Origin of the sequence: Burkholderia sp. BCC0397 (assembly GCF_902832865.1) — a bacterium.
Classification (GTDB): Bacteria; Pseudomonadota; Gammaproteobacteria; order Burkholderiales; family Burkholderiaceae; genus Burkholderia.
Genome location: NZ_CADFDL010000002.1, coordinates 595,682 through 653,352, shown reverse-complemented (window position 1 = coordinate 653,352; position 57,671 = coordinate 595,682). Strand labels below are relative to the sequence as shown.

Annotated in this window: 48 protein-coding genes, 2 tRNA genes and 2 rRNA genes (1 of these 52 cut by a window edge); 23 read left to right on the top strand and 29 right to left on the bottom strand. The window is 62.6% G+C overall.

Annotated elements, in window-relative coordinates:
* A protein-coding gene (locus tag HWX03_RS07820) for a fatty acid desaturase (RefSeq protein ID WP_175870897.1) crosses the window boundary here: on the top strand, positions 1-918 show its 3' portion. Its footprint begins 192 nt before the window's first position; 918 of the gene's 1,110 nt are visible here — the last part of the coding sequence; the start codon falls outside the window, past its left edge; it ends in the stop codon at positions 916-918.
* Between the two features lie 29 nt (positions 919-947).
* On the opposite strand, the gene HWX03_RS07815 is transcribed toward HWX03_RS07820, so the two are convergent.
* The 13 genes from HWX03_RS07815 to HWX03_RS07755 form a co-directional block, all read right to left on the bottom strand.
* Entirely contained in the window at positions 948-1,568 is a 621-nt protein-coding gene (locus HWX03_RS07815) for an HAD family hydrolase (protein WP_174387828.1), read from the bottom strand.
* Positions 1,569-1,695: 127 nt separating this feature from the next.
* A complete protein-coding gene (locus HWX03_RS07810; RefSeq protein ID WP_175870896.1) occupies positions 1,696-2,568 on the bottom strand; it encodes a hypothetical protein in 873 nt (290 codons plus the stop codon).
* A gap of 51 nt (positions 2,569-2,619) precedes the next feature.
* Positions 2,620-3,276: a TerD family protein gene (locus tag HWX03_RS07805; RefSeq protein ID WP_175870895.1), complete on the bottom strand. Its 657-nt coding sequence runs from the start codon at positions 3,274-3,276 to the stop codon at positions 2,620-2,622.
* 99 nt (positions 3,277-3,375) lie between these two features.
* Positions 3,376-4,392, bottom strand: coding sequence for a DUF475 domain-containing protein (locus HWX03_RS07800; protein ID WP_175819480.1), 1,017 nt, complete (start codon positions 4,390-4,392; stop codon positions 3,376-3,378).
* Between the two features lie 43 nt (positions 4,393-4,435).
* Complete coding sequence (locus tag HWX03_RS07795) at positions 4,436-5,176, bottom strand: VWA domain-containing protein (protein ID WP_175870894.1); 741 nt, start codon at positions 5,174-5,176, stop codon at positions 4,436-4,438.
* A gap of 20 nt (positions 5,177-5,196) precedes the next feature.
* A complete protein-coding gene (locus tag HWX03_RS07790; protein ID WP_175870893.1) occupies positions 5,197-6,303 on the bottom strand; it encodes a toxic anion resistance protein in 1,107 nt (368 codons plus the stop codon).
* A 349-nt stretch (positions 6,304-6,652) separates the two neighbouring features.
* Complete coding sequence (locus HWX03_RS07785) at positions 6,653-7,990, bottom strand: virulence factor (protein WP_175871140.1); 1,338 nt, start codon at positions 7,988-7,990, stop codon at positions 6,653-6,655.
* A gap of 46 nt (positions 7,991-8,036) precedes the next feature.
* Positions 8,037-8,300 (bottom strand): PAAR domain-containing protein, encoded by a 264-nt coding sequence (locus tag HWX03_RS07780; RefSeq protein WP_027784933.1) that lies wholly within the window; start codon positions 8,298-8,300, stop codon positions 8,037-8,039.
* 9 nt (positions 8,301-8,309) lie between these two features.
* On the bottom strand, positions 8,310-9,791 hold the full coding sequence (locus HWX03_RS07775; protein ID WP_175870892.1) for a virulence factor: 1,482 nt from the start codon (positions 9,789-9,791) through the stop codon (positions 8,310-8,312).
* Positions 9,788-12,049, bottom strand: a complete 2,262-nt coding sequence (locus HWX03_RS07770; protein ID WP_175870891.1) for a DUF3274 domain-containing protein — start codon at positions 12,047-12,049, stop codon at positions 9,788-9,790. Before HWX03_RS07770 ends, HWX03_RS07775 begins: the two co-directional genes overlap by 4 nt.
* A 23-nt stretch (positions 12,050-12,072) precedes the next feature.
* Complete coding sequence (locus tag HWX03_RS07765) at positions 12,073-14,850, bottom strand: type VI secretion system tip protein VgrG (RefSeq protein ID WP_175870890.1); 2,778 nt, start codon at positions 14,848-14,850, stop codon at positions 12,073-12,075.
* A 171-nt stretch (positions 14,851-15,021) separates the two neighbouring features.
* Entirely contained in the window at positions 15,022-15,210 is a 189-nt protein-coding gene (locus HWX03_RS07760; RefSeq protein ID WP_175870889.1) for a hypothetical protein, read from the bottom strand.
* Between the two features lie 45 nt (positions 15,211-15,255).
* A complete protein-coding gene (locus tag HWX03_RS07755) occupies positions 15,256-15,885 on the bottom strand; it encodes a LysE family translocator (RefSeq protein WP_175870888.1) in 630 nt (209 codons plus the stop codon).
* A gap of 344 nt (positions 15,886-16,229) precedes the next feature.
* On the opposite strand from HWX03_RS07755, the gene HWX03_RS07750 reads away from it, so the two are divergent.
* The 7 genes from HWX03_RS07750 to HWX03_RS07720 all read left to right on the top strand — a co-directional run bounded on the left by HWX03_RS07750 (position 16,230) and on the right by HWX03_RS07720 (position 26,854).
* Positions 16,230-18,410 (top strand): TonB-dependent siderophore receptor, encoded by a 2,181-nt coding sequence (locus HWX03_RS07750; RefSeq protein WP_175870887.1) that lies wholly within the window; start codon positions 16,230-16,232, stop codon positions 18,408-18,410.
* A gap of 56 nt (positions 18,411-18,466) precedes the next feature.
* A tRNA-Ser gene (locus HWX03_RS07745) sits at positions 18,467-18,557 on the top strand.
* A 1,298-nt stretch (positions 18,558-19,855) separates the two neighbouring features.
* Positions 19,856-22,363, top strand: a complete 2,508-nt coding sequence (locus tag HWX03_RS07740; protein WP_175870886.1) for a type VI secretion system Vgr family protein — start codon at positions 19,856-19,858, stop codon at positions 22,361-22,363.
* Between the two features lie 60 nt (positions 22,364-22,423).
* Positions 22,424-25,315: a hypothetical protein gene (locus HWX03_RS07735; protein WP_175870885.1), complete on the top strand. Its 2,892-nt coding sequence runs from the start codon at positions 22,424-22,426 to the stop codon at positions 25,313-25,315.
* A 14-nt stretch (positions 25,316-25,329) separates the two neighbouring features.
* Positions 25,330-25,686, top strand: coding sequence for a lysozyme inhibitor LprI family protein (locus HWX03_RS07730; RefSeq protein WP_175870884.1), 357 nt, complete (start codon positions 25,330-25,332; stop codon positions 25,684-25,686).
* A 9-nt stretch (positions 25,687-25,695) separates the two neighbouring features.
* Positions 25,696-25,947, top strand: a complete 252-nt coding sequence (locus HWX03_RS07725; protein ID WP_175870883.1) for a PAAR domain-containing protein — start codon at positions 25,696-25,698, stop codon at positions 25,945-25,947.
* A gap of 160 nt (positions 25,948-26,107) precedes the next feature.
* Positions 26,108-26,854 carry a hypothetical protein gene (locus HWX03_RS07720; RefSeq protein WP_175870882.1) on the top strand — a complete coding sequence of 249 codons (747 nt, stop codon included), beginning with the start codon at positions 26,108-26,110 and terminating at the stop codon, positions 26,852-26,854.
* 144 nt (positions 26,855-26,998) lie between these two features.
* Here the strand turns inward: HWX03_RS07720 and HWX03_RS07715 are convergent, their stop codons facing one another.
* The 3 genes from HWX03_RS07715 to acs form a co-directional block, all read right to left on the bottom strand.
* Positions 26,999-29,014, bottom strand: a complete 2,016-nt coding sequence (locus HWX03_RS07715) for a sodium:solute symporter family protein (protein ID WP_175870881.1) — start codon at positions 29,012-29,014, stop codon at positions 26,999-27,001.
* Positions 29,015-29,017: 3 nt separating this feature from the next.
* Positions 29,018-29,362 (bottom strand): DUF4212 domain-containing protein, encoded by a 345-nt coding sequence (locus tag HWX03_RS07710; RefSeq protein WP_175870880.1) that lies wholly within the window; start codon positions 29,360-29,362, stop codon positions 29,018-29,020.
* 85 nt (positions 29,363-29,447) lie between these two features.
* Positions 29,448-31,430 carry an acetate--CoA ligase gene (gene acs / locus HWX03_RS07705; protein ID WP_175870879.1) on the bottom strand — a complete coding sequence of 661 codons (1,983 nt, stop codon included), beginning with the start codon at positions 31,428-31,430 and terminating at the stop codon, positions 29,448-29,450.
* Positions 31,431-31,748: 318 nt separating this feature from the next.
* Between acs and HWX03_RS07700 the strand changes: the two genes are divergently transcribed.
* The 9 genes from HWX03_RS07700 (at position 31,749) to HWX03_RS07660 (ending at position 39,028) form a co-directional block, all read left to right on the top strand.
* Complete coding sequence (locus tag HWX03_RS07700) at positions 31,749-32,657, top strand: DMT family transporter (protein ID WP_175870878.1); 909 nt, start codon at positions 31,749-31,751, stop codon at positions 32,655-32,657.
* Between the two features lie 112 nt (positions 32,658-32,769).
* Positions 32,770-33,354, top strand: a complete 585-nt coding sequence (locus tag HWX03_RS07695; protein ID WP_124484546.1) for a TIGR00645 family protein — start codon at positions 32,770-32,772, stop codon at positions 33,352-33,354.
* Between the two features lie 44 nt (positions 33,355-33,398).
* Positions 33,399-34,922: a fumarate hydratase gene (locus HWX03_RS07690; protein WP_006762441.1), complete on the top strand. Its 1,524-nt coding sequence runs from the start codon at positions 33,399-33,401 to the stop codon at positions 34,920-34,922.
* A gap of 193 nt (positions 34,923-35,115) precedes the next feature.
* Entirely contained in the window at positions 35,116-35,592 is a 477-nt protein-coding gene (bfr, locus tag HWX03_RS07685; protein WP_006762677.1) for a bacterioferritin, read from the top strand.
* 34 nt (positions 35,593-35,626) lie between these two features.
* Complete coding sequence (gene murI, locus HWX03_RS07680) at positions 35,627-36,484, top strand: glutamate racemase (protein WP_175870877.1); 858 nt, start codon at positions 35,627-35,629, stop codon at positions 36,482-36,484.
* Between the two features lie 151 nt (positions 36,485-36,635).
* The gene (locus HWX03_RS07675; protein ID WP_006482749.1) at positions 36,636-36,872 is read left to right on the top strand and encodes a (2Fe-2S)-binding protein; all 237 of its coding nucleotides are present in this window, start codon (positions 36,636-36,638) and stop codon (positions 36,870-36,872) included.
* 218 nt (positions 36,873-37,090) lie between these two features.
* Positions 37,091-37,816, top strand: coding sequence for an energy transducer TonB (locus HWX03_RS07670; protein WP_175870876.1), 726 nt, complete (start codon positions 37,091-37,093; stop codon positions 37,814-37,816).
* Positions 37,817-37,851: 35 nt separating this feature from the next.
* Positions 37,852-38,586, top strand: a complete 735-nt coding sequence (locus HWX03_RS07665; RefSeq protein WP_006483875.1) for a MotA/TolQ/ExbB proton channel family protein — start codon at positions 37,852-37,854, stop codon at positions 38,584-38,586.
* A gap of 13 nt (positions 38,587-38,599) precedes the next feature.
* Positions 38,600-39,028, top strand: coding sequence for a biopolymer transporter ExbD (locus HWX03_RS07660; RefSeq protein ID WP_006478310.1), 429 nt, complete (start codon positions 38,600-38,602; stop codon positions 39,026-39,028).
* 364 nt (positions 39,029-39,392) lie between these two features.
* Here the strand turns inward: HWX03_RS07660 and HWX03_RS07655 are convergent, their stop codons facing one another.
* Complete coding sequence (locus HWX03_RS07655; protein ID WP_027784947.1) at positions 39,393-40,367, bottom strand: LysR substrate-binding domain-containing protein; 975 nt, start codon at positions 40,365-40,367, stop codon at positions 39,393-39,395.
* A gap of 121 nt (positions 40,368-40,488) precedes the next feature.
* Between HWX03_RS07655 and HWX03_RS07650 the strand changes: the two genes are divergently transcribed.
* The 3 genes from HWX03_RS07650 to HWX03_RS07640 all read left to right on the top strand — a co-directional run bounded on the left by HWX03_RS07650 (position 40,489) and on the right by HWX03_RS07640 (position 42,327).
* Entirely contained in the window at positions 40,489-41,361 is an 873-nt protein-coding gene (locus HWX03_RS07650) for a pirin family protein (protein WP_175870875.1), read from the top strand.
* Positions 41,362-41,458: 97 nt separating this feature from the next.
* On the top strand, positions 41,459-41,941 hold the full coding sequence (locus tag HWX03_RS07645) for an SRPBCC family protein (RefSeq protein ID WP_175819466.1): 483 nt from the start codon (positions 41,459-41,461) through the stop codon (positions 41,939-41,941).
* A 140-nt stretch (positions 41,942-42,081) separates the two neighbouring features.
* Positions 42,082-42,327 carry a hemin uptake protein HemP gene (locus HWX03_RS07640; protein WP_175870874.1) on the top strand — a complete coding sequence of 82 codons (246 nt, stop codon included), beginning with the start codon at positions 42,082-42,084 and terminating at the stop codon, positions 42,325-42,327.
* A 277-nt stretch (positions 42,328-42,604) separates the two neighbouring features.
* Here HWX03_RS07640 and HWX03_RS07635 read toward each other — a convergent pair whose 3' ends face one another.
* The 5 genes from HWX03_RS07635 to uvrB all read right to left on the bottom strand — a co-directional run bounded on the left by HWX03_RS07635 (position 42,605) and on the right by uvrB (position 48,157).
* Positions 42,605-44,002 carry a 4Fe-4S binding protein gene (locus HWX03_RS07635; protein ID WP_175870873.1) on the bottom strand — a complete coding sequence of 466 codons (1,398 nt, stop codon included), beginning with the start codon at positions 44,000-44,002 and terminating at the stop codon, positions 42,605-42,607.
* Complete coding sequence (locus HWX03_RS07630; protein ID WP_027784952.1) at positions 43,999-44,841, bottom strand: FTR1 family protein; 843 nt, start codon at positions 44,839-44,841, stop codon at positions 43,999-44,001. Before HWX03_RS07630 ends, HWX03_RS07635 begins: the two co-directional genes overlap by 4 nt.
* Before the next feature lie 58 nt (positions 44,842-44,899).
* Positions 44,900-45,232, bottom strand: a complete 333-nt coding sequence (locus tag HWX03_RS07625; protein WP_174387796.1) for a cupredoxin domain-containing protein — start codon at positions 45,230-45,232, stop codon at positions 44,900-44,902.
* 55 nt (positions 45,233-45,287) lie between these two features.
* Positions 45,288-45,839: an iron transporter gene (locus tag HWX03_RS07620; RefSeq protein WP_006483880.1), complete on the bottom strand. Its 552-nt coding sequence runs from the start codon at positions 45,837-45,839 to the stop codon at positions 45,288-45,290.
* A 227-nt stretch (positions 45,840-46,066) separates the two neighbouring features.
* Positions 46,067-48,157: an excinuclease ABC subunit UvrB gene (gene uvrB / locus HWX03_RS07615; RefSeq protein ID WP_175819465.1), complete on the bottom strand. Its 2,091-nt coding sequence runs from the start codon at positions 48,155-48,157 to the stop codon at positions 46,067-46,069.
* Between the two features lie 259 nt (positions 48,158-48,416).
* Here uvrB and HWX03_RS07610 point away from each other — a divergent pair, with 259 nt between their 5' ends.
* Positions 48,417-49,616: an amino acid aminotransferase gene (locus HWX03_RS07610; protein WP_175870872.1), complete on the top strand. Its 1,200-nt coding sequence runs from the start codon at positions 48,417-48,419 to the stop codon at positions 49,614-49,616.
* A 120-nt stretch (positions 49,617-49,736) separates the two neighbouring features.
* Here HWX03_RS07610 and HWX03_RS07605 read toward each other — a convergent pair whose 3' ends face one another.
* A complete protein-coding gene (locus HWX03_RS07605; RefSeq protein WP_175870871.1) occupies positions 49,737-50,525 on the bottom strand; it encodes a 3-hydroxybutyrate dehydrogenase in 789 nt (262 codons plus the stop codon).
* A gap of 164 nt (positions 50,526-50,689) precedes the next feature.
* Here HWX03_RS07605 and HWX03_RS07600 point away from each other — a divergent pair, with 164 nt between their 5' ends.
* Both HWX03_RS07600 and rlmJ read left to right on the top strand, forming a co-directional pair.
* Positions 50,690-51,661, top strand: coding sequence for an aldo/keto reductase (locus HWX03_RS07600; protein WP_175870870.1), 972 nt, complete (start codon positions 50,690-50,692; stop codon positions 51,659-51,661).
* 111 nt (positions 51,662-51,772) lie between these two features.
* The gene (gene rlmJ, locus HWX03_RS07595) at positions 51,773-52,618 is read left to right on the top strand and encodes a 23S rRNA (adenine(2030)-N(6))-methyltransferase RlmJ (protein ID WP_174434813.1); all 846 of its coding nucleotides are present in this window, start codon (positions 51,773-51,775) and stop codon (positions 52,616-52,618) included.
* A 15-nt stretch (positions 52,619-52,633) separates the two neighbouring features.
* Here rlmJ and HWX03_RS07590 read toward each other — a convergent pair whose 3' ends face one another.
* The 6 genes from HWX03_RS07590 to HWX03_RS07565 all read right to left on the bottom strand — a co-directional run bounded on the left by HWX03_RS07590 (position 52,634) and on the right by HWX03_RS07565 (position 57,646).
* Positions 52,634-52,969 carry a hypothetical protein gene (locus tag HWX03_RS07590; protein WP_244107419.1) on the bottom strand — a complete coding sequence of 112 codons (336 nt, stop codon included), beginning with the start codon at positions 52,967-52,969 and terminating at the stop codon, positions 52,634-52,636.
* Positions 52,970-53,117: 148 nt separating this feature from the next.
* Positions 53,118-53,264 carry a DUF3563 family protein gene (locus HWX03_RS07585; RefSeq protein WP_006478295.1) on the bottom strand — a complete coding sequence of 49 codons (147 nt, stop codon included), beginning with the start codon at positions 53,262-53,264 and terminating at the stop codon, positions 53,118-53,120.
* 215 nt (positions 53,265-53,479) lie between these two features.
* A complete protein-coding gene (cueR, locus tag HWX03_RS07580; protein WP_027784959.1) occupies positions 53,480-53,884 on the bottom strand; it encodes a Cu(I)-responsive transcriptional regulator in 405 nt (134 codons plus the stop codon).
* Between the two features lie 249 nt (positions 53,885-54,133).
* Positions 54,134-54,246 (bottom strand): 5S ribosomal RNA (gene rrf / locus HWX03_RS07575).
* A gap of 152 nt (positions 54,247-54,398) precedes the next feature.
* A 23S ribosomal RNA gene (locus HWX03_RS07570) occupies positions 54,399-57,280 on the bottom strand.
* A 290-nt stretch (positions 57,281-57,570) separates the two neighbouring features.
* Positions 57,571-57,646, bottom strand: a tRNA-Ala gene (locus tag HWX03_RS07565).
* Positions 57,647-57,671 lie beyond the last annotated feature (25 nt).

Sequence of the window (57,671 nt, the reverse complement as noted above, 5' to 3'; positions counted from 1 at the left end):
GGCGCGCTCGCGTGGTACGTCGCGCTGCCGCTCGCCGCGTTCGTCACGTCGCTGATCCACGAGCTCGAGCACGACCTGATCCACCTGATGTACTTCAAGAAGACGCCATGGGCGTATCACCTGATGATGGCGCTGTGCTGGCTCACGCGGCCCGGCACGATCAACCCGTGGACGCGCCGGCGCATGCACCTGCATCACCACAAGGTGTCGGGCGGCGAATCGGATCTCGAGGAATTCGGCATCACCAATGGCGAACGCTGGGGCGTGAAGCGCCTGCTAATGATCGCGGACGGCATGCTCGCCGTCGTGCTCCGGCCGGCCGCGATGCGCCGCAAGGTGAAGCAGTACGTGGCCGCGCAGCCGGTGCAGGATCCGTCCGAGCGCCTGCAGTTGCGTGTCGAGCAGGTGTCGTCGTACATGCCGATCGGTCACCTGTACTACACGCTGTGGCACGCGTTCATCGTCTATCACGTCGGTCTGTTCGCGCTGCATGCGTTCGGCTACGCGGTGACGGTGCCCGCCGTCGTCGAGCGCACGATGAACATCGTCGATTTCCTGGCGGTGGTGTGGCTCGGGCCGAACTTCGTGCGCAGCTTCTGCATCAACTTCGTCAGCTCGAACATGCACTATTTCGGCGACATCGATTCGCGCAACGTGATCCAGCAGACGCAGGTGCTGAACCCGTGGTGGATGCTGCCGTTCCAGCTGTTCTGCTTCAATTTCGGCAGCACGCACGCGATCCATCACTTCGTGGTGCGCGATCCGTTCTACATCCGGCAGCTGACCGCGCGCACCGCGCATGCGGCGCTGCGCGAAATCGGCGTGCGCTTCAACGACGTCGGCACGTTCGCGCGTGCGAATCGCTGGGGCGGCTATCGCCCGTCTCGCGGCACGCACCACGCGCAGGCCGACGCGTAACGCCGGCGTCGCACCGCCTCAGCGCTTCATCAATCGCCGATCGGCGGCATCGGCCCCTGCCCGCGAATCCACGACCAGTTCGCGAGCTCGGCCATTTCCTTGTCGCCGCGGCTGTCGCCGTATGCGAACAACTGCTTCGGCGGCCGGTTGCCCCACCACCCGCGCAGCCGCACGACCTTCTGCGGTCCCCAGCAGTTCTCGCCGTCGAGCCGCCCGGCGAAGACGCCGCGCTCGAACGCGAGCCGCGTCGCGAGCACCGCGTCGAAGCCGGCCGTCTTCGCCCACTTCTCCAGATACAGCGACGGCGACGCGCTGACCAGCACGACTTCATGCCCGCGCGCGCGATGCTCGCGAATGCGCTCGAGCATTTCCGGACGCACGAGGCTCGGCAGATAGGTGTCGACGAAGCTGCGCGCCTGCGCATCGAGCGCGTCTTCGCGGATCGGCCCGAACGCGAACGACGCGAACTTCGCCTTCGCGTCGCCGCGCGACAGCAGCCCGGCCTTCATCGCGACGATCCATGGCAGCGCGCGCAGCCCGGCCCACGCGAAACGCGGCGTGCCGACCGCCTGGCGGACGAAATGGCGGAAGCTGTCGGTGGTCGTGATGGTGCCGTCGAAATCGAAGGCGGCGACGATGCGGTCGGTCATGGAGAATCGGCGGGAAAGCGATGAGATGCCCGGGAAGATAGCAGACTCGCGGCCACGCGCGCGAAACCGTATCGCCCGACACGAGACCGCGCGCGCCGAAGCGCGTGCGGTCGGTCGTATCGTTCGCTCAGCGCGGCGGCCGCGCGGCCAGCGCCGCCGGCAGCACGACGTTCATCAGGTGATCGGCGCGCGACAGCAGGTCGGTCACGCGCTCGTCGAGCCCGCGCAGTTGCGCCGGCTGCATCCGGATCTGCTGGACGGCCTGCCCGACGATGTTGCGGCGATCGAACAGCGTGCGCTCGACGCCTGCATCGTCCGGCGCCCGCACGACGTCGGACACCGCACTCAGCGCCGCGAGCACGACCACGAGGTTTTCCTCCGCATGGCGGACCTTCGCGGCGAGCGCCTCGGTACGGCGCGGGAAAAAGCCGAGCGACTGCTTCAGCGCGCCGAGCGCCGCGCGATAGTCGACATGGCCCGACGCCGCACCGAACCAGCGTTCGAACATGCCGGCCTTGCGCGTCGCCTGCGCGAGCATCCCGGCCATCATGTCGGCCGCGCCGAGTTCGTTGAATTCGCGCGTCGTCGCCGCGACGGCCTCGACGAGGTTGCCGGCCGTCTCCAGCGCGCCGTCGCCGATCGTCGCGACCGTCGCGAGCTTCAGCGGCACCAGTTGCCGGATATGCCGCTCGATGCGCGGCGCGTAGTCGGGATAGAGATTCGGAAAGCTGGCCTGTGCGGCGCGGAAGCACGCTTCGAGCTGCGGATGGTTCGATTCGCCGAACAGCGCGCGGCCGACCGCATCGGCGGGCGCCGCACGCACGGCTTGATCGGACGCGGGCGCCGGCCCGAGATCGAGCGCCTGCGGAGCGGGCCGCGCCGGCGCACGCGCGTTCGACGCACCGGGCGCGGCCGGCGCGTCGAACGCAAGACGCCCGGGCGGGCGCTCGGGCGTCGTATCGAACTCGAGCCGCTTCGGCTCGTCGGACGGATTCGTCATCGCTGCTTCCTGCCCGGCGCGGCGGGGTTCCGCGCGCCGGGCTGCCGCCAGTCAGACCGCGCCGCCGTACGCGCGGACGAAATCGCCGAGGCCGCGGTTGTAGCCCGCGCCGACCGCCTTGAACATGAAGTGGCCGTCGCGACGATAGAAGCTGCCGACCTGCACCGACGTCTCCATCGAGAAGTCTTCCTCGAGCGCGTACTTCGCGATCACCGTGCCCGACACCTCGTCGGCGATCTGGATGTAGCTGTTGCGAACCTGCCCGAAATTCTGGCGGCGCGCTTCGGCCTGGTCGATCGTCACGACCACCGAGATTTCCTCGACGTCGGCCGCGAGCTTCGTCATGTCGATGAAGATCACTTCGTCGTCGCCGTCGCCGCTGCCCGTGCGGTTGTCGCCGCTATGCACAACGCCCAGGCACTTCGACGAAGGCATCCCGCGCTTCGGGAAATCGTCGCCCGGCTGGATGAAGGTTTCCTTGCGCTCCATCGTGCGCACTTCGCTGTTGTAGAACACGAAGTGCTGATCCGAGATCAGTTTCGGATTACTCTGCTCGTCGTACTTGCACAGGAACACCGACACGTCGAGATCGAAATCCGTGCCCGTGTCCGTCGCGTTCGCGTCCCAACCGAGACCGATGCGGAATTTCTGCGTGCCGGGCGCTTCCTTCGACAGGTTGACGCGACCGCCTTTCGACAAATTGATCATCTGAACCTCTTCTGCTGGAACCGCCGTTGCGCCGGCGGCGATGCCGGGCCGCACGCGGCGGCCCCTTCGTTGATGATGTTCGCGCCGCGTGACGCGCGCTTACTTGCCCGCCACCGCAGCGCGGTCTTCCTTGCGCTGCACGACGATCGACGACCACACGGCCGCGGCGATCATCGCCGCGCCGACCAGGCCCGTGACGACCTCGGGCACCTCGAACTTCACGCCCAGGAACATGATCGTCGCGAGCGCACCGATCGCCCAGAACGCGCCGTGCTCGAGAAAGCGGTACTGCGCGAGCGTGCCCTTCTTCAGCAGCACGAGCGTCATTTCCCGGATGTACGCCGCGCCGACGCCGAGGCCGAGCGCAATCAGGAAGATGTTGTTCGACAGTGCGAATGCGCCGATCACGCCGTCGAAGCTGAACGACGAATCGAGCACTTCCAGATACATGAAGCCCGCGACGCCTTCGCGCACCACGCGCGTGCCCGTGTCCTCGCCGCCGACCAGGTCGCCCACGCCGTGCGCGATCACGAAGCCGATCACGCCGAACGCGCCCGCGAGCAGGAAGCTCACCTGCTCGGCCGCCGGCACGTAGAACGACGCGATGATCACGATCGCGAGCGTCAGCGCCACTTCCAGCGCGGTGATGCGGCCGAGATGGCGCATCGGGCCTTCGAGGAAGCCGATCCAGTGCTCGTCCTTCTCGGTGTCGAGCATGAACTTGAAGAACACCATCAGCAGGAACGCGCCGCCGAACGCTGACACTTCGTGATGCGCGGACGTCAGCACCGCCGCGTACTTGTCCGGCGATTCGACCGCGAGCGTCAGCGCGTCCCACAGGCCGATGTGGCCGATCACCGCGACGATCAGCAGCGGGAACACGAGCCGCATGCCGAACACCGCGACCGGCAGGCCGAACACCATGAAGCGGTTGCGCCACTTCTCCGACCAGTTCTTGAGCACCGATGCGTTGACGACCGCGTTGTCGAGCGACAGCGAAATTTCGAGCACGCACAGGACCGCGACGATCAGCATGTCCTTCACGCCGCCGAGGAGATAGGCCGCGATCAGCGCGAGCACCGTGAGCGACAAGGGGATCTTGAAGTCTTTCAACATGATGGGGTAATCGAGTTCAGAAAAATGGGCAGGCGGTGCGCGCTTACTTCGCGCGCACCCAGTCGCAGAATTCCTGCGTGATCAGTTGTTCGTAGATCTGTTCGTCGCTGAGGTCGAGCGACTCGAGATGCAGGAAGCCGACGTTCGGCATTTCGCCCGCGACTTCCGCGAGAAAGTCGAATTCGGTCGGATCGCCGACGCCGACCAGCGACCAGTACAGCGGGAAGTGCTGCGATTCGGCCAGCAACTGGCGCACGCGCTTGCGGTCGTTCTTGGGGTTCTGGCCGTCGGTGACGAACAGCACCCACGCGGGCAGATGGCCGTTCACGGGCGCGGAGGCGGCCGGCGCGGACGTGTCGTCCGCCCCGCCGAACAGCCGACTCAGGAAGCCGCGCTTTTCCTCGCGCTTCGGCTCCGGCGCGCGGAAGAAGAAGTCGACGATGTCGTTCATCACCGGCGCGTACTGCGTGCCGCCCCACTTGTCGATCCGTGCGTTGAGCACGTGGTCGGAAATGTACGAGCCGTAGTTCTCCGGCGTCGCGGTCGGCAGGCGGTCGTAGCCTTCGGTGAAGGTCCACGTGTCGACTTCGCCGTTGTCGTCGAACTTCAGTGCAATGCCGAGGATCCGGTCGTGCGTCTCCTGGATCACGCCCGACTGGTACAGCGGCTTCGCGGAGCCCGAGATGTCGAGCGCCGCGCCGACACGCACAACGGGCGGCTTCAGGATCTGACGTTTTTCGAGGACGATCGCGACCTTCGCCGCGCGTTTCTCAAGCGTAATCATGCGGTGTTCTCTCGGTTCTCTTAGTTGTGCTTCGGAGCGAATCGGGTGATCAGGTCCTGTTCGAGCTGGCGCAGGCGCGGCGCGTCCTGCTCGCGCTGGCGCTTGCCGTCGGCAATGGTCTGCGTGATGTCGTCGAACGCGCCGAACAACTGCTGCTGCGCGTATTCGAACGTGTCGGTCGAGATCACCGGACGCTGGCCGAGCTTCGCGACTTCCTGCGCGTTCTGGCGATTCAGGTCGGCCTGCGCGCGGATCGCCTCGTCGGCCGCGTCGTACGTCGCGTTCGCGAGCGCCGCCGCGCGCTTGGTGCTGAGCTGCTCGAGATAGAGCGCGAACGCGTTGGTCCACGCGGGGATCAGCACGGTCTTGATCGTCATGAACTTCGACGTCAGCGTGCGTTTCTGGTCCTGCTCCATCCGGATCTGCGGCGCGAGCTGCTTCGACATCAGCATCGCGCGGTCGAGGTCGTCGAGCTTGCTTTCGAGCGCGTCGACCTTGCGCTTCACGTCGAGCAGGCGCTGCGCGGCGAACGCATCGTCCGCCGGCTGCTGGCCGGCCGCGAGATGCGCGCGCAGCGTCGCGAGCGCCGTTTCGCCGTGCGCCTTCGACTGCGCAAGCTCCTGATGCAACGCGTAGTTGTCGTTGTACATCCGCTCGAGCTCGTCGATGCCGGCCTTCTGGCGCTGCGCATGGTTTTCGAGTTCGACGACGAGCGTGTCCATCCGCTTGCTCACCGACTCGTATTGCGACAGCAGCTTCTCCTTGGTCGAGCGGAACAGCCGCGTGACCTGCGTGAGCAGCCCGCCCTTGTCGGCGCCGCGCGGGTCGAGCCCTTTCGCGGTCGCGATCAGCTCGTTGAGCTTGTCGCCAAACTGGTCGGCGTCCGATGCCCGGACGCTCGCGAGAATCTGCTGGGAGAAGGCGGCAATCCGCGTGCCCTGTGTCGCGCCAAGCTGGTCGATCTCGTCGACGGTGATCAGGCGCGCGTGTTCCGTCGGCTGCGCTGCCGGCACGACGACGTTGGCGGCGTTGGCGACGGCGGCTGGCACGGCGACGGGTGACAAAGACGAGGTGGCAGGACGATCGCTGACCGCATCGGATTGCTTGTCGTCGAATAGCGGCTTCATGTGGCTACCACGTTTCCTTTTCTGCTTTTTGCTACGTGTTGTCGTGCGCGCGAGGCGCGCTTCCGCGAGTACCGTCGTGCTCTCTCACGGGCGGCAGACGGACAATAAAGGGCGACGGTGCGGCGCGTCAAGCCGGGTGATTCTTTCAATTTTCATACGCTTTGTAATATATGCGATGGGAACCTCGATGCCGCCTCCGGCAACGTCAGGACAAATGCCTTGATGGAGCGCGAATCCGGACTCATCGTGACACGTCGGCAAAGAGAAATGGAAAGTATTTTGAAAGAATTTGCCTCTCGCTATTCCGCTGATTGTTACAGATTGCTTAACGCAGGCCTGACGTCGCGTCCTAGTACGAATAGCCTTGCGACGCCGGGCGCGCGTCGTGACGGCGGCCCCACCACGGCAAGTACGCGTTGTTCTCCCCGCGTGCGCGGAACCAGTCCTTGCCGGGATCGATCGGCGTCAGCTTCGACGGCGCGACCACCACCACGGCCGTCGGATGCTCGGCGTCGGTCGTTCCCGCCACGAGCACGTTTCCGCCGAGGTGATTTGCGCGGCCGATCGCGAGCGCCACATCGGTCAACGCCGCGCCGGCACCCATGTCACCGAGCAGTGCCGACGTGTTGAAGGTTTCGCCGCGGAGGTCGCTTTCCGGCACGGCTGCCGCGAGCCCTTGCGAAAGCGACGCAGCCCTTGCCGACGCGGCCACGCTGCCCTTGCCCGCATCGTGAATAACGTAGTTCAGCGACGAGACCGCGACGCCCGCATTGCCTGCGGCCGCATCGATCGTCGACTTCCATGCCGGCACCGCGCGGCTCCCGCCCTGCTTCGCGTCGAAATCCTGGACGCTGCCTTGCGCCGCCTTGCCGATCCATGCCAGCGGTTCGCGCTCGGTCTTCAGATCCGGGCCGGCGAGAAACAACACCACCATGTTCTCGTTGATCTGTTCGTCCTGCGGGGGAAAACTTGGCGCGTCCCAGTTCATCACCCACACGCTTTTGTCGGGATGCGCGGCCAGGTAGTCCAGCGCGGCATTCAGCGACGTGAAGCCGGCATTTCCCTGGCCCGACGTCACGTGCACATCGGGCGGCGTATCGCTGCTCCACAGATTTTTTGCGGAGGGGTTGCCGATTTCATACATATTTACCATTTCGTCGCGCAAGAACGCGCCGGCAGCGACCGGGTCGAGACGGCCGGCAGGAAGTGCGAGTTCGACACGCACCCCGGCCAGTTCACGCCACTCCCGCTTGTGCTTCGAGCTGACGGTGTAAAAATAATCGGGGTTCATCACGTAGCGCGTACGGAACAACACAAGAAGTTCGTCGACGTATTTTTCATAGAAGCCGGCAAACGACTCACGTCCCCGGCTGCCATCCGCGACGATGGATATCGCTTGCAAGGTCGAGTATTTCACGGGATTGGTCCGGACCATATCGTCGTTGGCATTCGGTTTCACCAACCCGAGCGTCCACAACAATTGCCACTCGGTCGGATAGTCACGGCGTTGCAGCGGACTGAGCCATTCAAGTCCGACAACCTGGGCGACAAACGGCGCAGCAGCCGCACCTTCGACAGATTTCGCCGATGCGGTGCTCGTCTCGGCCCGCAACGGCGAACTCGACAAGAGTGCCGCCATGACGATCGAGACGCACCCGATGCGTTTAGCAAGAGTGAAGCAGTGCATGAATATCCCGATCGAACCGGCCAACCCCGAACGCCGGTCCGGTAATTCACTCCCGTCCGGACGACGCCAGACTCGAAATCAGCGTCGCACCACACGACGTTTTGTGACCATCGAATGCGGCCGGTTTCCCGTCGACGATGACCTGCGGATCGCCTTCGGCGATAAAGCAGGCCTGATGGCCCGCGATCGGACAGACACACGTATCACCGAGCCGCGCGACCGGCCGCCCCATCACTTCGCTGACCGCGCTGCCGGTCACGACCTGACCGCCGTGGCTCGTTGCGTCGCCGACTCGAATGATTCCGCGCATGCGCGCTCCTTACTTTGAATAGCCTTGGGTCGTAGGGCTCGCATCGTGACGACGTCCCCACCAAGGCAGATAGGCGTTGTTTCCGCCGCGCGCGCGAAACCAGTTCTTACTTGCATCAATCGGCGTCAGTTTCGAAGGCGCGACCACCACCACCGCTGTCGGGTGCTCGGTGTCGGTCGTTCCGGCTACGAGCACATTTCCACCGAGGTGATTCGCTCGGCCGATTGCCAGTGCCACATCGGTCAGCGCCGCGCCGGCACCCATGTCACCGAGCAACGCCGATGTATTGAAGGTCTGCGTACGGAAATCGTACTCGGGCAGCACTTCGGTCAGCGTCTGCGACAGTGAGGCAATACGTGTCGATGCAGCATCGCTGCCCTTGCCCGCGTCGTGCACGACGTAATTCACCGACGACACTGGCACACCCGCATTATTCGCCGCCGTATCGATCGTCGACTTCCATGCCTGCACCGCGCGGCTCGCGCCTTGCTTTGCCTCGAAGTCCTTGACGTTGCTTCGTGCGGCTTTACCGATCCACGCCAGCGGCTCGCGCTCGGTCTTCAGATCCGGGCCGGCAAGGAATAGCACCACCATGTTCTCGTTGATCTGTTCGTCGTTCGGCGGAAAGCTCGGCGCGTCCCAGTTCATCACCCACGCACTCTTGTCCGGATGCGTAGCCAGATAGTCCAGCGCGGCGTCCAGCGATGCGAAGCCGGCATTGCCGTGGCCCGTCGTCACGTGCACGTCGGGCGGTGTGTCGCGGCTCCATAGATTTTTTGCGGATGGATTGCCGATTTCGAATATATTGACAATGCGATTGCGCAGATATGACGCAGCCGATGCAGGCTCAATTCGACCAGAAGGAATAGCCAGTTCGACGTGCACACCAGCCAACTCTCGCCACTTCCCTTTCCCATCCGCACTGACAGTATAAAAATAATCTTCGTTAGTAAAATACGGAACCCGGAACAGCAACAACAACTTATCAACATACTTCTCATAAAATCCAGAAAAAGATTCGCTACCTCGATTGCCATCGGCGACAATGGAAATTGCCTGCAACGTCGAATATTTCCTCGAGTTCGTTCGAACCATATCGTCGTTGACATTTGGCTTGACTAGACCAAGTGTCCACAATATTTGCCACTCGGTAGGATAGTCTCTGCGTTGAAGGGGATTCATCCATCCAAGCCCTACAACTTGAGCAACGAAAGGTTTGGATGAACTGGCTCCAGCTATGGGGACTGCCTTATCGGTCGACGAGGCAGCCACCGCGCGAGGGGCTGCAATCACTGTTGCGAACGCAAATACCATGATTGCCACGAGCCCAGGGACCAGCACCAATCGTCTCATCAGATTACCCATACTCAATAACTCTCCCGTCGACTTGCCAGACGAAATCAATATCAAAAATGATGCCCCTAAAGCAAAAAACAACGCAAGACTTGCAATCCCGACTCGGCGCGGCCAGGTAGAAATGACCGCCTTCACAAAACACCTCCCAGCTTCAGGAAAAATCCGCCATCTCGCTCGTCATATATTTTCCCTGGCATCTTGGCATTTTCGTCTTTTTTTGCCCAATCAGGCAAAAACAAATCGCCATGCTTGCCAGTATTTATATAATTCATCAAATTGAAATTAGGATCACTCTTCCTGGAATCACTGGCAAACCTCCAATCAGCTTGAGTTCTGAGATATGCCAAATCATCTTCAGTCAGATAGCAAAGCCCAATTGCGACATCATAAGCCAACGCCTTTTCAGCATGGTCCTTGTTGGTCATGATGGTCGAATGGTTGGTGGGGTTATTCTTGTCCCCGCCGTTCAGAATCTGAAAAATCTCGTTGTTCCGCCATTCGGTATAGTCAGCACTCGCTGCCTCCGGATTGTCTTCCCCGACCACATTTCCTTCCTTGTCGATCCAGCGACGATTTCCGGATCTCCGCGCTTCCATGCGAAGAATCGAATGATCCTCATACCGCTGAGCAGCCTCGGACGCCGCATCCCCCTGCGCTTTCAGCGCATCACCCTCAGTCTTGAATTTTTCCGACTTCGCGTCGAAGTTGTCATACGGATCGTCATCGCGCTTGTTCTCCTTCTTGGCGTCACGCCCAGCCGACGGCGGATCGTAACTCTCGTTGAAGCGCCCTTCCTCAATCGGTTTCCCTTGCGCATCGCAAGCGCCCGATGGTTTGTCGTAGCGCAACGCCTGCGGAAGGAAGCGAGTTTCCTTGTCGAGCATCGGTGCCGTAATCGGGATTTCCCAGTCTTTGGGCGGATCGGCATTGACCGCCATGTTCGTCAAATTGAACAGGGAGAGGACGGGGCTCGTGGCAATCGTGAAAAACTGCGGGAGCCACCATCCATTGGAATGAACACCTCGTCCAAGACCATACCGCGCAGGCGGTGATGGCGGATACCAGAAACCTTCCTTCTGGTTCTTGTCCTTGCGCCAGTCATCCTGCCAATACCGATAGAGCTTGTTCTCTCCACCGACCTCGAAATTCGATGCAAACACGCGTTGCGAAAAAACCCCCCACGCGTTCGTCGCACTGATTTCGTCGACACTCATCCCGCGCCAGCCGATTCCCTGAACGGTCAGGGCGGAAATGACCTGATCGTGCGGGCAACAGTACAGCGTCACTCTCCCATAGGTGTTTTTCTGGTACAGCCCATGCGCCTCCCGGTCCTTGGCTGCGCTATATGGTTTGCCCCCATCCTTCGACGGTCTTGCGTTTTCCATCGCGCGATCGAGATCCTCCGCAGGCATCTCCAGATCGGCCCGGGCACGCAGGATATCGAAGTACTCCCTCAGCGTTTCCTTGCGCGCGACATAGGTCTCGCGCCCCACGTGCCCGTTCTTGTCGCGCACCCCACGCTGGGCCCACGTGTCGGTCATGTTGGCGTCGACGAGACTGTACGGGGGATTGGCGAGAACATAGGTGTCTGCAACGCAGCGCCCTTTCTTGCCCCATTGATCCGTCACCTCGGGCAAACGGTCTCCAAGGAATGCAGCGGCGAGACCGATCATGTTTCCCTGGCTATGGCACACGATCGTGATCGGCGCGTCGGCCTGTCGCTTGCGGATCGATTCGACCAGGCGTGCCAGCCGCAGTGCGCCAAGCACACCATAAGTGCGCGGTGGCGTGGAGTAGATTTTTCGATTGCCGATGCCATTCATGTGCTGAACGGTCAGCCACAGAAAAAGCCGATCGTTCAACCCGTCGTTCCACAGATCCGGCAGACTCGAACACCCGCCCGCGAACGGGCCACCGCCCCAGTAATTCTTTTCGTTGAGCATGATCTTGTCGCCATACTCCTTCAGCTCCACCGCATTCGCAGCATAGCCCCACCGAAAGTGGATGACGGGCGAAAAGGACGGATCGGGCTTGATGTACGTCTTCGACGACATGTCCGGATTCAGGAAGCCGTCCGGCGTCAGGCTTTCGATATAGCTGACCGGCGTCATCTGCCCGGCCACCGGCCCCCAATGGAACAGCTGATCGTCATAACGCCCCATGCGCCGGTTCAATCCGGCACACAGCCCCTTCTCGGCCTCCTTGAACCATTCCCCTTCCGAATTCACCCCGTGCACGAAAATGACGACGCCCGGCAGCGGCATCTGCATCACGCACTCGAGGTCGTTGCGGTTGAACAGCGTCGTCCCCAGTCCACCGCCCACCGAAGTCTGCGACGGGTCGTCCGTCGACGGTTGCCCGCCCGGGTTCTGCGCAAAGTTGTAGTTGAACATGTTGTTTTTCTTGAAGACTCAGCTCAGGTTCTCGACTTGAAGAAGCGAACCGCCAATTGTTCGAACTGATCGCTGCTGACCGGCGCCAGCTTGCCTTGCGCGTCGGTCGTCCCCTTGATCAATTCGCCCGACGCCTTTCGCACCTCGGCTTCCATGCCCTCGACCGGCTGCCCGTCAGTGGCCCGGACCAGCTTCGGCACCCGCCCCAGCGAACCTTGGTCGAACTTCGGAAAATCGGCGCTCATGCTCGCCGGCCCCGCCCACGTATGCGACGCGGACTTGACGGTAAAACTCCCCGGACACCCGAGCTCGATATCGCCGCCATGCAGCTTCAAATACGCGCCGCCCGAAGTCACGAACACGACCTGCTCGCTGGCCATGCCCGCGAGCTTGCCGCCACCCGCCGTCATCTGGATGTTCTTCGCCGAATCGATCTGCGTGTCGTCGTTCTGGCTCTGCAGCGCCACCTTCCCCTGGTTGGCGATCGCCGACACGCCTTCGCTGTGCGCGAACATCGCCACGCCATGCCCGGCCTGCAGGTTGATCCGCTGCCCGCTCGTGTACTGCAGGTGGTTCTGCGCGACGACATCGACGTTGCCGCCTGCATGGGTCGTCACGGTCTTGGGCGTCGCCATGCTGATGCCGGCCGGCGCGGTGATGCCGATCGCGGCCATCGACGCGCCTGGCGATTCACCGCCGCCGGACGCCTCGCCATTCGGCCAGCCTTTCACAGTGGTCATGAGCGCATCGTGCGGCTGCGTGTCCGGCGCGACGCCCTGATGCTGGCCCGCATAGTCGCCGAGGCTCTTGAACAGCTCGACGCATTCCTGCATCAGCTGCAGATACTCGTCCCGCGCGAGGTGACCATCGCTCGCGCGCAGCCGCTCCCAGGCTGAAATCAGCATCGCCTTGCCGCTGCGAATCGCCACGTGCGCATCGCTGCGCAATTCGGCGCCTTCGCCGCGCGCCGCCCCCTGCCCGTTGTCGCGCGGCTGCGTCAGATAGCCGAGGTTCAGCTGACTGTACGCATGCTCGCTCGCCAGTTGGCTGCTGATCTGCCCGGGCGTATCGTCGAAGCGAATCTGGTTGTAGCGCTGCCCCTTGATTTCCTTCGTCTTAGTGCCGGAAAGATAGCGGTTGCCCGGCAGCGCGCCGGTATGGCTGAAGGTCGCCGGCATGTTGGGCCCGTTGGCCAGCACGCCCATCACGACGAGCCGGTCCGGATCGCCGCCGATATGGCCGATCAGCACCTCCATGCCGACGCGCGGCAACGTATTCGCGCCGAAACTCGGCCCAGCGAGCGCGCAGGCGACGCGCACCGGCGCACTGTCGGACGGCGTGCCGCTCGTGCCGGCGCCCTGCGCGTGCGCATGATCGTCCGCGCTCAGCCCCTGAATCCGCACACGGATGCGGCCCATTTCATCGCAGAACACCTCCTCGCCCTCCGGTCCGACGACGACGGCCGTCATCGGATGCACGGGCGGCAGGTCGACGTGGGGATCGTAGGCAGGCGTCAGCGGCACGCCGCGCTGCACGCACGAGAACGTGTTCTCGTAGCGCCTGTCACTTTCGTCGCCCGGCTTGCCGCTCACGTCAGCCGGCACCGCGTTGAACAGCACGCGGCTTGCCGCGAACAGCGATTGCGCGCGCTCGTTCAGTTCCTTCGGCAGGTTGTTCCGCACGCAATGATGAAGCGACGTGACGACAAACTGCCGCTGTTCGGCCGGCAACGTGTCGAGTTGCGGATGCTCTGCGAGCGCAAACCAGTGACCGACGGCCAGATCACGCACATTGCTCACGCCATCGACGGATTCGGCACGCAGTTCATGCGCCAGCATCCGGTCCTTGCCGATCCGGTCGAGATCGGACGACGAATCCCCGGCATGCGGGATATCGATGACGACGTCGGCCAGCAAATGCCCGAGGTCGTTGCCGCCGTCGCCCTGATCGACGATCGTCGCCTGCTCGGTTTGCGACATCCGGCCGCTCTTGTAGTCCCACGTCGGCCGGACGATCTTGCCTGGGATCAACCGGCGGCTCGTCGCCCACAGCGTGATCGAGTCACGCTCTTCGGTGGCGGCGTCGCGGTGGTAGCGAATGGTGCCGGCGGCCGTCTCCGGCAACTTCATCGAGTCGTCGGCAAAGACCAGCGTATGCACCGGCGTGTCGTGCGCATTGCCGCTCGCCCGCTCGCCGGCCTTGCCCGCCTTGACGAATACGGTCGCCCCTTCCCGTCGCAACAACCGCCGGATGAAATGCGCGTCCGACTCGTTGACCTGCCGCGTGAGTTCACGCGCGGGGTAACGCTCGCCTTGCAGGCCGGACAGGTCGAACTCGAATGCGCCTGCCAGCGCCGAGCTGCGCTGGCGCCATTCCTGAAGCAGCACACCCAGGATGTCGGGCAAGCTCTTAGAACGAAACAACCGCGAATTGGTCCGCCGCTCCATCACGGACAGCACATCGCGAATCGTCAGCTGGTAGCAGGTCAGCGAACCGTCCGACTGTCCGGTGCGAACGTCGGTGACAATGCCGTTGATGGTATGGAGATGCCCACGATCGGTCGTCATCTCGACGGAGACCGGCAGCCCGATGAAGCTGCGGATCGGAAGATCGGCCCGTGCTGACACGCAGGTCAGATGCCCCTCGATACCCGTCATCAACCCTTCGCGGATATCGGCATACTGGAGCGCAAGCACTTGCTCGAGCGTTTTCTGGGCAGGCCCCCAGTTCATGCGAACCGGCCGATTGTTTTGATCGACCACCCCCAACGCAAACGTGCGTAGCAATTCGGCTGTATTCACAGCGTGACTCTCAGGATTTTGTTTGACTTCGTTGTTCGGCGAGCAATCACGCCCGCTGGTCCGTCCTGGGAGTGCCGCCCGTCTGGTTTTCGGCGAGCATAGCAAATTTGTCAGCTTGGTGACGGCTTTTTGACAGGATTTAGAATCCTTTTTGCAAAGCGCCCAACGGGCTCAGCAGTTCACATTCTTTCGAAACGGGCCGATCCCATCCCATGCCCCTCGATCGTCGTCCCGGTGTCGTACGTAGCCGGCAACGGCAAGACCGGAACGCACGCCATCCACGAGCACATGCGTGCGCGCCGGCCACGTTTCGTACGGCCCGTCGTGCGTCGCGAGCGCGAAGCGATCGACCGGTTTCATCGTCGCGCCGGTATCGGCGCGGAGCTTCTCCGCTCCATCACCGTGTCAATGCGTGGCCTTCCGATACAGCGCAACGTACCCCGCGAGCATCAGCAGCAGCGATCCGCTGACCCGGTTCAGCCACTTTTCCCCGGCCGCCTTCCACACACGAACCGAATGCACGCCGAGCAGCGCGTAACCAGTCATCCCGATCACGTCGATCGAGACGATCGTCGCCGCGAGAATCGCGTACTGCGGCGCGATCGCCTGCGACCGGTCGACGAACTGCGGCAGCAGCGCGGACATGAACAGGTAGTACTTCGGGTTGCTCATCGCGACGAAGAAGCTCTTCAGAAAGGCGCTCCGCCGATCGGGCGTCGCGGGCACGCAAGGCTGCGCAGCCGCGGCCCGGCCGCTCGACATCAGCATCCGGATGCCGACATACGCGAGCCACGCCGCGCCGAGCAGCTTCAGCGTCACGAACGCCGTTTCCGACGCATCGAGCAGCACGCCGAGGCCGAACCCGACCAGCGCGACGAGCACGACGTCGGCGGTGACGGCGCCGAGCATGCCGACCATCGCGTGACGCAACCCGTAGCGCGAACCGTTGCTCATCGCGAGCAACACCGTCGGGCCGGGTGTCGCGACCCCGACGGACAGGATCAGCGCAAAGGCGAGCAAGGCGGAGAGCGACATGGCGTGGCGTTCCTTTTGAAGATGGCGGTGCGGACGGGCGGCATCGACATGATCGGCCCGACAGGCCACGACCGGTGCGCACGGTTTGTTACGACGAATGCGGACCTCGCATGATCGCATGTTCGTCCCGACGCCCACTGGGCGGTTGTTCGCCATCGAGCATGAACGGCACCCGGTTATCTCAAATAGTGGGCCGATCTTTCCGTAAACGACAATGATTCTCGTTTACGTTAGACTCCGCCGCTCGATAAAAACACGTCCGCGACAGTACGGACGCGTCACGCCGCCCGGATTCCGACTTGCCGCCCTGGGATGGATCACCGACCACACCCGATTTGCGTCCCATGTCGACACTTTCGCTACCCGTCCGGCGTCTCACGCCGATCGCCTTCGGCATTGCGCTCGCCTGCACCTTCCCGGCCGCCGCAAGAGCCCAGCAGGCGACTTCCGCCGCCAACGCCGCGCCCGACTCCACCGTGCTGCCGTCGATCAACGTGACCGGCGCGGCCGAGCCGCTGCCCGGGGATCTCGCGCCGACCTACGCCGGCGGCCAGGTCGCGCGCGGCGCGGATTTCGGCGTGCTCGGCCGGCAAAAGGCGAGCGACGTGCCGTTCAGCATGACCACCTACACGTCGAAACTGATCGAGGACCAGCAGGCGCACACGCTCGCCGACGTGCTCAACAACGATCCGGCCGTGCGCAGCGCATCCGGCTACGGCAACTTCTCGCAGGTGTTCGTCATCCGCGGTTTCGCGCTCGCCGGCGACGACGTGTCGCTGAACGGCCTGTACGGCGTCACGCCGCGGCAGCTCGTCCAGACCGATGCGGTCGAGCGCGTCGACGTGTTCAAGGGCGCAAATGCATTCCTGAACGGTGCGTCGCCGAACGGCTCAGCGGTCGGCGGCGGCGTGAACCTGCAACTGAAGCGTGCGGACGACAAGCCGCTCACGCGCGTCACCGTCGACGGCGCCACGTCCGGTTCGCTCGGCACGCATGTCGACATCGGCCGCCGCTTCGGCAGCGAAGGCCAGTTCGGCGTGCGCGTGAACCAGTCGATCAGCGGCGGCGACACGGCCGTCGACGACGAGCGCCGCCGCAGCAACGTGACGGCGGTGTCGCTCGACTGGCGCGGCGACAGGCTGCGCCTGTCCGGCGACCTCCTGTATCAGCGGCAACGAATCGACAACGGCCGCCCGGTCGTGCTCGTCAGCGGCAATCAGTTGCCCGCCGTGCCGTCCGCGACGCACAACTATGCGCAGCCGTGGAGCTTCAGCGAACTCGAGGACACGGTCGGGATCGTGCGCGCCGAGTACGACTTCCTGCCCGCGTGGACGGCCTATGTATCGGCCGGCGCGCGCCATACGAACGAGCACGGCGACTACTACACGCCGACCTACGCGCCGTCCGGCACGACCGGCACGCGCCTGAGCGTGCCGCACAAGGAAGATGCGCAGTCGGCCGAAGCCGGCGTGCGCGGCCGCTTCACGACCGGCCCCGTGTCGCACTTCGTGACGGCCGGCACGTCGTTCATCCGCGTCGACAGCCAGTCCGCGTACACGATGTCGAACGCGTTCCCGACGACGCTCTACGATCCGGCGCCGGTCGCATCCCCGGCGACGGCCTACGCAGGCGGCGACATGAACGATCCGGGCACCGTCACGAAGACATGGCTGCGCAGCCTCGCGGTGTCCGATACGCTCGGCTTCCTCGACGACCGCGTGCTGTTCACGATCGGCGCACGCCGCCAGTCGATCTCGGTCGACAATTTCAGCTATACGGGCGCGGTCACCGGCGCCTACAGCGACGCGATCACGACGCCGGTATTCGGTCTCGTCGTGAAGCCGTGGCGCAACGTGTCGATCTTCGCGAACCGCAGCGAAGCGCTCGCACAGGGCGAGATCGCGCCGAACACCGCGCGCAACGCGGGACAGGCGCTGTCGCCGTTCCGGTCGAAGCAATATGAAGCCGGCATCCGCTACGACACCGACAAGTACGGCGCGTCGCTTGCGCTGTTCCAGATCGAGAAGCCGATGGCGTACACCGTTCCGGCGACGAACCTGTTCGGCGCCGACGGCACGCAGCGGCACCGCGGCATCGAGACGGCCGTGTACGGCGAGCCGTGGAAAGGCGTGCGGCTGATCGCGGGCGCGACGTACCTCAACGCGACGCTGCAGGACACGGCGAGCGGCGCGAACGACGGCCACCGGCCGATCGGCGTGCCGTCGTTCCTGCTCAACGCGGGCGCCGAATACGACGTGCCGATGCTGAGCGGGCTCACGCTGACCGCGCGCTGGATCCACACCGGGCCGCAGTACCTGGACGTCGCGAACACGATGTCGATCCAGGCGTGGGACCGCTTCGACCTCGGCGCGCGTTACGCGACGGACGTGCTCGGCAAGAAGACGACGTTCCGCGCGACCGTGCGCAACGTCGCGAACAAGTCGTACTGGTCGTCGACGATCGGCGGATATCTGACGCAGGGCGACCCGCGCTCGGTGTGGCTGTCGATGACGACGGATTTCTGACGGACGCGGAAGGGGTGGCGAGCTGCCGCCAGAGTTTGCTATACTCTCGGTCTTCCGGAGAGATGGATGAGTGGTTTAAGTCGCACGCCTGGAAAGCGTGTATAGGTTAATCGCCTATCGGGGGTTCGAATCCCCCTCTCTCCGCCAGGATTTAGACTAAGCCCCTGACTTCAGGGGCTTTTTCATTTCTAGCCTCGAGCTACCCACATCACGCGATTCGTCGCTGCAGATATCGCGGTTCGTCACTCCGCATTTCCTTTCCGATCGACCTGGGAACGCTGCGCCGAGTTGGTGAGCCGCGCCGGCAGGGGCGTCCTGGTGCGTTCTGGACTCCGGTAGGGACGGCGAAGCTTCTGCCGACGAGGCATGATGACTCCGCAAAGCCGGATGCAAAGAAGCGATACAGCGAACTGGTATCCCCAAAGGTCGCGTTGGCTGTCGCAGATGCGCCCCGGCATTGCGGCCTGAAAGGTACACGCCCCGCTGGCGAAGGCGAAATAGGTGGCTCGGGTGCCGAACGTCGAATGGCCGGAGGGCTCGGGGCCAAGAAGGTTGATGTAACGTGGGCAACCGAGGAATCAGGGTTGCTGCTTGGCATCTCGGTTAAGACAATAAATTCCGAGATTCGAAAACGAAGAATTTTCAGAAGACCCTCGTCAACCGACGCGGCGACATGTTGATGGAAGCAATGATGCTTCATCGTCGGCTTCCCTATGCCGTGCTTGGCGCACTCTTCTTTTTCGACAAGGGTGCTACTGTTGCTTGAAGCATCGCCAACTAGCGCCGAAATTCAAGCCTATGGGGTTGGGAAGAAAGATCAGCAAATTCCTCTTGAAAATATACTGAATGAGTTGTCGCAGTTGGCAGTGCAACGAAATCCGGATTTCTATGAGTTCGTAGACAGCAAACCAGTCAAAGCGAGTTGAGCGTAGGCTGAAACCACTTTCCGCGCTCGGGCGTCTTAGTCAAAACACTAGACCGACAATGGCGAAGACATGATCGCGCCTCAGAAGCCGTTCGTCATCTGCGTCGAGCAGCTTCAAATATTCCCCCAAGTCATCACTAAAGCACCAGCTTTCAATAACCCGACAGGCTGCCTCAATTCATTCCGTCCCTAGTTCGACGTTGCAGCGCCTGAGCCCCAAAATCGCACTATCCGCCTTATCGGCCAATTGCATCTGAAGGCGGCGCAATAGATAGCATCGAGTAAACCGTCAAAAACCGTCACCACTTCTTTATTGTGCGGAACTTACTTTGGTATGATCTTTCGCGCTATCGAACTACATTCCGCGACCTCTCCCTTTAACCGACCGCGGAACTCGATTGAAGGTTTAATTTAATATATCCGTTATTTAATTGTAATTTTTATTGTATCACATACGCAGTGCCGACGTTTAGATGTCTAGTGACGGTCGGACGCGTTCTGCACTAAACGGGGTGACTGCATGGCAGGGGAAAGCTTGCTGAAGGTGCTGCGCGGCGGCTACGCGCAATTCGATCGCATCGTCAAACTCGATACGCCACTCGGCGACGATTGGCTCACGCCGCTGTACGTCAAGATCAACGCACGGCTTGGGCGCAATTTCGAGGTGACTGTCGACGCTTCGTCCGTCATGGGCGACAAGATCAAGCTCAACGCCTTGATGCTGCAACCCGTCACGCTCTGGATTCGCCAGACCGACGGCGGCTATCTGCCGATCCATGGCTATGTGCAGCGGGCTCGCCGCCTTGGAAATGATGGAACCGTCTCGTATTTTCAGCTTCAGTTCTCTTCTTGGCTGAGCTTTTTGAAGCTCAGCAGCGATCGCCGCGATTGGCAGGAAGCCAGCGGCTGGCAGATTCTCACCGACGTATTCGACAAGCATCCGCAGGCTTCCAGCAATTATGGGCAGGAACTGCGCGCGGCGATGCGTTCGTATTCGCACCGCGTGCAGTGGGAAACCGACTGGAATTTCGTGCACCGGAGTCTGGAGGAAGTCGGCGCGTTTCCACGCTTCGATTTCGCGAAGGATGGCAAGTCGCACAAGGTCGTCATGATGGACGACCTCTATTTTGGGCCGTCGCTACCGAATTCGGAGATGAAGTTCAGCCACGCGGGTACCGACGAGGATTTCGACGGACTTACCCAGTTGAGCGAACAGCAGGACGCCCAAAGTGCCACGCTGACGCTCGGCACCGCCGACTATAAGCGACCTGACCTCGATAAACAGGCGAGCACGCCAGCGGCTGACCTTGATGAGTTACCGGGTCAAGGCGAAGACTATCTCTATACCGGCTCGCAGACATGGGCCGAATCCGATGCTGGACAACAACAGGCCCGCATCCGCACCGAGGAATGGGCTTCGCGAGCAAAACGCTATTTCGCGATCGGCAGTCCCCGCTATGCACTGCCCGGCTACTGGTTCAAGGTGTCGGGACACCCCCTCTTCGATACATTGCCTGAGGAGGAGCGCGAGTTGTCGATCATCGCGAGCGACTGGTTGATCCAAAATAACTTGCCCGGCATAGACGCGCTCACGCGATTCCCGCGCAGCCTGCGCAGCGAGATCGAACAGGTCAAGGCGGCCGGCACCGGTACGACCGTGAGCCACCGCGATGGCGGTATCGGATTTTTTCACGTCGAGATCGAAGCACAACGCCGCAAGACACCGTTCCGCAGCCCGTTCGAGCATGAGAAGCCGGAAATGCATTTGCAGACGGCGATTGTCGTAACCGATAGTGACGAGGAAATCGTCACAGACGACGGCAATCGTGTGCGGGTCCGGACGTCAAACAGCCGGAACGGTCGCAACACGAAATCAACGTCATGGATTCGGGCAGCGATGCCGGACGCAGGTTCAAAGCGCGGCGGTTACTTTCCGTTGCGCAAAGACGATCAGGTGCTCCTCGGATTCGTGAATGGCGACTGCGACCGGCCAGTAATCATCTCGCGACTGCACGGTGGCGCAACGATGCCGGTGTGGCACACGCACGGCCTGCTGTCCGGCTTCCGTTCTCGCGAATACGGCGGTGATGGCTTCAACCAGCTCGTCATGGACGACGCTACCGGTCAGAACCGGGTCCACCTTTACTCATCGAGCTACAGTTCTCACCTGCATTTGGGTTATCTGATTGAACAATCCGATAACACGCGCGGCTCATTCCTCGGCAACGGATTCGACCTGAAGTCTGGCGCGTACGGCGCAGTACGCGCCGAGCAGGGGCTCTATGTATCGACGCAGCCAGCCACCGCCCAGCCGCTGAACGTAACGGCCGCCACCGATCCGCTTGCCGGCGCGGAAGCCGTGCTCGAGACCGTGTCGAAGGCCAGTGAAACGAACCGCGCCGAAAGCCTTCAGGACGGCCAGACCGCGCTGAAGTCGTTCACCGACGCAACGCAACGCACGGTTGCTGGTTCTGCCAGCGGCGGCCGTACAGCCGGCGGCGGCACGGGTAATGCGAACGGTTTTGCGAAGCCGGTGATGCTGCTGTCGAGTCCTGACGGCATCGCCGCGTCGACGCAGCAATCGGTGCATGTCACGGCGAACCAGCACGCGAACGTCGTTGCAGGCAAGAACGTCAACTTGGCCGCCGGTAAAGCGTTACTGGTCAGTGTACTCGACAAGATCAGCCTGTTCGCGCAAAACCTCGGCATCAAGATTTTCGCGGCAAAGGGACCGGTAGACATTCAGGCGCAAAGCGGCTCGGCCTCGCTGGTGGGGCTGCAGGACGTGAAGATCGAAAGCGCGGACGGGCGGCTGATTCTGACGGCCGCGAAGGAAGTGTGGATCGGCGCGGGCGGCTCATACATCAGCATCAAGGGCGGTTTGATCGAGAACGTGACGACCGGACAGATTCTGGAAAAATGCGGGAACTGGGACAAGTCGAGCGGCGCGAGCGGGATGATTCGCGATCCGTTGCAGGCAACGCCGGTGTCAACTGACGGCGGACGAGGTTCGCTCTTCTCCGGGTAACACGACGACCGACGCGGTTCACGCGGCAATAAAAACGAGACGCGAGAGATTCCGAGAAACATGAGCAAAAGCCACCACTCCTCCAAGCATGCAGCTCCGGCCAAGACGGCTTCCGCGCCGAGCACCCCCGCGGCGACGCCGGCTACATCTGCGCCACCTCCATATCGACCGTTGCGGTGGGCATTTCCGTTCACGCCAGCCGGGCAGGATGACCCAACTAATCCGATGACCTACATGAAGGCGCTAGCGGCTGCTGAAGACGGGTTCTATCCGCTCGGCGCGAACGGCATGTGGCATGGTGGCATCCACTTCGACCAAAATACGGCGGCGCAATTAAAGCAAGGTGACGGTATCCGCGTGATCGCCGACGGCGAAGTCGTTGCCTACCGCCTCGATAGTAAGTATCCGGAACAAGACTACCAAGACGACCGCCACGCACTGTATTCAACAGGCTTCGTACTTGTCCGCCATCGGCTGCAGTTGCCCCCGCCGCCACCGCCCGATCCCCCGAAAACGGATACAACCAAGAATTCGGCCACGCAACCGACGACGTCATCCAAGTCGACAGCTACATCGGCATCAGTACCGACAGCGACATCGGCACCAGCACCAGCACCAGCGCCGGCATCAGCGCCGGCATCAGCAGCGGGCACGAACAAGCCTGCGTCAGGCGAAGTATTGACGTTCTTCAGCCTGTACATGCACACGATGGATCACAACAGCTACCAATCAGCGGCGGAACAGGCGAAAGTCGCCCAGGTCGATCCATCGAAGCTGAACATGAATCCGATGCCGTATTGGGAAGGCGACCGCTACTATCGGGTCGGCGACAAGGCCAAAGACCCACAAGAAGTGCCGCGACCGAAGGTACCCGTGCCAAGTAATCGCGATGTACTTGGGGAGTTCATCGAAAGCGATTTCAAGAAGGTGCCCGAGCCGGTAGCAAATACGAAAGACTCGCCCCCACCTCAGCCTCCTATTACTGGCCTCCGCATCCGTGATCTTCCTAACGGAAAGATCATCGGCATCCTGCCGCGCGGGTCGGAGTTGACGGTCGTGACCGACGACAAGACAAAAGCAAATCCGGGCTGGGTAAAGATCAATACAATCAAGTCTGGCACACCGGCCAGCGCGGCCGTAGGTCAACCGGTATCGCAACACGCTCCGTATGGATATGTGTACGAGAAGGAACTAGACATAATCGTTGACCCTAAGCCTCTGGATACGGTCGTCGTCCTAAAAGAGCCATATACGGTCAAGGCCGGCAACGTGATTGGTCAGCTCGGCCACTATCTGCGCTACCCCGACGCAAAGCTGCTTCCTCCGAAGCCGACGCGGCCATTGCTGCATCTCGAGGTTTTCGCTGGGCCCGAATTCGAAGCATTCGTCAAGAAGAGTCAGGCCCGAGCGAAAGAACGGCCCCCGGAAAAAACGTTCCTGGAAATCTCGCCGGGCGCGCTACTGGTGACCACCCTGCCCGAGCCTGACCAGAAACTGCAACCCGGGACCAAACTTGTCGCTGTCGCCCCCGCCGGGAAAGGAAAGTGGGTCAAGGTGCAACCGAAAACGGCAGCACCTGTACATGGCGGTCGTCATGCGAAACCCGTGTTCAACGACGCCGGCCCACCTGTATGGGTCGAAAGTGACTTCGCCAATACGACCGCGACGGCAATCGTGCCAGGCTGGAAGGATTTCCCGCTAAGCCTCTCAAACGCGAAGGGGCCGGGCGCAGATTTCCGCAATGTATTTCGACGAGTCGACCTAGAAAAGAACGGTGACGCGAACGTCGCGAAGGACGACAAGGGGCGGCGCTGGTACTACGTGACTATCGGCATGAAGGACGGTAGCACTCGAGCCGGATGGGTCTGCGAGCAAAATCCCCCACTGGTTCGGATGTGCGGTCCGTGGGACTGGCCTGGCTTTGAACTGGTCGACAACAGCAGCATCAAACCTGTCGACATGTTCAAACGCTACATCCACGTCGCCGAGCAATTTTTGGCTGACGAAGACAAAACAGAGTTCGAAACGAGCGCGGCAACGGTCAACGCAAGCCCCCTCATCTCAAAACTTGAAAAAGCGATTGATGCGAACCACGACGGGAAGGTAACAGCACAAGAGCTGAAGCACGCGCAGGAAACACAGTGGACGGCCGAAGCCCTCTCCCATCTTGTAGTACGCTGCGAAAGCGAATGGGGCGGCGGTCTGGGAAAGTGGGAAGCGCTGTCGCCGCTGATGAAAAAACTGCTGTGGCTATGGAAGGCCGAGATTGAGCGAATCGGAAAACTGCAGTGGTGGGAACAGGTCGTCGAAAAAAAAGTGGACGGGTTCCCAAGTGAGCCGAACCCATGGCATTTTCATCCGATTGGATTGATCGGCAATTTCATTAATTCCGGAATTGGTGATCCAACAAGAATTCTCCGACTGTCTGAACAAGACGTAGATGACCTGATTAAAGTTACAGCAACAGAGGTTGCGATCAGCCTAAATGATGAGAACTTAGCCAATCAGGCTGGTGCAGTCGTTGACACCATCATAAACAGAGTGATGTCCGGCATCAAAAACTGGAGCACTTTTAGGGGTGTAATTAATGATAGGTGGCAGTTTTCAGACATTAACGCCCCAAGAGCAGGCGCATATGGATCAGTGCAAAACGTTCCCGAGAGTAGAGTACCTGCAAGGGTAAGAGCCATGGTTATTGCTCATTTGCAAGATAGAGCAAACGGTGGCCCTTCTCTCGTCGGCAACAATCTCAGCTACGCAAATCCATATGCCTTAGACGAGGCCACGGACGCAACAAAAGCATGGGTTGAAGATGTTGTCCATCAAGCAAGCATTACCGGATATAGGTACGGAGCGGGACGCGCAGTTCATGTGCATGGAACAACGGAAGGTCTAATGCCTTTTAGACCGGAGCCTTTTACCATAGTAATTCCTGAATCATACAATCAATAATTTTTAATGACACCATGAAAAAAATCATCCCGCTTGTATTTTTTATTTTACCCCTAACCTCTTTTGCCGATGCATGCATCAATAGCGGGAACGTATACGACGACTTATCTTGCACCAACCAAGCCCTGGACAAATCAAAAAAAGAACTCAATTCAATTTATCAAAAACTGTATTCTGCCACACAGTACAAGAATGAGTTTGAGCAATCTCAGAAGGCTTGGCTCAATTACCGGGACAAGCAGTGCAACGGCTATATCGCAGCCGAGGCGTCGCAATCCCAAGGCGCCGGCTCCGGTCTAATCACAAAAGATTGCCTTGCCACGATAACAAAACAGCGAGTTGATTATTTAAAAACACTTCTCGGGAAATAGTAGGCTGACATGATGAATTTAATTCGTATCGGAGACGACACCGACCACGGAGGCAAAGTCGAAACTGGCTCTACGACAATGCGTTTCGACGGCCGCTATGTCGCCCGCAAGGGCGATCGCGTGTCGTGTCCGCAGCACCCCGACGTATCGCCCAACCTCATCGAGGAAGGCGATGCATCGATGACGGATGACGGCATCCCGATAGCACGACATGGTCATCGCGCCACTTGCGGCTGTCATCTGATCTCGAGCCTTGTTTGACCGTGCCAGGAAACGAGGCGGCAACGTGCCGATGACTATTGTCGATCATGTATCGAAACCTGCGTCCGCAGACATATCGGACCTCGCTGTCGAGCTGCCAGTTATGCGGCGACGCAATCTCAATACGAAAAGGTGAAAGCACGTGTCACTACGGAAAGGTGTGCATATCGCGCTATGGCTTGCGAGCGCTTGCAGTTTCATGGGCTTTTCAGGTGCCTTCGTTGCGGTCGCATCCGCTGTCGAGCCGGGCGAGTATTCCTATGTCGAAGGCGGTCACGCGCATGGCGCGCTCGTCGTGAAGGGAGGCCGATTCACGCTCGATACGATTGGAGGCAACTGCCACACCTGTTCGCTCACGGGCACGCTCAAAGGCAACACGGGCGTGGCCACTGACGGCGGCGAAACATGCCGCATTTCCATCACTGGCGGCCACGGCGCGGTGAAGATCGATTCCGGCAATACCGACGCTTGCCGTTCGTATTGCGGCGTACGCGCGATGTTTGACGGCGCCTATCGACAGCCCACCGCAGCGTGTACGGACCGCTCACGTGCGGCACGACTCACGCAGGCCCGCGCTCTTTATGTGAAGAAGAACTACGCGGCGGCCGAGACGGTATTTACATCATTGATCGAAGAATGCACGCGTGACATGAACTGGATCGAGATCGATCGCGTCCGCAGCGATCTCGCGCTGACGCAATATCATCTCGGCAACAGTGCAAAATGCCTTGCTACCCTCTCGCAGACGACGGCGATGCGCAATCATGACGACAGCGACAAGGAGAGTGACGCCTCGTTCGGCCTGCCACCTTGCGACGCGGACAACTACCAGTCGACGGGGAATGCGATCCTGCACAATGCCGCGCTATGCAAAGCGCCTGTTGCGGCACGCGGGGTCAAGAATTGAACGTGAGCCGGGCGGCTGGCTTGCTGAGTCGGCAAGGTTTGGTAGGCGTTACATGGCGACAGCCGGCCAAACGCACTGGCCGCAGGTGCAGTCCATCTGCCGGAGCCTGCCGAAGCTGAATATCCGCTTCGTGCCCGCCCCCCCTCACGGATGCCGAATGTAATCCACCAACGCCCGCGTATACTCATCCGGCCGCTTGTCGCACAGACTCACCACGATCGCCACCGCAAACCCCGCCGGCACGCCAAACACCCCAGAACTGATCGACTCGATCCCGAACCACGTCGGCCCGGCGAACCCCGTCAACTGCGTAAAGAACGGATACGTCGACACGATGTAGTACACGCACACCGCCAACCCCGTCACCATCCCGGCGATCGCGCCACGCGTCGTCGTGCGCTTCCAGAACACCCCCAGCACCAGCACCGGAAAGAAGCTCGACGCCGCCAGCGAAAACGCGGCGCCGACGAGAAACAGGATCTTCCCGGTATTGAGCGACGCGACATACGACGCGAACAGCGCCACCCCGAGCAGCAGCACCTTCGAAATCGTCACACGCCGCTGGCTCGTGGCATCGGGCGCGACCATGCAGTAATAGACGTCGTGCGACAGCGCGTTCGCGATCGTCAGCAGCAGCCCGTCCGCGGTCGACAACGCCGCGGCCAGCGCGCCGGCCGCGATCAGCCCCGACACCACGTACGGCAGCCCCGCGATCTCCGGTGCGGCCAGGACGACCATGTCCGGCTGCATCTGGATTTCCGACCAGTGCACGATGCCGTCGCGAATCACCTCGACGACGCTGATCAGGTCGGGTTCGAAGTGATGCCATTGCGTGACCCACGCCGGCAATTCGGCGAACGGCCGCCCGACGAGATTCGCGAGGATCTCGTACTTGATCAGCACCGCGAGCACCGGCACGCTCAGGTAGAACAGCGCGATGAAGAACAGCGTCCAGCCGACCGAACGCCGTGCGGACGCGACCGACGTAGTCGTGTTGTAGCGCGTCAGGATGTGCGGCAGGCTCGCGGTACCGAGCGACAGGCACAGCAGCAGCGCGAGGAAATTCCGCTCGCGCGGCTTGCGTTCGTCGTCGCTCGCGGCCGGAAACGGCTCATGCATCGGCACCGGCGGCTCGGCACGCGCGAGCAGGTCGTCACGCGCCTGCGTCCACGCCACGCGCGCCGCCGCCGGATCGCGCGGAAAATCGGCCAGCTCGCGCTCGCGCTGGCTGATCTCGCGCAGCGGCCCGTTGTGGCGCCGCAGGTCCGCAAGCTGGTCGACGAGATGCCGGCGCGCATCCGCATAGGACGCCGGCAACCGGTCGAGCCGCGTCTGGATATCCGCGGCTTGCCGGCGGTACGCATCACGCACCTGCTGCTCGTCGCGCGCCTCGCGCACCTGCGCCTCGCGCGCCGCGACACGCTCCATCAGCTTGCCGTAATTGAACTGCGGCACGGGCCCGAGCCCGTTCTTCATCGCGATCAGCGACACCGGAATCAGGATCGCGCTGATCAGGATGATGTACTGCGCGACCTGCGTCCACGTGACCGCACGCATCCCGCCGAGAAACGAGCACACGAGAATGCCCGCGAGCCCGCAGAAGATGCCGATCGCGAAATCGACGCCGATGAAGCGCGTCGCGATCAGGCCGATCCCCTGGATCTGCGCGACCAGGTACACGAACGAACACAGGATCGCCGCGCCGGCCGCGAGCGCGCGCACGGCCGTGCTCGAAAAGCGCGTGCCGAGAAAATCGGGAATCGTGTAGCGCGCGAGCTTGCGCACATACGGCGCAAGCAGGAACGCGACGAGGCAGAACCCGCCCGTCCAGCCCATCACGTACGCGAGCGCGTCGTAACCGGTGGCGTAGAGCGAGCCGGCCAGGCCGATGAACGACGCGGCCGACAGCCAGTCGGCCGCCGTCGCCATCCCGTTGAACGCGGACGGCACGCGCCGCCCGGCCACGTAGTACTCGACGAGATCGGACGTGCGCGACAACAACCCGATCACCGCATACACGGCGATCGGTACGAACAGGAACACGTAGCCGATCCACACGCCCGGGCCCGTCGCGCGCTCGATCCGCCACATCAGCAACACGAATCCGAGGAACCCGAGGGTGTAGAGCGCGTACGCGCGTATCAGTCGATGCGTCAGCATGAATCAGCGCCCGCCGTTCGCATGGCCGGCGCGTGCCGCATGCTCGTCGTACGCGCGGCGCAGCGTACGGTCCGCGCGTTGCATCAGCCCGATGTAGATGACGATCAGCACGAGGTAGACGAGAATCGCGCCCTGTGCGCCGACATAGAACGGCAGGCTGAAGCCGGCGAAGCGAACGCCGGCGAGCGCGGGCCCGAAGAACGGCACGATGAACGACACCGCGAAGCCGATCACCATCAGCACCACGATCAGCGCGACGTTGAAGCGCCAGTAGCGTGCGTGCGCACGTGCGAGCGGCTCGGGAACGGGGGGTGGCGCAACAGGCGCCGAACGGGTCGGAACGGTCATGCCGTTATGTAGCAAAAAGCCCCTGCGCGGGCAATCGGGATTGCCGCGCAGGGGCTCGCGCGCATGACGCGCAACCGGCAGGCGTTCAGCGCACTTCGGTGAGCTGCTCGAGGATGGCCGGATTCTCGAGCGTGGACGTGTCCTGCGTGATCGCCTCGCCCTTCGCGAGCGAGCGCAGCAGGCGCCGCATGATCTTGCCCGAGCGCGTCTTCGGCAGGTTGTCGCCGAAGCGGATGTCCTTCGGCTTCGCGATCGGCCCGATCTGCTTGCCGACCCAGTCGCGCAGGGTCTTCGCGAGCGCCGCGGCTTCGTCGCCTTCCGGACGCGAACGCTTCAGCACCACGAACGCCACGACCGCCTCGCCCGTCGTGTCGTCCGGCCGGCCGACCACCGCCGCCTCGGCCACGAGCTCGTGCGACACCAGCGCCGATTCGATCTCCATCGTGCCCAGCCGGTGGCCCGACACGTTCAGCACGTCGTCGATCCGGCCCATGATCGTGAAGTAGCCGGTGTCCTTGTCGCGCACGGTGCCGTCGCCGGCCAGATAGAGCGTGCCGCCGAGTTCTTCCGGGTAATAACTCTTCTTGAAGCGCTCCGGGTCACCCCAGATCGTGCGGATCATCGCCGGCCACGGGCGCTTGACGACGAGGATGCCGCCTTGCCCGTTCGGCACGTCCTGGCCGGTCTCGTCGACCACCGCGGCCATGATGCCCGGCAGCGGCAGCGTGCACGAGCCCGGCACGGTCGGCGTCGCGCCCGGCAGCGGCGTGATCATGTGGCCGCCGGTTTCGGTCTGCCACCACGTGTCGACGATCGGGCAGCGTTCGCCGCCGACATGCTTGTGGTACCACATCCACGCTTCCGGATTGATCGGCTCGCCCACCGTGCCGATGATGCGCAGGCTCGACAGGTCATAGCTCTTCGGATGCACCTTGTCGTCAGCTTCGGCCGCCTTGATCAGCGAGCGGATCGCGGTCGGCGCGGTGTAGAACACGGTGACTTTGTGATCGTCGATCATCTTCCAGAAACGGCCGGCGTCCGGATAAGTCGGCACGCCCTCGAACACGACCTGCGTGCCGCCGCACGCGAGCGGCCCGTAGGTGATGTACGTGTGGCCCGTGACCCAGCCGATGTCGGCCGTGCACCAGAACACGTCGTCGGGTTTCCAGTCGAAGGTCCACTTCATCGTCTGCGCGGCCCACAGCAGGTAGCCGCCCGTGCTGTGCTGCACGCCCTTCGGCTTGCCGGTCGAGCCCGACGTATACAGGATGAACAGCGGATGCTCGGCGCCGACCCAGGTCGGCTCGCAGCGGTCGGATTCGCCGTCGGCGAGTTCGTGCATCCACAGGTCGCGGCCTGCATGCCAGTCGATCTTGCCGCCGGTGCGGCGATAGACGATCACGCTTTTGACCGCCTCGCAGCCGCCCATCGCGATCGCCTCGTCGGCGATGCTCTTGAGCGGCAGCGTCTTGCCGCCGCGGGCCTGCTCGTCGGCCGTGATGAGGGCCACCGCGCCGACGTCGACGAGCCGCTCGTTCAGCGATTTCGCGGAGAAGCCGCCGAACACGACCGAGTGCGTCGCGCCGATGCGCGCGCAGGCCTGCATCGCGACGATGCCTTCGATCGACATCGGGATATAGATCACGACGCGATCGCCCTTGCCGATACCGCGTTTCTTCAGCGCATTCGCGAAGCGCGACACGCGTGCGAGGAGGTCCGCATAGGTGACGCGGGTGACGGTGCCGTCGTCGGCCTCGAAGATCACCGCGACGCGCTCGCCGTTGCCGGCTTCGACGTGACGGTCGAGACAGTTGTACGACGCGTTCAGCTCGCCGTCGTCGAACCATTTGTAGAACGGCGCGTTGCTCTCGTCGAGCACCGTCGTGAACGGCTTGTGCCACGCGAGGCCCTCGCGCGCGAGACGCGCCCAGAAGCCTTCGTAATCCTGCTCGGCTTCGGCGACGAGCGCGCGATAGGCCGGCATGCCGGAAATGGTCGCCGTCTTCTCGAGCGCCGCGGGCGGCGCGAACTGACGGGTTTCGTGAAGAACCGATTCAATCGCAGACATCGACAACCCCTTGGTGAACATGAATCCTCTGCATGGCGGCGCGATCGTGCACGCCGCGCGTCTTGGCCGGCGCCTGCGCGCCGCTGTCTCCCACCCACCCGCACGCGACCGCGAAGGCCTGCGCACGATGCTGCACCGCACCACATCATACGAACGTGACCTGCGGCCCGGTAGTTTCCACGATAAGCGCTCCAACTTACCCGTCACTTACGCGGCATCGCCGTGTCGTGCGCCGGGCGGCGCCGCATCGAGGTCAGCTTTACGCTGTTACGACCGCGACCCTACAATCCTAACTGAACTCGCCTTCCGGATTCCAGCTTGAATCGCTACGCCCTCTTCCTCATCCTGTCGATGCTGTTCGTCGGCAGCAACGTCGGCATCGGTAAATCCATCGTTGCATTCGTCCCCGTCGCCATCCTCGCCACGCTGCGCTTCGTGATCGCGATCGCCGTGCTGTGGCCGCTGTTCAGGCCCGTGAAGATGCGCGCGGTCAAGCGCGGCGAATGGCTGAACCTGTTCCTGCAAGCCTTCTTCGGCACCTTCATGTTCACGCTGCTGATGCTCAACGGCGTGCAGCGCACGAGCGCGGTGGCCGCGGGCGTCATCACGAGCACGATCCCGGCGATCGTCGCGCTGTCCGCGTGGCTGATCCTGCGTGAAAAACCGAACGGCCGTGCGCTCGTGTCGATCGCGCTCGCGATCATCGGCGTCGTGACGATCAACCTCGCCAACGGCGGCGCGGCCAGCCACGGCGCGCAGGGCGATGCGTCCGGTTCGCTGACCGGCAACCTGCTGATCCTCGGCGCGGTGTGCTGCGAATCGATCTACGTGATCCTGTCGCGCCGGCTCACGCAAACGCTCGCACCGATCGACATCTGCGCCTATACCCATCTGTTCGGCCTGTTCCTGATGCTGCCGCTCGGCGCGACGGCGCTGTGGCACTTCGATTACGCGAGCGTGCCCGCCGGCACCTGGGCGCTCGTCGTCTGGTACGGGCTGTCGGCCAGCATCTTCTCGTTCTGGCTATGGATGAAGGGCATCCGGCACGTGCCGGGCAGCCTCGCCGGCGTGTTCAGCGCGGTGCTGCCGATCGCCGCGGCCGCGTACGGCATCGCGTTCCTCGGCGAGCGCCCGACGCTCGCGCACGGTATCGCGCTCGCGTGCGTCGTCGCCGGCATCGTGCTCGCGAGCCTGCGGGTGAAACGCGTGCCGGCCGCCGCCTCCTGATCCGTCCCCCGCAGCGCCGGCGCGTCGCTGCAGCCGCGCCGGCCGACGCGTTACAATAGCGCGCCTTTTCAAGATTACCCCCGATACCTGCGCACCGCGCCCGTACCCCGACATGTCCGCCCCGCATTCGCCCGGCCATCCTGGCCGTCGCCCGCTTCGTCCGCTTCCCGCGCTGATTTTCATGAGCCGCTGGCTCCAGGTTCCGCTCTATCTGGGCCTGATCGTCGCTCAGGCCGTCTATGTGTTCCTGTTCCTGAAAGAAGTCTGGCACCTGCTGTCGCATGCGACGGGCCTCGACGAAATCAGCGTGATGCTCGCCGTGCTCGGCCTGATCGACGTGGTGATGATCTCGAACCTGCTGATCATGGTGATCGTCGGCGGGTATGAAACGTTCGTGTCGCGGCTCGGCATCGAGGGCCACCCCGACGAGCCCGAATGGCTCGACCACGTGAACGCGGGCGTGCTGAAGGTCAAGCTGTCGATGGCGCTGATCAGCATTTCGTCGATCCACCTGCTGAAGACCTTCATCAACCCCGACCAGCACACGACGCACGCGATCATGTGGCAGGTGATCATCCACGTGTCGTTCCTCGTGTCGGCGCTCGTGATGGCGTGGGTCGATCGCCTGACGACGCACACGCACCCGGCCCATTTCCACGAGACGCATGCGCCCGCGGCGTCCCGACCGGCGGCCTGAACCGTCGGCAAACCATTCCCCACTGTCCCCACAGAGTCTCAGCCATGACCGTCATCAAACAGGAAGACCTGATCCAGAGCATCGCGGATTCGCTGCAGTACATCAGCTACTACCACCCGCTCGACTACATCCAGGCCCTCGGCCGCGCGTACGAGCTGGAAGAGAGCCCGGCGGCGAAGGACGCGATTGCGCAGATCCTCACGAACAGCCGCATGTGCGCGGAAGGCAAGCGTCCGATCTGCCAGGACACCGGCATCGTCACGATCTTCGTGAAGGTCGGCATGGACGTGCGCTGGGACGGCGCGACGATGGGCCTCACCGACATGATCAACGAAGGCGTGCGCCGCGGTTACACGCACCCGGACAACGTGCTGCGCGCGTCGATCGTCAATCCGCCGGAAGGCGCCCGCAAGAACACGAAGGACAACACGCCGGCCGTGATCCACTACGAGATCGTGCCGGGCGACAAGGTCGACGTGCAGGTCGCGGCGAAGGGCGGCGGCTCGGAGAACAAGTCGAAGTTCGTGATGCTGAACCCGTCCGACTCGATCGTCGACTGGGTGCTGAAGACGGTCCCGACGATGGGCGCCGGCTGGTGCCCGCCCGGCATGCTCGGGATCGGCATCGGCGGCACCGCCGAAAAGGCGATGCTGATGGCGAAGGAATCGCTGATGGAGCCGATCGACATCCAGGAAATCATCGCGCGCGGCCCGAAGGACTGGGTCGAGGAGCTGCGTGTCGAACTGCACGAGAAGGTCAACGCGCTCGGTATCGGCGCGCAGGGCCTCGGCGGCCTCGCGACCGTGCTCGACGTGAAGATCATGGCGGCGCCGACGCACGCGGCCTCGAAGCCGGTCGCGCTGATCCCGAACTGCGCGGCCACGCGCCACGCGCACTTCGTGCTCGACGGTTCGGGCCCGGCCAAACTTGAAGCGCCGTCGCTCGACGCCTGGCCGAAGGTGCAGTGGGAACCGAACACGGAAACCAGCAAGCGCGTCGACCTGAACACGCTGACGCCGGAAGAAGTCGCGAGCTGGGCGCCGGGCCAGACGCTGCTGCTGTCGGGCAAGATGCTCACCGGCCGCGACGCCGCGCACAAGCGCATCGCCGACATGCTCGCGAAGGGCGAGAAGCTGCCGGTCGACTTCACGAATCGCGTGATCTACTACGTCGGCCCGGTCGATCCGGTGCGCGACGAAGTGGTCGGCCCGGCCGGCCCGACGACGGCCACGCGCATGGACAAGTTCACCGAGACGATGCTCGCGCAGACGGGCCTGATCTCGATGGTCGGCAAGGCCGAGCGCGGCCCGGTCGCGATCGATGCGATCAAGAAGCACAAGGCGGCCTACCTGATGGCGGTCGGCGGTGCGGCCTACCTCGTGTCGAAGGCGATCCGCGGCGCGAAGGTGCTCGCGTTCGAAGACCTCGGCATGGAAGCGATCTACGAGTTCGACGTGCAGGACATGCCGGTGACGGTCGCCGTCGATTCGTCGGGCACGTCGGTGCACCAGACGGGTCCGAAGGAATGGCAGGCGAAGATCGGCAAGATCCCGGTCGCCACCGCTTAAGCGCGATCGAACCAAAGGCCGGACGGGAGTCCGGCCTTTTTACTTCTCATTCTCATTATTGTGCTCGGCCGGTTGTTCAAGGCTGATTCTCATTACACGCAAAAGGCAGGCCCGACAAGGCTTCGAGGCTTGGCTTTTCTCGTTCGAGCGATTATCGTTCGGTTTCTGAAGCCCCACTGAACAAGGAACAGCCATGCAAGGCGACAAGAAAGTCATCGAATATCTGAACGCCCAACTGAAGAATGAACTCACGGCGATCAACCAGTACTTCCTGCATGCGCGCATGTACAAGCACTGGGGCCTCGACAAGCTCGGCAAGCACGAATACGACGAGTCGATCGGCGAAATGAAGCATGCCGACTGGCTGATCGAGCGCGTGTTCATGCTCGACGGCCTGCCGAACCTGCAGGACCTGCACAAGCTGCTCGTCGGCGAGGAAACCGAAGAGATCCTGAAGTGCGACCTGAAGCTCGAGCAGATCTCGCAGACCACCTGCAAGGAAGCGATCGCCTACTGCGAATCGGTTCGCGACTACGTGTCGCGCGAGATCTTCGAAAAGATCCTCGACGACACCGAAGAGCACATCGACTGGCTCGAAACGCAGATCGACCTGATCGGCAAGGTCGGCCTGCAGAACTATCAGCAAACGATGATGGGTTCGGCCGAGTAATCGCGCCACCCGCCAGCCCGCCGCCCGCCCGACGATGACGAACCCGTCCGCCGCCCCCGCGCCGCGCGCCGCCGCCCCTGTCGGCATCTTCGACTCGGGGCTCGGCGGCCTGTCGGTGCTGCGCGCCGCGCGCGCGCACCTGCCCGACGAGTCGTTCGTCTACGTCGCCGACTCGCACCACGCGCCGTATGGCCCGCGCGACGAGGCGTTCATCACGGAACGCACGCTGGCGATCGGCGAGTGGCTCGCCCGCGAAGGCGCGAAGGCGCTCGTCATCGCGTGCAACACGGCGACGGCACGGGCGATCGCGGCCATCCGCGAACGCCTGTCGATCCCGCTCGTCGGCGTCGAGCCGGGCATCAAGCCGGCAGCCGCGCTGTCCGCGACCGGCGTCGCGGGCGTCCTCGCCACGCAATCGACGTTGAACAGCCCGCGCTTCCAGGCACTGCTCGACCGCTACGGCGCGGGCCGCCGCTTCATCTGCCAGCCCGGCCACGGGCTCGTCGAGGCGATCGAACGCGGCGACACGAACTCGCCCGCGTTGCGCGCGTTGCTTGAGCGTTACATACAGCCGATGCTCGACGACGGCGCCGATACGCTGGTACTCGGCTGCACGCACTACCCGTTCTTCACAGAAACGATTCGTAACCTTGTTGGCGAGCGCCTGACGATCGTCGACACGAGCGATGCCATCGCCCGCCAGCTCGCGCGGGTACTCGACGAACGCGGGCTGCGCGCACCGGCCGGCACGCATGCCGCGCCGCCGCGCTTCTGCTCGACGAGCGACGGCCTGCAACTGCGCGCGCTCGCGTCGACGCTGCTCGGCCTCGATGCGCCGGTCGAATCCGTCACCATTTCCTCGCCGAACGCGCACGCCTGCGCGACCGCCTGACGCGGGCCGGCACGCCCGCCTCCACCGCGGCTTCGCCGCCTCCCACCGTTTCAAGGGTCCGATGAGCTTAAAAAAAGCCCGACCCAGGCTTGTCAACGCCCGAAAAATTAATGATAATAATTCGCATTAACGTTAGCTATCGCAACTCATCATGATCGTCTGCGTGTGCAAGTCTGTTTCCGATCGCAAGATTCGCGCGTCCCTCGCCGAGGGCGTGAACTCTTTCGATGAACTCCAGTTCGAGCTCGGCGTGGCCACGTGCTGCGGCAAGTGCGAGGAGTCCGTACGCGACCTCATGGCCGAGCAAGGCGTCTGCGCGAGCCGGTGCGGTGTCGAGCATCATGCGCATCCGATCCCGGTCACGTTCTACGACCGCAAGGCGGCCTGAGCGGCGCCGAGCCTGCGCATGCGGCCCAGGCCGCATTTTTTGTTTTGACCGTCAGCAAGCCACCGTCTGCGCGAGCCAACGGCTTACCTGCCAAGGAGCCTGTGATGGAATTGCTGATCGGATTCGTAACCACCGTTTGCATCTCGCTGCTGATCTTCCGCAAGTGATGCCGATTCACCTGCCGCGCCCCGGGTGCGACGTCGTTCTTTCAAGCTAACATGCAGGCTTTGCATCTCGCTCCTGCCGGCGCCATGCCGGCTGCACCACGTATGAATCCCCGAGTGATCGTCGTCGCGGTCGGCGTGCTTGCCGCACACGCGATCATGCTGACGGCCGCGTGGCTCCATCGCAACGCGCCGCCGCCGAAATCGGTCGAGGTCCAGACGATCACCGCGCAGCTCATCACGCCTGCGCCGATCGCGCAGCAGGTCGCGGCCGAATCGATCCCGCAGCCCGCGCCGCCGAAGCCCGTGCCGCGCGTGAAGCCGAAGGTCGAGCCGAAGCCGGTGCAGAAGGCGGCAAAGCCGACCCCGCAGCCGGTTGCGCCGTCGCCGGCCCCGTCGCCCGTACCCGCCGCCGATCCGACACCTGCTGCCGCCGCACCCGCTCCCGCGGCACCGGCCGCCACGCCGAGCCCGGCGCGCGAAACGATGCAGGTCAGCGCACCGAAGAACGTGCCGACGCTCCAATGCAACTTCGTGAAGCCCGACTATCCGTCGATGTCGCGCCGCCGCGGCGAATCGGGCACCGCCTATGTTCACTTCGTCGTCGGCGTGACCGGCAAGATCGAAAGCATCGATCTGCAGAAGAGCAGCGGCTATCCGCGCCTCGACGATGCCGCACTCGACGCGATGCGCTCGACCACCTGCCGTCCGTACATCGAGAACGGCCAGGCGATCCGCGCCGCCCGCACACAGCCCTACAGCTTCGGGCTCACCGACTAACCTGCCTCATCCGGAAGATTCAAAGGAAACAAAAAATGCAAAGCTACGGTATCGCGCACGTCTGGGCGCAAGGTGATTTCGTCACGCGCGCCATTGCGATCACGCTGCTCGTGATGTCGGTCCTGTCGTGGATCGTGATCGTCATCAAGGGCTGGAACGTGATCCGCCTGAACCGCCTCACGAAGAACGCCGAACAGGCATTCTGGCATTCCGACAATTTCGACGACGGCATCAAGAAGCTCGGCCTCGCCGCATCGACGCCGAACGACAACCCGTTCCTCGCGCTCGCGCTGTCGGGCAAGGAAGCCGCCGACCACCACCATCAGACGCAACCGCACCTGCACGATCGCATGGACGTATCGGACTGGGTCACGCGCTGCCTGAAGGACACGATGGACGAAGGCATTTCGCGCATGCAGAGCGGCCTCGCGATCCTCGCATCGGTCGGCAGCACGGCACCGTTCGTCGGTCTGTTCGGCACGGTCTGGGGGATCTACCACGCGCTGCTCGCGATCGGCGCCACCGGCCAGACGTCGATCGACCAGGTCGCGGGCCCGGTCGGCGAATCGCTGATCATGACGGCCTTCGGCCTGTTCGTCGCGATTCCCGCGGTGCTCGGCTACAACGCGCTGACCCGCGCGAACAAGGGCGTCGTCAGCAAGCTGCGCCGCTTCGCACACGGCCTGCACGCGTACTTCGTGACGGGCGCGAGCCTCGCGTCGTCGTCGACGCGCGACGGCCTGCGTCTCGCATCGCGCGCCGCCAGCTGAGACGAGGTGAACCATGGCCATGAACACCGGTTTCAGCGACGATGACGACGATGCCGTGATGAGCGAGATCAACATGACGCCGCTCGTCGACGTCATGCTCGTACTCCTGATCATTTTTCTCGTGACGATCCCGGCGATGCAGCATGCGGTGAAGATCGACCTGCCGCACGCCAGCAGCCAGCCCGTCGACGAAAAGCCGCAGACCGTCGACGTCGCGATCCAGGGCGACGGCACGATCCTGTGGGACGACCACACGGTCACGCGCGAACAGCTGCAGGCACGCATCGCGGAAGCCGCGAAACGCACGCCGCAGCCGGAGTTGCACCTGCGCGCGGACCGCAAGGTGGCGTACGAGCACGTCGCGGAAGTGATGTCGGATGCACAGGCAGGCGGCTTGACGAAGCTCGGCTTCGTGACGGAGCCCGGCGCAAAAGCGAAGTAACGCGCGCACGTTCGACCCCGCCGCCAGCAGCAACTGCACCACAAAGTAAAAGGCCTTCATCGCCAAATGAAGGCCTTTTTTCATGCGCACGCGGGCGCCTTCGGGCGGCGGGCTCTTTGGCGGTATCGGTTGCGCCTCGAGCAACGCAAATGCGACTCTGCCGTGGTCTGCACGGACTGCGCGTTCTGCCCTATCTGGCTCGCAATATATGCGGCCACCTGATTTCGCTTAGAACTTCCTTCACGAAATGGGATTTCAATATAGGCCCGCCCGCGCACGCATTCAAGGTTCAGGCGATTGAAACTTGCGATTGCAGGCGACGCTTCAATGACAAAACAAATTTGCGTCGTCGTGCGCGACGTGTTCAGGTCGCCGAAACATCGGCCGCCGCTTCCTTCTTCGCGCGCTCGGGGCAACCTGGCTCCTTGTACGCGCCATGGTCGAGCTTCTCGACCAGGTAATCGACGAACGCACGTACCGCAGGCGGCATCCCCTGCCGCGATACGAACACCGCATACAGCTGCGGCACCGGCAGCGTCCAGCCCGGCATCACGGGCGACAGTTGCCCCGCGCGCAGCGCGTTGCCATACATCATCTCCGGCAGCGCCGCGATGCCGAGGCCATCGAGCACGGCCTCGCGGATCGTCATCAGGTCGGCCGTCACGAGCCGCGGATCATGCTCGTGCACGTGGCGCGTTCCGTCCGGCGCGATCAGGTTGAATACGTGCCGGCCGTCAACGCTCGGCGTATCGAGCGTCTCGAAGCCGGTCAGGTCGTCCGGCGCCAACGGCGGCGCATTCTGGCTCAGCAGGCTCGGCGCGCCGACCAGCATCTGCTCGGTGCGCCACAGCGGCCGCACGACGATGTTGGCGTTCTGCGGCGGCTCCGAGCGCACGCGCAACGCGACGTCGATCGAATCCTCGAACAGGTCGATCACGCGATTCGTCACGCGCACATGCACCTTCACCTCGGGATAGCGGCGCAGGAATTCGGGCAGGATGCGCGACAGCATCGTCTGCGACAGCGTCACCGGCACGCTGACGCGCACCGAGCCGCGCGGCGACGCGCGCAACTGCTGCACCGCGTTCATCGCGGCCCGCGCTTCGGCGAGCATCGCCTGGCAATGCTGGTAGAACAGCTCCCCCGCCTCGGTCAGTGCGAGCTTGCGCGTCGAACGCTGCAGCAGGCGCACGCCGAGCGCCGCCTCGAGCTCGGTCAGGCGCCGCGACAGGCGCGATTTCGAGATGCCCAGCACGCGCTCGGCGGCCGAGAAGCCGCCATGTTCGACGACCTGCGAGAAGTACATCAGGTCGTTCAGGTTATGTGCATCGATATTCATCTCATCGTTCCAATTTCAGAACAATCCATTGCGAACCGCCGCAAATCGAACGGTAAAACCCCCAATATAATAGCGCTATGTTTCAAAAATAACGCTATTCCGATGATTTCGAGGGCTTCCCATGACCACTGCTCGCTCGCTTGATCGCACCTACCCCGCGCTTCGCACCACCGAAGGCGGCGGCTTCGTGGTTCACCGCCCGTTCCCGACGCGGCTGCTGATGGATTTCGATCCGTTCCTGCTGCTCGATGAAATGGGCCCCGTCGACTATGCCCCCGGCGAAGCCGTGGGTGCGCCCGACCATCCGCATCGCGGCTTCGAGACCGTGACCTACGCGCTCGATGGACGCTTCCGCCATCGCGACTCGTCCGGTCATGCCGGCACACTCGGCCCCGGCGACGTGCAGTGGATGACGGCCGGCGCCGGCGTCGTGCACAGCGAGATGCCGGACCCGGCGTTCGCCCAGGCAGGCGGGCGCTCCCACGGCTTCCAGCTGTGGGTCAACCTGCCGCGCCGCGACAAGATGATCGCGCCGCGCTACCAGGAGATCCCGGCTGCCCGCATTCCGACCGCGACGTCGCCGGACGGCCGCGCGCGTGTACGCGTCATCGCCGGCGAAGCATTCGGCGTACAGGCCGCGATCGAGACGCGCACGCCGATCCTCTATCAGCACTTCACGCTGGAGCCCGGCGCAACGGTCACGCAGCCCGTGCCGGCCGGTTATCGCGTGTTTGCCTATCCGATCGACGGAACGGGCCTCTACGGGCCCGACAGGCAGGCGGTCGACGCACGGCACATGATCGTCTACGGCGACGACGGCGACACCGTCACGTTCGCTGCCGGCGACACGTCGCTCGACCTGCTGCTGATCGGCGGCGTGCCGCTCAACGAGCCGATCGTCCGTTACGGCCCGTTCGTGATGAATACCGAGGAAGAGATCCGGCAGGCCGTCGTCGACTACCAGAGCGGCCGCATGGGGCGCATCGAAGTGTGAACCAGATGGGGCGCAGGTGCCGCGAAGCCGGTGGTTTTGCGTCACAATAACTTCTTGAACCATGTGGCCACGCACCCACCAGAAGGAACCCGCCCCCTTGAACTTCGAACATCTGATCCAGATCAACTCCGACGATCCGGCCGTGCCGACCCTCACCCGCGACCAGCTCTGGGAAGGTCTCGTGCTGCGTGCGGAACAGCCGCAACTGTTCGTGATGGGCCTCGACAGCTGCGTCATCCACGAACGGACGGACACGACGCTCGAACGCGAACTGCATTACGGCCACGCGACCGTGCGCGACCAGGTGACGTTCACGCCGAACCAGCAGGTCCGCTACGACATCCGCGCGGCCGATGGCGAAATCGGCGGCTCCTTGACGATGACGATCGAGGAGCGCGAAGACCACGAATTGTTCCTGCGTTTCGAGTACCGCACGACGCTGACGGTCACGGACGACAGTGAAGATGCGCGACAGACGCACGGAATCGTCAAGGAGGCGTACCGCACGTCGGATATCGACACCGTTCGCCTGATCCGCGAATACGCGCAGGGTCGCAAGGATCCCGATCCGCTGCACTGAACCCCGTGGCGGCCTGCGGGCCGCCCTTTTTGATTCAAGCTATCAGAGCTGTCATTTCGATCGATAAAGAGTTTTTGTAAATGGGAATAGTTATCATTTAGAATTCATTCCATCGTATCGACAGTCACCGATCAAACCGAATGACCGACACCATGCGCCCGACCACGCTGACCCTGCACCGCACCACCAGCACCGCAGCCAGCAGCCGTCCGAAGACGGCAGCGGTCACCACGCCGGCGAAACCCGCCGGCAACCGCGATGCAGGCACGCGGGTCGTCAACAGCGATGCGCTGCTGCAAGGCCAAAGCCACGTCAGCATCGCGCATAACGGAGAGACTTATCAGTTGCGCGCCACGCGGCTCGGCAAACTGATCCTGACGAAGTAACGACCGAGTATTGTGGGGACCACCTCCCTGAGAGGTGTTGGGCAGTAGCCAGCGTAACGGCTTGCACGCGAGATCTAGACCCCTTCGTGCAAACACACTCAAGCAGCCGTTGCAGCAAGCCAAGCCACTTTTTTGGTTCTCGCACAAGGAAGAAAAAAAGCGACACGTCGATGGACGTGTCGCTTTTTTGTTGGAGCCGCCAATGCGCGAAGCGCGTCGCCCGGGTATCGTGGCTGCCGTCAATGCGCGGGCAGCGAGAAGCGGCATGCGCGCCGCTTCAGAACCCCCAGAACATCAACCACCATGCGCTGTCGACGACGGCCAGCCCGACGGCAAACCACGCGAAGGCCGCGAGCCGGCGCGGCCACGCCGCATAGCGCCCCGTCACCTTCCACGCGAGCCACGCACTCCATACGTTGGCGCCGACCAGAATCGCGATGCGCACATCGGTTGCCCAGCCGAGCGGCACATGCTCGGCGCGCAGCAACGACAGCGTCGTGGCCGACAGCCCGAGGAACACGCCTGCACCCGCGATCGGGATCAGCGCCTGCGCGAGGTGATGCAGGCGCACGCGATCGAAGCGGCCGAGCATCAGCGTGGCGCCGGCCAGCAACACCAGCAGCGCCGTGCCGTACACGAGCCCCGTGCCGACGATGTAGCCGACGACCAGCCCGCCATCGAGCCAGGAGAACACGTCGTTGCGATCCGGGTAGTGCGTGAGCAGGAACCACGGCGCATTGGTCTCGAGCGGCCACGTGATGTCGTGGTCGATCAGCCAGCCGGCGAGCCATTGCTTGATCTGCACGAACCACGGGCTGACGGTCCAGTGGAACGCGCCGATCGCCACGCCGAGCAGGCCGTACAGGATCAGCGCGGTGTCCCACGGGTTGGCCCGCTCCGCACCGAGGTTCACGACTTCGTCGGACGGCGAGCGCAGCGACAGCGAAATCGCATCGCGGTGCCCGCTGCAGCGGCCGCACATATGGCAGTCCGCCGCGCCCTTCATGTTGCGCAACGGCACGAGCGGCGCGCAGTTGATCGGAATCACGCGATGGCCGTGCTCGCCGTTCTTGTACGAACGGCGCCACGCATCCTCGTCGACCTTGTAGCGCATCGGCGCGAGCCGCGCGAGCAGCCCGAACACGCCGTTGACCGGGCACAGGTATTTGCACCACACGCGCTTCTCGCGGCCGTACAGCACGCCGATCACGATCGCGCCGACGGTCGAGCCGCCGAGCACGAACAGCACCGCGAGCGGGTACTGGTACACGCTCACCATCTGCCCGTAGATCGTCGTGATGCCGAATGCGACGAACGGCCAGCCGCCCCACCGGATCCAGCGCGGAATCGGGCCGCCGCGACCGAACTTGCTCGCGTATTCGGTGAGCGCGCCCTCCGGGCACAGCACGCCGCACCAGACACGCCCGAGCATCACCATCGACAGCAGCACGAACGGCCACCAGATGCCCCAGAACGCGAACTGCGCGATGAGCGTGAGGTTGTTCCACAGATGCGCGGAATCGTCCGGCAGCGGCAACACCGCCGGCACGATGATCAGGAACGCGTAGACGGCGACGACGATCCACTGGATACCGCGGATCAGCGCACCGTGGCGCTGCATCCACTGGCCGGCCTGCGCGAGCCAGCCAGGTTTGACTGCGGCGACAACGCTCATGCCGCGCGACCCGCTGCAACGGCCGGACGACGGCTCGCGCGCTTCATCAGCAGCCAGACGACTGCCCAGTACACCGCATACGCCACCAGGTTGGTCAGCGCCGGGTGCGCGCGATAGCCGGTCAGCGTCGCAACGAGCGAGCCGAACGTGCCCGAATCATCGAGGATCGCGGACGTATCCCACACCTGCGAGATGCCGAGCGGCAGGATTTCCTTGTCGATCAGCTTGTCGACGCCGGTCTGGAACAGGCCCGCACCGAGGAACAGCAGCATCACTTCGGTGACGCGGAAGAAATGCCGCCACGAGAAGTACTTGCCGCCGAGCTGCAGCAGATAGAACGTGAGGAACGCGAGACCGAGGCCGATCACGACCGCGAGCATCTGGCTGCCGTCGACGTGGCCCGACTGGCCGAAACCGAGGCCGTACAGGAAGATCACCGTCTCGCTGCCTTCACGCGCGATCGCGAGCGCGACCAGCACGGCGACGCCCCACCAGTTCGAATCGCGCGTGCTTTGCTGCAGCGATTGCTCCATGTCGCGCTTCAGCGTGCGGCCGTGCCGGCGCATCCACAGCACCATCTGCACGATCAGCACGCACGCGATCAGCACCATCGCCGTCTGGAAATAGTCCTGCGCGTCGCCGGACAACACTTCGGTGAACCCGACCAGCGCGGCGCCGAGGCCAACGGCCATCAGCAGGCCGACGCCGACGCCGGCCCAGAGGAAAGGCAGGCCGCGGCGCGCGTCGTCGTCGCCGTTTTTCAGCCATGCATAGAGAATGCCGACGACGAGCAGCGCTTCGACGCTCTCCCGCCAGACGATGAACAAGATCTGACCCATCGATACCTCCTGACGCGCGGGGCAAGGGACTGGTGCGCCCGCGCGCAGATAAGACGCGTTACTTCGCGACGATCACGCCCTGTGCCTGCTGGTGGAAATCGTCGAAAAACTTGTATTCGCCCGGCGACAGCGGGGCGACGACCACGAACGAATCGGCGCCCGGCGCGAGCACCTTCTCCTTGCGCAACTGCACGCTCTCGAATTCGGCCGCGCCCTTGCCGGTGTTCCTGATCTCGATCTTGAAACGCTGGCCGGCCGGTACTTCGATGCGGGCGGGCGTCAGCTTGCCATCCGTCATCTCGAGCTTGAACGTCGGCAGATCGGCCGCATGCGCCGCGCCGGCAAGCCACAGCGCAGCGGCTGCAGCAACGATTTTCTGGGGAATTTTCATTCTGGGTTCTCTACGCCGACGGCACGCCGAAGCGCGCCGTTCGTGATGCCACCGATCAGTAACCGCCCTTCTTGCCGATACCGGCGAACGGGAAGTCGTACTCGAGCGTGATGGGCTTGAACCACGGGCCCACGCCCGTTTCCTTGTCGACGTGACGACCAAACGCCATGTGACCCGACTGCATCGGCGGCTTGACGACCATCGTCAGGTGATACTTGCCCGGGCCGGCGAGCTTCACGTTGTCACCGTAGTGCGGGCCGTCGCTCGCGACCATGCCCATCAGGTCGCCCTCGGCCTTCCACTTCGTGTCGCCCTGCTTCGTCAGCTTGTACGTGACCTGCAGGTACGGCATCCAGTCGCCTTCCGCGAAACCGGTCGGGTTGTTCTTGACCGCATGGATGTCGGCCTCGAGGTGGATGTCGGAATCCGACGCCTTGCGCATCATGCCTTCCGGGTCCATCGTGATCGGCTGCAGATACACCGCGCCGATTTCCATGCCGCCCTGGATCTGCTGCTTGCCGATCGGATACTCGGCCGCCGAGGCCGACATCGCGGCCAGCGCCGCCGCTACCGCAACCGTCGTGCGGATGAACGAAGAACCCAACATGGACACTCCTTGTTATTTGTCTGACTATCTTGACGACATACGAGCCGCCGCCGGGCCGCCCGCTGGAAACACTAACGCGATGACGAACGTTAATGCGAACTATTCTCAATACTTGGGGGAGTTTAGCACCGAACCCGTTTCGGAACAAATGGAGAGCGCCGTAAACCCCTGATCCGACAAGGCTTACAGGCGCTTTACCAAAAGGATTCGGTGACGCTTGGAAAGATTTACCGACCGCCGCTGATGTGGTCGCCGACGTTCGCGCCGAACACGCGTTCGCGCAGCACGGCAAGCTGGTCGCGGGTCGCGGCGGCCTTCTCGAATTCGAGGTTCTTCGCGTAGTCGGCCATCTGCTTCTCGAGACGCTTGATTTCCTTCGCGAGCTGCTTTTCCGACATGTCCTCGAATTTCGCGCGCTGCTGCGCTTCCTTCAGCTCGGCGCGCGCATCGTCTGCGTTGTAGACGCCATCGATGATGTCCTTGATGCGCTTCACGACGCCGCGCGGCGTGATGCCCATCTTCTCGTTGTGGGCAATCTGCTTCGCGCGGCGCCGCTCGGTCTCGCCGATCGCGCGCTTCATCGATTCGGTCATGTTGTCGGCGTAGAGGATCGCCTTGCCGTTCACGTTGCGCGCGGCGCGGCCGATCGTCTGGATCAGCGAGCGCTCGGCGCGCAGGAAGCCTTCCTTGTCCGCGTCGAGGATCGCGACGAGCGACACTTCGGGAATGTCGAGGCCCTCGCGCAGCAGGTTGATCCCGACCAGCACGTCGAACGTGCCGAGCCGCAGGTCGCGGATGATCTCGACGCGCTCGACCGTATCGATGTCGCTGTGCAGGTAGCGCACCTTGACGCCATGGTCGGCCAGGAACTCGGTCAGCTGTTCGGCCATGCGCTTCGTCAGCGTCGTGATCAGCACGCGCTCGCCGGCCTTCACGCGCGCGTTGATCTCGGTCAGCACGTCGTCGACCTGCGAGCTCGCCGGCCGCACTTCGATTTCCGGATCGACAAGGCCCGTCGGTCGCACGACCTGCTCGGCGATCTGCCCCGTCACGCGCTTCTCGTAGTCGGCCGGCGTGGCCGACACGAACACGACCTGGCGCATCTTGCGCTCGAACTCGGGGAACTTCAGCGGCCGGTTGTCGAGCGCCGACGGCAGGCGGAATCCGTAATTGACGAGGTTTTCCTTGCGCGCGCGGTCGCCGTTGTACATGCCGTTCAGCTGGCCGATCAGCACGTGCGATTCGTCGAGCAGCATCAGCGCATCGGGCGGCAGGTAGTCGACGAGCGTCGGCGGCGGATCGCCGGGCGCCGCGCCCGAGAAATGCCGCGAATAGTTCTCGATGCCCTTGCAGAAGCCGAGCTCCTGCAGCATCTCGAGATCGAAGCGCGTGCGCTGCTCGAGGCGCTGCGCCTCGACGAGCTTGCCGTCGCGATGGAAGAACTCGAGCCGTTCGCGCAATTCGTCCTTGATCGTCTCGACCGCGCGCATCACGGTGTCGCGCGGCGTCACGTAGTGCGACGACGGATACACGGTGAAACGCGGAATCTTCTGCCGCACGCGCCCGGTCAGCGGGTCGAACAGGTGCAGCGTCTCGACCTCGTCGTCGAACAGCTCGACGCGCACGGCCATTTCCGCGTGTTCGGCCGGGAAGATGTCGATCGTGTCGCCGCGCACGCGGAACGTGCCGCGCTGGAAATCCTGCTCGTTGCGCGTGTATTGCATCGCGATCAGCCGCGCGATCACGTCGCGCTGGCCGAGCTTGTCGCCGGTGCGCAGCGTCAGGATCATCTGGTGGTATTCGGACGGATTGCCGATACCGTAGATCGCCGACACCGTCGCGACGATCACCACGTCGCGGCGCTCCATCAGGCTCTTCGTCGCCGACAGCCGCATCTGCTCGATGTGCTCGTTGATCGACGAATCCTTCTCGATGAACAGGTCGCGCTGCGGCACGTAGGCCTCAGGCTGGTAGTAGTCGTAGTACGAGACAAAATACTCGACCGCGTTGCGCGGGAAGAACTCGCGGAACTCCGCGTAAAGCTGGGCCGCGAGCGTCTTGTTCGGCGCGAAGACGATCGCCGGGCGGCCGAGCCGCGCGATCGTGTTGGCCATCGTGAAGGTCTTGCCCGAACCGGTCACGCCGAGCAGCGTCTGGAAGGCAAGGCCGTCGCCGATGCCTTCGACGAGCGTGTCGATCGCGGTCGGCTGGTCGCCCGCGGGCGGATAGGGCTGGTAAAGCTGGAACGGCGACCCTTCGAAAGTGACGAATTTGGATTCGTCAAGCGCGTCGCCGACTTCGGCATGATGTTCGGACATGGAATGCGGCCGGAGCAAGGGCAAAGAAAGCATTCTAGCGCTTCGCGGCCGCGCGAACTGCTGTCGGCTCCTGACGCGCGACGGCCGCCCGAATTCGCGATTCGCCGCCCCGATCGCGACGGAATCACCGCCCCCGCCAGCGCGAATTCGCTACAATGTCAGGCTGCTGCGCTTCCCGGCGTCGCGCCGCTGGCGCGCTCCACTGCGCCCGCCCCGCCGGCTGAAAGCCTGACCCTCTTTTCACTACTGCCGAATCATCATGTCGCTCTTCTCCGCTGTCCAGCTTGCTCCCCGCGACCCGATCCTGGGCCTGAACGAAGCCTTCAACGCCGATGCGCGTCCGACCAAGGTCAACCTCGGCGTCGGCGTGTACACGAACGAAGACGGCAAGATTCCGCTGCTGCGCGCGGTTCGCGACGCGGAGAAGGCGCGTGTCGAGGCCGGCCTGCCGCGCGGTTACCTGCCGATCGACGGGATCGCCGCCTACGATGCGGCCGTGCAGAAGCTGCTGCTCGGCGATGACTCGCCGCTGATCGCGGCGGGCCGCGTGGTCACGGCCCAGGCGCTGGGCGGCACGGGCGCGCTGAAGATCGGCGCCGATTTCCTGCGCACCGTGAATCCGAACGTGAAGGTCGCGATCAGCGATCCGAGCTGGGAAAACCACCGCGCGCTGTTCGAAGCGGCCGGCTTCGAGGTCGTCGCGTACCCGTATTACGACGCGGCCACCCACGGCGTGAACTTCGAAGGCATGCTGTCGGCGCTGAACAGCTACGCGGCCGGCACGGTCGTCGTGCTGCACGCGTGCTGCCACAACCCGACCGGCGTGGACCTGACCGAAGCGCAATGGCAACAGGTCGTCGACGTCGTGAAGGCGCGCAACCTCGTGCCGTTCCTCGACATGGCCTACCAGGGCTTCGGCGAGAACATCGAAGCCGATGCCGCTGCCGTGCGCCTGTTTGCCGCGGCCGACCTGAACGCGTTCGTGTCGTCGTCGTTCTCGAAGTCGTTCTCGCTGTACGGCGAGCGCGTCGGCGCGCTGTCGATCATCACGTCGAGCAAGGAAGAGGCCACGCGCGTGCTGTCGCAACTGAAGCGCGTGATCCGCACGAACTACTCGAACCCGCCGACCCACGGCGGCGCGGTGGTCGCCGCGGTGCTCGCGTCGCCGGAACTGCACGCTTCGTGGGTGCAGGAACTCGGCGAAATGCGCGACCGCATCCGCGCGATGCGCAACGGTCTCGTCGAGCGCCTGAAGGCAAGCGGCGTCGATCGCGATTTCAGCTTCATCAACGCGCAGCGCGGGATGTTCTCGTATTCGGGCCTGACCTCGGCACAAGTCGATCGCCTGCGCGACGAGTTCGGCATCTATGCGGTCGGCACGGGCCGGATCTGCGTCGCCGCACTGAACACGCGCAACCTCGACGCGGTCGCCCAGGCGGTCGCAGCGGTCCTGAAGTAACGCGGCGCCGGGTGGCGGCCGTCACCGGCCCCCGCCCTGCCGACATGAAAAACGCGCTCCACGGAGCGCGTTTTTTTGTGCCGTCCAATGCGGCGGGCAGCTACGCCGCCCGCCCCTGCGTTACTGCATGAACCAGCCGTGACTGACGACCACCGACTGGCCCGTGAGCGCGGCGCTCGGGAAGGCCGACAGGAACAACACCGTCTGCGCGACGTCCTGCACCGTCGTGAACACGCCGTCCACCGTATTGCCGAGCATCACCTTCTTGATCACTTCCTCTTCGCTGATGCCGAGTTCCTTCGCCTGCTCCGGAATCTGCTTGTCGACCAGCGGCGTGCGCACGAAGCCCGGACACACGACGTGCGAGCGCACGTTGTGCTTCGCGCCTTCCTTCGCCAGCACGCGGGCCAGGCCGAGCAGCCCGTGCTTGGCCGTCACATACGCCGACTTCAGCGGCGACGCTTCGTGCGAGTGCACCGAGCCCATGTAGATCACGACGCCGCCGCGATCGCCCTTGTACATGTGCTTGAGCGCGGCCTTGGTCGTCAGGAACGCGCCGTCCACGTGGATCGCCTGCATCTTCTTCCAGTCGGAGAACGAATAGTTCTCGATCGGGTTGACGATCTGGATGCCGGCGTTCGACACGAGGATGTCGACCGAGCCGAACGCTTCGGCCACCTTGTCGATGCCGCTGTTCACGGCTTCCTCGTTGGTCACGTCCATCGCGACGCCGATCGCCTTGCCGCCTGCCTTGTTGATCTCGTCGGCAACCGCGTTCGCGCCGTCCTGGTTCAGGTCGGCGATCGCGACGGCCGCGCCTGCCTTGGCCAGCTCCAGCGCGATTTCCTTGCCGATGCCGCTCGCGGCGCCCGTGACGACTGCGGTCTTGCCATTCAGATCTGCTGCCATGTCCGTCTCCTCCCGTTATCGGATCGATAAAACACGCGCCCGCCGTATCCGCGCTCATCGCGAAATCGTATCGGCGTGCCAGCCGTCATTGTGCACGATCGGCCCCGCCGTTCGCGCGCAAAACGTCTAAGCTTAAGGTCGATTCCGTTCGGCAGGAGGTTCTCATGCACTATCGACGGCTAGGCCGCTCCGGCCTGCAGATCAGCGAGCTTTCCCTCGGTTCGTGGGTGACATACGGCAACCAGGTCGACCAGCGGGTCGCGCGCGAATGCCTTGCCGCGGCACGCGACGCGGGCGTCAATTTCTTCGACAACGCCGAGGTCTACGCCGGCGGCAAATCCGAGGAAATCATGGGCCACGCGCTCAAATCGCTCGACTGGCCGCGCGTCAGCTATATCGTGTCCACGAAGTTCTTCTGGGGGCTCGCGGAAGCCCCGAACCAGTATCACACGCTGAACCGGAAATACCTGCTGAACGCGATCGACGGCTCGCTGCGCCGGCTGCAGCTCGACTATGTCGACCTCGTCTATTGCCATCGCCCCGATCCGCATACGCCGATCGAGGAAACCGTCTGGGCGATGAGCGACATGATCGTGCGCGGCAAGGCGCTGTACTGGGGCACGTCGGAATGGAGCGCCGACGAGATCCGCGCAGCATGCGAGATCGCCGAGCGGCATCATCTGCACAAGCCGGTCGTCGAACAGCCGCAGTACAACCTGTTCCACCGCATCCGGGTCGAACAGGAATATGCACGGCTCTACGACGATTACGGTCTCGGCCTCACGACCTGGAGCCCGCTGGCGTCGGGGCTGCTCACCGGCAAGTACCGCAACGGCGTGCCGGCCGGCAGCCGCGCGCAGTTGCAGGGCTACGACTGGATGCGCGAACGCCTGACCGATCGGGCCGCCAACGACATCGTCGAACGGCTCGGCGAGATTGCGGCCGAACTCGGCTGCAGCACCGGCCAATTGGCAATCGCATGGGTGCTCGCGAATCCGCGCGTGAGTTCGGTCATCACGGGCGCATCGCGGATCGACCAGATCGGCGAAAACATGCGCGCGCTCGACGTTGCCGCGAAGCTGACGCCGGATGTGAAGCAACGCATCGAGGCGGTGGTCGGCGACGCATACGAGTAAGGCGACTTGCGGCCACTCGCGTACAATACGCGGCCGCATCGGCGCCCGGCCTGACGGCCGCGCACGATCGACCGCTTTCATCGATTCACCTTTCGTTTCAGGCAGCCAGCCATGCTCAGTTATCGTCACGGTTTTCACGCAGGCAACCACGCAGACGTGCTCAAGCACGCCGTCGTCGTCCAGCTGCTGCGCTACCTGAACAAGAAAGACAAATCGTACTGGTACATCGATACGCACGCAGGCGCGGGCGTGTACTCGCTGCGCGACGGTTATGCAGCGAAGACGTCGGAATTCGATACCGGCATCGGCCGGCTGTGGAACGAAAAGAACCTGCCGGAGGCGCTGGGCGACTATGTGGATGAAGTCCGCTCGCTGAACGACGACGGCGAACTGCACTTCTATCCGGGCTCCCCGTACATCGCATGGCGGTCGATGCGCGAGCAGGATCGTATGCGCCTGTTCGAAATGCACACGACGGAAATCGATGTGCTGCGCCACAATTTCCGCGACGCGGGACGACGCGCGATGATCTTCGCCGGCGACGGCTTCGAAGGTATCAAGGCGCTGCTGCCGCCGCCGCCGCGACGCGCACTGGTGCTCATCGATCCGTCCTACGAGGACAAGAAGGATTACGCCCGCGTGGTGAGTTGCATGACGGAATGCCTGAAGCGTTTCGCGACCGGCTGCTATGCAATCTGGTACCCGCAGGTCACGCGGCTGGAATCGCAACGCTTTCCCGAACAGTTGAAGCGCCTTCAACCGAACAACTGGCTGCACCTGACGCTGACGGTGTCGAATCCGCCGACAGACGGACTGGGCCTCTACGGCAGCGGGATGTTCATCCTGAATCCACCGTATACGCTCGCTCAGAGCATGAAAGAGGCACTGCCCTACCTGGTCGAGATGCTGGGACAGGATAGCGGCGCCCGCTGTCAGATCGAGCACCGCGGGAACTGATCGGGCGACCGGTCGTTACGGCTGCGGTCTCGGCGCGAGCCTCGGCTGATAGGCCGGTTGGCCGCCCCACGCGGGAACATTGATATACGGTGCGACGAACAGCGGGACCGACGTGTTCGGCGCCTGCCCGGCCGGAGCACGCATGCCTGCGGGCTCGACGATCGGCTCCGGCGACAACGGTGCCGTCTGCAACACCAACCCGCCCTTGCCGTCCTGAATACCGCGCTGCGTATCGAGCACGAGCGGCTTGGACGACGTCGCGGCACCGGCCGCGAGGCCATGAACGAGCACGGCCGCGCCCAGAACGAGACGCGCGCGAGCACTTCGACGCACATCGACACGCAAACGCATGATCGTGTCCTTCAAGATGAAAAGCAGGTCCATACCATAGCGCTGCACCGACGATTTCGCCAGATCCGACGCACAAAAAAAACAAAGCCCCGTCAATACGGGGCTTGCTTATCGTTCGGTGCCGCTCGGCACCTGACGGTGACTCCGATTACAGCGAGTAGCCGTTGGTCTCGAGCGAGCGGATGCGGCTCTCGAGCTGGACGATGTCCGACGACGTAGCGAGGTAAGCCTCACGGCGCTCACGTTCTGCGGATTCGAACCAGTTGCTCAGCTTTTCAACGATGTAGGCGATCATGACGTTCTCCAAGGAAGAGGGACCCCTGGTGAATCGAGATTCAGGGATTTCCCGTATAGGGTTATCCCGAATTATAGCGATGCCGCACCAAGATGCCAGTGAAAAACTTGCATGGAGACCATTCCAATTTGGAATGAAGGCGAGCAGATCGGACCTAACCCATTGATTTTTAATGACAGGGAGTCTGAGCCTGTTTTGAGGCTCGAGGGCGCGCACTAATTTGGTTCACCGACGGGGTCGGCCAGGCGCGCCAAAATCGGGCATTCAGGCCGCCCGTCACCATGGCAGTGCGCGGCCAGATCGGCCAGCGTGTCGCGCATGTCGCTCAGCTCCGCGATGCGCTTGTCGAGTTCGGCCACGTGCTCGAGCGCGATCGATTTCACTTCGGCGCTGGCGCGTGAGCGATCCTGCCAGAGCATCAGCAGCTTGCGAATGTCCTCGACGAGAAAGCCGAGTCGTCGCGCCTGACGGATGAACCGCAGGATATGGATTTCGTCCGCGCCGTAGATCCGGTAGCCGGCATCGGTACGCTTGCTCGGCGCAAGAAGGCCGACCTGTTCGTAGTACCGGATCATTTTCGCGCTGACTCCGGATTCGCGCGACGCGTCGCCGATATTCATTCCCCGCCCTCTTCATCAAGCCCTGGTTTCGAACACGAATGTCGACGGATGCCCTCGTCGACGACATTTCGATCGTATCAAATCGCGGGGCTTCGTTCCGGGGAAGGCTTGGCAGCTGGAGCGCAGATGACTGATCTGGCGCGTACGCCGTTGGCGTGACGAGGAATGGGCGCGCTGCGCCGGATGCTTTTTTGGGCGCCGAAATGCAAAAACCCCCGCCTTGTCGGGCGGGGGTTTCTGGCTTAGGGAGCCTGACGATTACCTACTTTCACACGGGAATCCGCACTATCATCGGCGTAGAGTCGTTTCACGGTCCTGTTCGGGATGGGAAGGGGTGGGACCGACTCGCTATGGTCATCAGGCAAAGGGGGTTGTTGCGTTGCTTCGCAGCGCAACCAATCTTGGAAGAAGCAGTAATTTAGGTTGTGTGTATCACACACGAGAATCCAACTTGTCGCTTTGGATCGCGGCCAGTGCTTGCGCACGGCGCCGATCTACAAGGCAGACTTGTTATAGGATCAAGCCTTACGGGCAATTAGTATCAGTTAGCTGAACGCATTACTGCGCTTACACACCTGACCTATCAACGTCCTGGTCTCGAACGACCCTTCAAGGGGATCTAGTCCCCAGGGATATCTCATCTTAAGGCGAGTTTCCCGCTTAGATGCTTTCAGCGGTTATCTCTTCCGAACATAGCTACCCGGCGATGCCACTGGCGTGACAACCGGTACACCAGAGGTTCGTCCACTCCGGTCCTCTCGTACTAGGAGCAGCCCCCTTCAAATATCCAACGCCCACGGCAGATAGGGACCAAACTGTCTCACGACGTTTTAAACCCAGCTCACGTACCTCTTTAAATGGCGAACAGCCATACCCTTGGGACCGGCTACAGCCCCAGGATGAGATGAGCCGACATCGAGGTGCCAAACACCGCCGTCGATATGAACTCTTGGGCGGTATCAGCCTGTTATCCCCAGAGTACCTTTTATCCGTTGAGCGATGGCCCTTCCATACAGAACCACCGGATCACTATGACCTGCTTTCGCACCTGCTCGACTTGTCGGTCTCGCAGTTAAGCACGCTTATGCCATTGCACTATCAGCACGATTTCCGACCGTACCTAGCGTACCTTCGTACTCCTCCGTTACGCTTTGGGAGGAGACCGCCCCAGTCAAACTGCCTACCATGCACTGTCCCCGACCCGGATCACGGGCCAAGGTTAGAACCTCAAACAAACCAGGGTGGTATTTCAAGGACGGCTCCACCGAAACTAGCGTTCCGGTTTCATAGCCTCCCACCTATCCTACACAGATCGGTTCAAAGTCCAATGCAAAGCTACAGTAAAGGTTCATGGGGTCTTTCCGTCTAGCCGCGGGTAGATTGCATCATCACAAACACTTCAACTTCGCTGAGTCTCGGGAGGAGACAGTGTGGCCATCGTTACGCCATTCGTGCAGGTCGGAACTTACCCGACAAGGAATTTCGCTACCTTAGGACCGTTATAGTTACGGCCGCCGTTTACCGGGACTTCAATCAAGAGCTTGCACCCCATCATTTAATCTTCCGGCACCGGGCAGGCGTCACACCCTATACGTCCACTTTCGTGTTTGCAGAGTGCTGTGTTTTTATTAAACAGTCGCAGCCACCAGTTTATTGCAACCCCTTCACCCTTTGCCCGCAGGGGCATCAAGCTACAAGGGCGTACCTTATCCCGAAGTTACGGTACCAATTTGCCGAGTTCCTTCTCCCGAGTTCTCTCAAGCGCCTTAGAATACTCATCTCGCCCACCTGTGTCGGTTTGCGGTACGGTCATCGTTAGACTGAAGCTTAGAGGCTTTTCTTGGAACCACTTCCAATTGCTTCGCTCCCTAGGGAGCTCGCGCCACACCCTTGAATCCTGCGCCCGGATTTGCCTAAGCGCCTTCTCCAATGCAGCGACCGGGACTTCCAACACCCGGACAACCTTCCGCGATCCGTCCCCCCATCGCATCTAACAATGGTGCAGGAATATTGACCTGCTTCCCATCAGCTACGCATTTCTGCCTCGCCTTAGGGGCCGACTCACCCTACGCCGATGAACGTTGCGTAGGAAACCTTGGGCTTACGGCGAGGGGGCCTTTCACCCCCTTTATCGCTACTCATGTCAGCATTCGCACTTCTGATACCTCCAGCATCCCTTCCGAGACACCTTCGCAGGCTTACAGAACGCTCTCCTACCATGCGAGCAAAGCTCGCATCCGCAGCTTCGGTATATAGCTTAGCCCCGTTACATCTTCCGCGCAGGACGACTCGATCAGTGAGCTATTACGCTTTCTTTAAAGGGTGGCTGCTTCTAAGCCAACCTCCTGACTGTTTTAGCCTTCCCACTTCGTTTCCCACTTAGCTATATTTGGGGACCTTAGCTGGCGGTCTGGGTTGTTTCCCTCTTGACACCGGACGTTAGCACCCGATGTCTGTCTCCCGTGATTGCACTCTTCGGTATTCGGAGTTTGCTATGGCGGGGTAATCTGCAATAGACCCCCCAACCATGACAGTGCTCTACCCCCGAAGGTGAGACACGAGGCACTACCTAAATAGTTTTCGGAGAGAACCAGCTATTTCCAAGTTTGTTTAGCCTTTCACCCCTATCCACAGCTCATCCCCTAACTTTTCAACGTTAGTGGGTTCGGACCTCCAGTACGTGTTACCGCACCTTCATCCTGGCCATGGATAGATCACTTGGTTTCGGGTCTACGCCCAGCAACTGAACGCCCTATTCGGACTCGCTTTCGCTACGCCTGCCCTATACGGTTAAGCTTGCTACTGAACGTAAGTCGCTGACCCATTATACAAAAGGTACGCCGTCACCCCTTACGAGGCTCCGACTGTTTGTATGCATGCGGTTTCAGGATCTATTTCACTCCCCTCCCGGGGTTCTTTTCACCTTTCCCTCACGGTACTGGTTCACTATCGGTCGATCACGAGTATTTAGCCTTGGAGGATGGTCCCCCCATCTTCAGACAGGATTTCACGTGTCCCGCCCTACTTGTCGCACACCTAGTTCTTTCATACTGTTTTCGCCTACAGGGCTATCACCTGCTATGGCCGCACTTTCCAGAGCGTTCGGCTAACAATACAAATAAAGAGTGCAAGGCTCATCCCATTTCGCTCGCCACTACTTTGGGAATCTCGGTTGATTTCTTTTCCTGCGGTTACTTAGATGTTTCAGTTCACCGCGTTCGCTTCACTAGACCTATGTATTCAGTCTAGGATGACCCAAAAGGGCCGGGTTTCCCCATTCGGACATCTACGGATCAAAGCTCGTTTGCCAGCTCCCCGTAGCTTTTCGCAGGCTACCGCGTCCTTCATCGCCTGTGATCGCCAAGGCATCCACCACATGCACTTGTTCGCTTGACCCTATAACGAGTCTGTCTCATCGACAGTCGCTACAGGTTGAGTTCTCGCGTTGTGCCGTATTCCAATTGAGTCAAACTTAGAGTTCGAATCATCTTGAGATACATCGATACAATCACAACCCGGATAACTTCCACGTCCATCTCAAGACGCTTCCGCTATCCAAATTACTTACTTCTTCCAGATTGTTAAAGAACGACAGCCGATACGTACTACGTACCGCTCTGACTGGCTCAATCGCCAATGCAAAATTCTCGGTTCAGTCTCTGAACCAAGCCCTTAGCGTTGGTGATTGGTGGAGGCAGACGGGATCGAACCGACGACCCCCTGCTTGCAAAGCAGGTGCTCTCCCAGCTGAGCTATGCCCCCATTGAGTACAGATGACCTCAGGTGT

Excerpts from the sequence above, each read along its gene's own strand:
- HWX03_RS07695 (WP_124484546.1), top strand. The coding sequence starts at position 32,770 with ATGTCCGCCCCGCATTCGCCCGGCCATCCTGGCCGTCGCCCGCTTCGT.
- HWX03_RS07630 (WP_027784952.1), bottom strand. The coding sequence starts at position 44,841 with ATGGGTCAGATCTTGTTCATCGTCTGGCGGGAGAGCGTCGAAGCGCTG.
- HWX03_RS07640 (WP_175870874.1), top strand. The coding sequence starts at position 42,082 with ATGACCGACACCATGCGCCCGACCACGCTGACCCTGCACCGCACCACC.
- HWX03_RS07655 (WP_027784947.1), bottom strand. The coding sequence starts at position 40,367 with ATGAATATCGATGCACATAACCTGAACGACCTGATGTACTTCTCGCAG.
- HWX03_RS07805 (WP_175870895.1), bottom strand. The coding sequence starts at position 3,276 with ATGATCAATTTGTCGAAAGGCGGTCGCGTCAACCTGTCGAAGGAAGCG.
- HWX03_RS07795 (WP_175870894.1), bottom strand. The coding sequence starts at position 5,176 with ATGATTACGCTTGAGAAACGCGCGGCGAAGGTCGCGATCGTCCTCGAA.
- HWX03_RS07755 (WP_175870888.1), bottom strand. The coding sequence starts at position 15,885 with ATGTCGCTCTCCGCCTTGCTCGCCTTTGCGCTGATCCTGTCCGTCGGG.
- HWX03_RS07730 (WP_175870884.1), top strand. The coding sequence starts at position 25,330 with ATGAAAAAAATCATCCCGCTTGTATTTTTTATTTTACCCCTAACCTCT.
- HWX03_RS07650 (WP_175870875.1), top strand. The coding sequence starts at position 40,489 with ATGACCACTGCTCGCTCGCTTGATCGCACCTACCCCGCGCTTCGCACC.
- HWX03_RS07710 (WP_175870880.1), bottom strand. The coding sequence starts at position 29,362 with ATGACCGTTCCGACCCGTTCGGCGCCTGTTGCGCCACCCCCCGTTCCC.
- rlmJ (WP_174434813.1), top strand. The coding sequence starts at position 51,773 with ATGCTCAGTTATCGTCACGGTTTTCACGCAGGCAACCACGCAGACGTG.
- acs (WP_175870879.1), bottom strand. The coding sequence starts at position 31,430 with ATGTCTGCGATTGAATCGGTTCTTCACGAAACCCGTCAGTTCGCGCCG.
- HWX03_RS07665 (WP_006483875.1), top strand. The coding sequence starts at position 37,852 with ATGCAAAGCTACGGTATCGCGCACGTCTGGGCGCAAGGTGATTTCGTC.
- HWX03_RS07690 (WP_006762441.1), top strand. The coding sequence starts at position 33,399 with ATGACCGTCATCAAACAGGAAGACCTGATCCAGAGCATCGCGGATTCG.
- HWX03_RS07810 (WP_175870896.1), bottom strand. The coding sequence starts at position 2,568 with ATGACGAATCCGTCCGACGAGCCGAAGCGGCTCGAGTTCGATACGACG.
- HWX03_RS07585 (WP_006478295.1), bottom strand. The coding sequence starts at position 53,264 with ATGATCGCCTACATCGTTGAAAAGCTGAGCAACTGGTTCGAATCCGCA.
- HWX03_RS07740 (WP_175870886.1), top strand. The coding sequence starts at position 19,856 with ATGGCAGGGGAAAGCTTGCTGAAGGTGCTGCGCGGCGGCTACGCGCAA.
- HWX03_RS07715 (WP_175870881.1), bottom strand. The coding sequence starts at position 29,014 with ATGCTGACGCATCGACTGATACGCGCGTACGCGCTCTACACCCTCGGG.
- HWX03_RS07725 (WP_175870883.1), top strand. The coding sequence starts at position 25,696 with ATGATGAATTTAATTCGTATCGGAGACGACACCGACCACGGAGGCAAA.
- cueR (WP_027784959.1), bottom strand. The coding sequence starts at position 53,884 with ATGAATATCGGCGACGCGTCGCGCGAATCCGGAGTCAGCGCGAAAATG.
- HWX03_RS07735 (WP_175870885.1), top strand. The coding sequence starts at position 22,424 with ATGAGCAAAAGCCACCACTCCTCCAAGCATGCAGCTCCGGCCAAGACG.
- HWX03_RS07605 (WP_175870871.1), bottom strand. The coding sequence starts at position 50,525 with ATGGCAGCAGATCTGAATGGCAAGACCGCAGTCGTCACGGGCGCCGCG.
- HWX03_RS07770 (WP_175870891.1), bottom strand. The coding sequence starts at position 12,049 with ATGTTCAACTACAACTTTGCGCAGAACCCGGGCGGGCAACCGTCGACG.
- HWX03_RS07800 (WP_175819480.1), bottom strand. The coding sequence starts at position 4,392 with ATGTTGAAAGACTTCAAGATCCCCTTGTCGCTCACGGTGCTCGCGCTG.
- HWX03_RS07660 (WP_006478310.1), top strand. The coding sequence starts at position 38,600 with ATGGCCATGAACACCGGTTTCAGCGACGATGACGACGATGCCGTGATG.
- HWX03_RS07635 (WP_175870873.1), bottom strand. The coding sequence starts at position 44,002 with ATGAGCGTTGTCGCCGCAGTCAAACCTGGCTGGCTCGCGCAGGCCGGC.
- HWX03_RS07750 (WP_175870887.1), top strand. The coding sequence starts at position 16,230 with ATGTCGACACTTTCGCTACCCGTCCGGCGTCTCACGCCGATCGCCTTC.
- HWX03_RS07675 (WP_006482749.1), top strand. The coding sequence starts at position 36,636 with ATGATCGTCTGCGTGTGCAAGTCTGTTTCCGATCGCAAGATTCGCGCG.
- HWX03_RS07780 (WP_027784933.1), bottom strand. The coding sequence starts at position 8,300 with ATGCGCGGAATCATTCGAGTCGGCGACGCAACGAGCCACGGCGGTCAG.
- HWX03_RS07760 (WP_175870889.1), bottom strand. The coding sequence starts at position 15,210 with ATGAAACCGGTCGATCGCTTCGCGCTCGCGACGCACGACGGGCCGTAC.
- HWX03_RS07600 (WP_175870870.1), top strand. The coding sequence starts at position 50,690 with ATGCACTATCGACGGCTAGGCCGCTCCGGCCTGCAGATCAGCGAGCTT.
- HWX03_RS07790 (WP_175870893.1), bottom strand. The coding sequence starts at position 6,303 with ATGAAGCCGCTATTCGACGACAAGCAATCCGATGCGGTCAGCGATCGT.
- bfr (WP_006762677.1), top strand. The coding sequence starts at position 35,116 with ATGCAAGGCGACAAGAAAGTCATCGAATATCTGAACGCCCAACTGAAG.
- HWX03_RS07590 (WP_244107419.1), bottom strand. The coding sequence starts at position 52,969 with ATGCGTTTGCGTGTCGATGTGCGTCGAAGTGCTCGCGCGCGTCTCGTT.
- murI (WP_175870877.1), top strand. The coding sequence starts at position 35,627 with ATGACGAACCCGTCCGCCGCCCCCGCGCCGCGCGCCGCCGCCCCTGTC.
- HWX03_RS07620 (WP_006483880.1), bottom strand. The coding sequence starts at position 45,839 with ATGTTGGGTTCTTCGTTCATCCGCACGACGGTTGCGGTAGCGGCGGCG.
- HWX03_RS07610 (WP_175870872.1), top strand. The coding sequence starts at position 48,417 with ATGTCGCTCTTCTCCGCTGTCCAGCTTGCTCCCCGCGACCCGATCCTG.
- HWX03_RS07785 (WP_175871140.1), bottom strand. The coding sequence starts at position 7,990 with ATGCACTGCTTCACTCTTGCTAAACGCATCGGGTGCGTCTCGATCGTC.
- HWX03_RS07815 (WP_174387828.1), bottom strand. The coding sequence starts at position 1,568 with ATGACCGACCGCATCGTCGCCGCCTTCGATTTCGACGGCACCATCACG.
- HWX03_RS07670 (WP_175870876.1), top strand. The coding sequence starts at position 37,091 with ATGCAGGCTTTGCATCTCGCTCCTGCCGGCGCCATGCCGGCTGCACCA.
- HWX03_RS07625 (WP_174387796.1), bottom strand. The coding sequence starts at position 45,232 with ATGAAAATTCCCCAGAAAATCGTTGCTGCAGCCGCTGCGCTGTGGCTT.
- uvrB (WP_175819465.1), bottom strand. The coding sequence starts at position 48,157 with ATGTCCGAACATCATGCCGAAGTCGGCGACGCGCTTGACGAATCCAAA.